This is a genomic window from Rhizobium sp. C1, from assembly GCF_021026335.1.
Lineage (GTDB): Bacteria > Pseudomonadota > Alphaproteobacteria > Rhizobiales > Rhizobiaceae > Ensifer_A.
Genome location: NZ_JAJNCY010000005.1, coordinates 113,704 through 171,062, shown reverse-complemented (window position 1 = coordinate 171,062; position 57,359 = coordinate 113,704). Strand labels below are relative to the sequence as shown.

The window sequence follows — 57,359 nt, the reverse complement described above, 5'->3', positions numbered from 1 at the left end:
ACATGCTCGACATAGCCCGTGATACGCGAGGGAATTTCAATGCAGTCCGCCGGCAGGGACCCATTCAGCACGCGTCCGCCGAGATAGGGATTGGCCAATCGCGCCGCGAGCGCATTGCTGGCGGCCGTCTCGACGCGGTCCAGCGTGTTGTCCATCCGCCCGAAGCTCATCAGGTGGCCGATCCAGCGGATCAGCGCGACGACGACAAGCAGAACGACGGCGATGGTGAAGAGATAGAGCACCACCTTGCCCGACGCACTGTAGAGCTGGGCGTTGAGCGCAATGAGCCCCAGCAGGCTGAAGAGAAAGGCGCCGATGAAGGTTGCAAGCACATTCTGCGTCGTGGTGTCTTCCTGAAGCAACGCGGTGGCGCGGGGTGTTGCCGTTGCCGCCGCCGTCCCGAAGCCCGTTACGGCGATGGAAAGCGAGAAGGTTGTGACCGCAAGCATCGATGAAGCCAGGATTTCAAGAATTTGCGACACGGCTTCGGAGCCCGCCTTGAACGCGACCAGTTCCGGGACATAGGGCGCGAGCAGCTGCGCTACGACGACGGAAAGGACAGAAAGGCAGGCAATGGCAACAACGCGCAGCCATATTTTTTGGCGCCAGGCCTTGTATAGGTTCCACACTCTGAAGTTCATCATGCCTCGCTGCCCGTCATGACTGTATTATCCTTGGGAAACCGTTTCGAAAGCAAGGCCTTCGCAAGGTGCGCGCTGAAATCCGTGAGCGGTACGCGGCCGTATAAAAGGCATGGCTCAGATGAATTCTCTGAAAGACGGTTACAACGCGCTGGTCATCGGCGCATCCGGGGGGATCGGCGGCGCGATCACGCAGGCGCTGCAGGCCGACCCGCGCTGTGGCGCTGTCCTCCGGCTGTCGCGGCGCGACACGCCCGGTTTCGATGTGACGGACGAGGCGTCTGTGGCCGAAGCGGCTCAGGACATCGCTTCGGAAGTCGATGGGCTCGATCTCGTTTTCAATGCCACCGGCGCGCTGACGATTGACGGTGTCGGGCCGGAAAAGGCTCTGAAAAGCATCGATCCGCAGGCGATGTTGCGCCAATTCGCACTCAATGCGGTCGGACCTGCCCTGATCCTGAAGCATTTCGGGGGCCTGATGCCACGTAACCGCCGGGCCGTTTTCGCCTCGCTTTCCGCGCGCGTCGGCTCGATCGGAGACAATCATCTGGGCGGCTGGATATCCTATCGCGCCGCCAAGGCGGCGCAGAACCAGATTATCCGCACAGCTGCCATCGAAATAGCACGCAGCAGGCCCCTGGCGGTTGTCGCAGTACTTCATCCGGGCACGGTCGAAACGGGCCTTTCCGTCGGCTATCGCGGCACTCATGTGAGTGTTGCGCCGCCCGAAGCCGCAGGGAATCTGCTTGCCGTTCTGGATGGTCTGCCGCCGGAAAAAACCGGCGGCTTCTTCGCCTATGACGGTTCCGTCGTAGAGTGGTAAGGTCCGGCACAGGGTAAACGTCCTTGTGCCCGCACAAACCGCTTCACTTCACGATCAGGGCTCCGGATATTCCAGCTTGCTGACGTCATAGCCGAGCGACTTCGCCTTCGCGACCATGACCGCCAATTCCTTTTTCGAGGGCGCCTTGCGGGCATAGATCCACAGGTTCTTCATCTGCGGATCAGCACTGATGAACCAGCTCCGATCGGGCGACTTGTATAGAACCCAGTATTTGAACGTCACGAAGCCGCCGAGATAGCGGACAGTGAGCTTGGCATTCGTGGTACCCGCGTCTTCGAGCTTGCCGATACCGTCAATGGTCCTGAGTTCGCCTTTCGGCGATCCCATGCGGCAGCCGTCCTCGATGCGGTAAATGTCCCGGCTCGCGGAGGGCTTGTAGGTGGTATAGCCCGCCACGCAGCCATCAGTGATGCGCATCGGTGTGCGGGCAATTTCCAGCCATGTACCGGTATAATGATCGCGGCCGACCGAAACGACCTTCGGTTCGGCATGTGCGGGGGCTGTGGCGACGCCGAGCCCGGCGGTCAGGAGCATGGCGGCAACAGGCAGGTGTGTCCATGGGGTCATGTCGAAATCCTCCGTTTGCACAATCTACGGCCGCCCTGCGAAGCCGGATCACGGCCGAGGATCTGCCTTTAAATTGCGCATATTCTCTCAATTGCCCGCGTAATGGGCAGTTAAGAGTGCAGGCCTGTGGGCTCCAAATGACCAAGCCTTTGTTTTTAAAACATTTAACAGTCTGGCACGGTGATTGCTTCTTCATGGTCGAGTTTGGACGCTAGGGTTCCGACGCCATCTGAGGCGTGTCTGGTCCGAGAGCAGCCACCGGCGTGGGGAGACATCCCGCCGGGTGCACGGCGGGACAAAAGCCCGGGAGACCTCGTTAGCCAAGGGATTGGCGGCGCTGGTCATTGCCGATCCCTTTTTGCAAACAACAAAAGGGGAATGCCAATGCAGACTTTCAAGAAATTCCTTTCCATCACAGCCATCGCCGCTTCGCTTCTTCTGCCCGCCATCGGCAGCGCGGAAGCTGCGCCGAAGAAGGAATTCAAGGTTGCCTGGTCGATCTATGTCGGCTGGATGCCCTGGGGCTATGCGGCCGATCATGGCATCGTGAAGAAATGGGCCGACAAATACGGCATCAAGATCGATGTCACGCAGTTCAACGACTATGTCGAATCCATGAACCAGTATACGGCCGGCGCCTTTGACGCGGTGACGCTCACCAACATGGACGGCCTTTCCATTCCGGCCGCCGGCGGCGTTGACACGACCGCCGTCATCGTCGGCGACTTCTCCAACGGCAATGACGCGATCATCCTGAAGAACAAGGACAAGCTCGCGGACATCAAGGGCCAGAACGTCAATCTCGTCGAATTCTCCGTTTCGGAATATCTGCTTGTCCGCGCGCTTGAAAGCGCCGGGATGACCGAGAAGGACGTGAAGGTCGTCAACACCTCCGACGCCGATATGGTTGCAGCCTACAAGACCAAGGATGTGACCGCCGTCGTGACCTGGAACCCGCTGGTCTCGACGATCATGCAAGAGCCGGATGCCAAGAAGGTCTTCGACAGCTCCAAGATCCCCGGCGAAATCATCGACCTTATGGTCGCGAACTCGGCCACGCTGAAGGACAATCCCGATTTCGGCAAGGCGCTGGCCGGCATCTGGTATGACACGATGAAGCTGATGACCGCCGACAGCGACGAGGGCAAGGCCGCGCGCACGGCGATGGGTCAGGCCTCCGGCACGGATCTTAAGGGTTTCGAAGCCCAGATGGCCGCCACCAAGCTCTTCGACAAGCCGGCCGATGCGCTGGCCTTTACCAATTCGCCGGAGCTACCGAAGACGATGGACCATGTCCGCACCTTCCTGTTCTCCAAGGGGCTTCTGGGCAATGGCGCGCCCTCGGCCGATGTCATCGGCATTGAAATGCCCGACGGCACGGTGCTCGGCGACAAGGGCAATGTGAAGCTGCGCTTTGCGACGACCTACATGGACGCCGCCGCCAAGGGCGCGCTCTGATCAACGGTCCGGTCACCGCCGGGCGCTATCGCCCGGCGGGCCTTCCCACCTTTCGCGAACGGAGACAGCCATGCGCTGGATCAATGTGAGACCGTCGAGCGGGATGCGGCTGACGCTGGCCGTCGCGCCGTTTCTGATCGTGCTGGCGGCCTATGTGGCCGGTTCGGCGGCGCGGCTGGCCGACAATGCCAATGACAAGCTGCTGCCGGGACTGTCGTCTTTCGTCGACGCCATCAACCGTATGGCCTTCGTACCGGACGGCCGTTCGGGGCAGATCCTGCTCTGGGCCGATACGGCCGCAAGCCTGACGCGGCTCTTTTCCGGCATCGGCATCGCGGTCGCCATCGCGCTCGTCATCGGCATGCTGATCGGCATGCTGCCGACGATGCGGGCGCTGCTGGCCCCCTTCGTTGCCGCCGTCTCGATGGTGCCGCCACTCGCGCTGCTGCCGATTCTCTTCATCGTCATGGGGCTTGGTGAAGCCTCCAAGATCGCGCTCATTGCCATCGGCGTGACGCCGATCATGATCCGCGACCTGGCGTTGAAGGCCATCGAACTCCCGCGCGAGCAGATCATCAAGGCGGAAACGCTGGGCGGTTCCTCCTGGCAGATCGCGCTGCGTGTCGTGCTGCCGCAGATCCTGCCGCGCCTCATCGATACGCTGCGCCTGCAGATCGGCCCGGCCTGGCTCTTCCTGATCGCAGCGGAGGCCATCTCGTCCGAAGCCGGTCTCGGTTATCGCATCTTTCTCGTCCGCCGCTATCTCGCGATGGATGTGATCTTCCCCTACGTGCTGTGGATCACGCTTCTGGCCGTGGGCACAGATTACATTCTGAACCGCCTGCGCATCGGCATCTTCCCCTGGTCCGAACTGGAGAAGAACACATGAGCGCCATCACCATCGACAAGGTCTGGAAGGAATATGGCGACCAGATCGTTCTGGAAGACATCTCCATCGAGATCGAAGACCGCGCCTTTGTGGCCCTCGTCGGCCCTTCCGGCTGCGGCAAGACCACGTTTCTGCGCATGCTGCTGGGACAGGAACAGGCGACTCGCGGCACGATCCTTCTGGACGGCACACCGCTGCCGCCGGAGCCGGGGCCGGATCGCGGCGTCGTCTTCCAGCGTTATTCGGTGTTTCCGCATCTGACCGTGCTCGGCAATGTTCTGATCGGAAAGGAGATGACGGCCGCGCGCTATTCCGGCCGGCTGTTCGGTGCCGCCCGCAAGGCGGCGATCGAGGAGGCGAAGGCGCTCATTGCCGAAGTCGGCCTGTCCCATGCGCTCGACAAATATCCCGCCCAGTTGTCCGGCGGCATGCAGCAGCGGCTGGCGCTGGCGCAGGCGCTGATCATGAAGCCGAAAGTGTTGCTGCTGGACGAGCCCTTCGGGGCGCTCGACCCCGGCATCCGCGCTGAAATCCACACGCTGATGAAACGGCTCTGGCATGAAAACCCGATGACGGTTGTGATGGTGACGCATGACATGCGCGAGGCCTTCACGCTCGCCACCCGCGTCGTCGCTTTCGAGCGGCTGCGCGACCGGCCCGAGGAAAAGCTGCGCTACGGGGCAACCATCAGCCGCGACATTCCGATCTGGCCGCCGCGCCGGGCCGGAGAGCCATCTCTCATTCGACCAGACCGGGACGGCCCGGTTCAAAAAGGTCAATAGCCGGGACGACCTGGCCTAACTTGATGAGGAGTGCGAACATGCATATCCGACGTTCTGCCGAAGAAATCGCCGCCAACCGCGCGCGTTATGAAGAGCACCAGAAGAAGGGGCTGGAATTTGCTCCCAAATCCCTGCCGGGCAAGAGCCAGCTGCCGGCCGCGGACATTGCCGCCGAAAGCGTTGTGCACCGGGAGGTCATTCCCGGCGGCTGGTACTGGTGGACCAGCGTGAAGAAAAATGAAGTGCTGCGCGTCAGCCTCGATCACGGATTCACGACTGTCGCACTCGTCGCCTGGAATGCGGCTGATCGCACCGAGCGCCTTAACCTGCCCGATACGGTGAAGCTGCAATGGACCACCGGCCTCTCCAAGGGTCGCGTGATCTTCTCCGACATGGGCCGCGTCATGTTCTCGATCGTCGAGGATACGTCCGGCGCGCATGATTGCCTCGTGGGCGGCTCGACGCTGGCCTCGGTGTCCGCGAAATACGACGTGCCTTACGCCCGAAACACGCGGGACAATCTGGTGATCGCTGCGACCAAGCTCGGCCTCGACAAGCGCGACATTCCGGCTGCCCTCTCGCTCTTCGCGCCGGTGCGCGTGGACGCGGACGGCCAGTTTTTCTGGAATGCCGATCTCCTGAACGGCGGAGACTATATCGAACTCCGGGCCGAAATGGACATGCAGGTGGCCTTTTCCAACGCTCCGCATCCGCTCGACCCGAACCCCGTCTACGCCTCGAACCCGGTCACGGTCACCCGCATTGCCGCGACTGAACCGGCTGCAGACGACCTCTGCCGCACTGCCACGGCCGAAGCCGTGCGCGGCTTCGAAAACAATGCCTTTGCAGCGCTTTGAGGGGGAGACGATCATGACCGATTTCATCCAGACATCGCCGGCCCGCACGATCGAGGCTGCCGTTCAGGACCATCACATCCCGGCCGAAGCGCCGTTTTCGACCGTCATCCGCAAGGGGCAGATCGTGCGCATCGAGGACAGCTACGGCCAGCAGGCCATCGATACGCTGTTCTACAATGCGGAAGATTTCTCCGAGCGCTATTCCAATCAGGACACGATGCGCGAACAGGGCGCGGCCTATATCTCGACCGGCACGAAGATCATGTCGAACGAGGGCCGCGTCATGCTCAAGATGACCGCCGACAGTTGCGGCCGGCATGACACCTCGGCGGGTGCCTGCTCCTGCGAGAGCAACACGGTGCGTTTCGGCCACGGTACGAAATATCTGCACGCCTGCCGCGACAATTTCGTCATCGAGGTGTCCAAGCACGGCATGAGCAAGCGCGATGTCGCGCCGAACATCAATTTCTTCATGAACGTGCCGATCGCGCCCGATGCGACCATGACCATTGTCGACGGCATTTCCGCGCCCGGCGATTATGTGGAATTGCAGGCCGAGATGGATGTCCTGATGGTCATCTCCAATTGCCCGCAGATCAACAATCCCTGCAACGGTTTCGACCCGACGCCGATCCGCGTCCTCGTCTGGAACGACGAGCGTTAAACGGGGCCGGTCATGTTCAAGAAAATCCTGATCGCCAATCGCGGCGAAATCGCCGTGCGGATCATCCGCAGCTGCAAACAACTCGGCATCGCCTCCGTCGCCGTCTATTCGGATGCCGATCGCTTTTCCAAGGCGGTCCAGATGGCGGATGAGGCCGTGCGCCTCGGTCCGGCCCCGGCGACCGAAAGCTATCTGAATGTCGAGGCCGTCGTCGCCGCCTGCAAGGCGACGGGGGCCGAGGCCGTGCATCCGGGCTATGGCTTTCTCTCCGAAAATATCGGTTTCGCCGCCCGTCTGGCGGAAGAGGGCATCGCCTTCATCGGCCCCACGCCGGAGAATATCCAGGCTTTCGGGCTGAAGCACACCGCGCGTGAAATCGCGCGCGAAAGCGGCGTTCCGCTGCTGCCCGGCAGTGGCCTGCTCGACACCGTCGAGGAAGCGCTAACGGAGGCGGAACGCATCGGCTACCCCGTCATGCTGAAATCCACCGCAGGCGGCGGCGGCATCGGCATGCAGCTTTGCGAGGATGCAGGCGCGCTGAAGGCGGCCTTCGAGACCGTGCAGCGCACGGCGCGCGCCAGCTTCGGCGATGCGCGCGTCTATCTGGAGCGTTTCGTGGCAAAAGCCCGGCATGTCGAGGTGCAGATCTTCGGCGACGGCAAGGGCAGGGTGATGTCGCTCGGCGAACGTGACTGCTCGCTCCAGCGGCGAAACCAGAAGGTGATCGAGGAAACGCCGGCGCCGGGGCTATCCGATGCTGTGCGCAAGAGCCTGCATGCCGCCGCCGTGGCGCTGGGCAGGCAGGCGAACTATGCCTCGGCCGGCACGGTGGAATTCATCTACGATCCGAAGCGCGAGGAATTCTATTTTCTCGAGGTCAATACGCGGCTTCAGGTCGAACATCCGGTAACAGAAGCCGTGTTCGGCCTCGATCTCGTCGAATGGATGATCCGGCAGGCGGCGGGCGAGGATGTGCTGACCGGCAAGGAGACGCTGACCCCGAAGGGCGCGGCGATCGAGGCGCGCGTCTATGCCGAAATGCCCCATGCCGGTTTCCGTCCGAGCGCCGGGCTTCTGACGGAAGTCGTGTTTCCCGAAGGCATTCGCGTCGATGGCTGGATCGAGACCGGAACCGAAGTCACGCCTTTCTACGACCCGATGCTTGCCAAGGTGATCGTTGCGGCGAACGATCGCGATGCGGCCATTGCCGCCTTGAAGCAGGCGCTCGACGGCACGGCGATTTCGGGCATCGAGACCAATCTCGATTATCTGAAGGCCATTGCCGCCTCCGATCTTTTCGCCAGCGGCGATGTCGCGACGACGGCGCTCAAGGACTTCGCCTTCGTGCCGGATGTGGTCGAGGTCATCGCGCCCGGCGCGCAGTCGAGCCTGCAGGAACTGCCGGGCCGGATAGCCCTCTGGCATGTCGGCGTTCCGCCATCGGGCCCGATGGACGACTATTCTTTCCGCCACGCCAATCGTCTGGTCGGTAACGCGGACGAGACGGCGGCGCTCGAACTGACGGTCTCCGGTCCGGTGCTGAAATTCTTCTCCGATATCACCGTGGCGCTGTCCGGCGCGCGGATGCCGATGACGTTGGACGGTGCGCCGGTGGCGCATGATGCACCGGTCGTGGTGAAGGCAGGTCAAACGCTGAGCATCGGCCAGATCGAAGGGGCGGGGCAGCGTGCCTATCTCGCCGTCGCCGGTGGCTTTGCGGCTCCGGTCGTGCTCGGTTCGCGCGCCACGTTCGGGCTCGGCCAGTTCGGAGGCCACGCTACGGGCACGTTGCGTGCTGGTCACGTGCTGCGGCTCGCCCGCGCATCGCAAGCCGGCGTGAAACCCGCTGGGCAGCCCGCGCCGCTGACGCGCGAATGGTCGGTCGGCGTGCTCTATGGTCCGCACGGCGCGCCCGATTTCTTCCTCGAAAAGGATATCGAGACGCTGTTCTCGACGGCTTATGAGGTGCATTACAACTCCGCCCGCACCGGCGTTCGCCTGATCGGCCCCGCACCGCAATGGGCGCGCGCCGATGGCGGCGAGGCCGGGCTGCACCCTTCCAACCTGCACGACAATGCCTATGCAATTGGCGCGATCGACTTTACCGGCGACATGCCGATCATCCTCGGGCCCGACGGCCCGAGCCTCGGCGGCTTCGTCTGCCCGGCGGTCATTGCGGGCGACGAGCAGTGGAAAATGGGTCAGTTCAAGCCCGGCGATACGATCCGGTTTCATGCGGTTCATCGGGAGGAAGACCCGGTTGAAGGGCCGACCGTCATTGGTCTCGGTGCAAAGGCCGGTTCTCCGGTCCTCGCGCAGCGTGACGATACGCCTGTGCCGGTCGTCTATCGCCGGCAGGGCGACGACAATCTGCTGGTCGAATATGGCCCGATGCAGCTCGACATCGGCCTGCGTCTGCGCGCGCATCTTCTGATGCAGGCGCTGAAGTCGGAGAAGCTGCCGGGGCTGATCGATCTCACGCCCGGCATCCGCTCGCTGCAGGTGCATTACGATGGCGCGGCGTTGAAGCGCTCGACGCTTCTCGGTCTGCTGGGCGAAATCGAGGCCTCGCTGCCGGATATTGCGAGCGTCAAGGTCCCGAGCCGCACGGTCTGGCTGCCGCTGTCGTGGAACGATCCGGAAGCGGAGCTTGCCATGCGCAAGTATCAGGAACTGGTGCGCCCCAATGCGCCCTGGTGCCCGTCGAACATCGAGTTCATCCGCCGCATCAACGGCTTGGCCGACGAGCAGGCGGTGAAGGACACGATCTTCAACGCCTCCTATCTGGTCATGGGCCTCGGCGACGTCTATCTCGGCGCGCCGGTGGCCACGCCGCTCGATCCGCGGCAGCGGCTGGTGACGACGAAGTATAATCCCGCCCGCACCTGGACGCCGGAAAACGCGGTCGGGATCGGCGGGGCCTATATGTGCATCTACGGCATGGAAGGGCCGGGCGGCTACCAGCTCTTCGGCCGCACGATCCAGATGTGGAACACATGGCGGCAGACGCAGGTGTTTTCGAAGGACAAGCCGTGGCTGCTCGATTTCTTCGACCAAGTCCGGTTCTTCCCCGTCACGCATGGCGAGCTGACCGAGGCGCGCGCCGCGTTTCCGCATGGCGGTTATCCGGTGCGCATCGAGGAGGGCGAGTTTTCCTATGCCGCCTACGAGGCCGATCTTGCGGCCAATGCCGGGGCCATAGCGGCCTTCAAGCAGGGCCAGCAATCCGCCTTCGAGGCAGAGCGGCGGCGCTGGAAGGAGGAGGGGCTCGACACGTTCTCCGCCGACGACGGAGCCGGCCAGCCCATGGCGGGCGACATCCCGGAGGGCTGCATTGGCATCGAAAGCGCCGTGCCCGGCAATGTCTGGAAGGTGCTCGTCGAGCCCGGCGCGCGGGTGAAGGCGGGCGACACACTCGCCATCATCGAATCCATGAAGATGGAAATCGCGATCTCCGCCCATGCCGATGGCCGTGTGCGCGAGGTGCGTGCCAGTCCCGGTCGGGCGGTGCGTGCCGGCGATGTTCTGGCCGTCCTGGAAACCGCCTGAACGACGGGAACGAGGCTCGCCGACGTCTTCGCCGGCGGCCTTTCATGCCCCCGAAGACCCTCTGTTGTTTGCGCCGCACAATCGGTGTTGGCGGGAAGCCTACTTCAGGAAAATTTTGAGAAAACGTTTTCTCATATTGACTATGACTATGAGAAAAGGTTTTCTCTCGTCAGGAAGCGATGGGAGGCAGCGCTGACACAGGACTCGAAAAACGCACGCACGACGATACACGATCTGGCCCGTGCCGCCGGCGTGAGCGTGTCTACCGTTTCCAAAGCGCTGAACGACACGGGCCGCATGGCGGAAGAGACGCGGGTGCGGATCAAACGGATCGCTGCAGAAATCGGCTTTCGGCCGAATGCATTGGCGCGGGGGCTTCTGTCGCGGCGGTCCCTGACCATCGGGCTTCTGACGAACGACACCTACGGCCGCTTCACGCTGCCGCTGATGGCGGGCGTGTCGGAGGCGCTGGTAGACAAGGGTGTCTCTGTCTTTCTCTGCGCCATCGAGGACGATCCGGCGCTGGCGCGGGTGCATGTCGAGGCGATGCTCGACAAGCAGGTGGATGGTATCATCGCCACCGGCAAGCGCACCGATCGCGCGCTGCCGGTCGATCTGTCCGACCTGCCAGTGCCGGTGGTCTATGCTTTCACGGCCGGACCGCCGAGCAGCATTACCTATGCCTCTGACGATGTTCAGGGGGCGGAGATTGCGGTTTCGCATCTGCTTTCTCTGGGGCGCAAGCGGCTCGCGCATATCACCGGGCCAGACGCGTTCATCGCGGCACTGGAGCGCGCGTCAGCCTTCCGCCGGCTCGCCGCCAGCGATGCGCCGGTGCTGCATGGGCAGTGGACGGAATCCTGGGGCCGGGAAGCCATTCTTGACCTGTGGAAGGCCGGCGAGCGGCCGGATGGCATTTTCTGCGGCAATGACATGATTGCTCGCGGCGTGATCGACGGCTTGCGCGAACTTGGCGTTTCGGTGCCGGGCGAGGTTTCCGTGGTCGGGTTCGACAACTGGGAAATCGTCGCTGCCCAGTCACGCCCGCCGCTGACGACGGTGGACATGAACCTGAAGGAGCTGGGCCGGCAGGCGGGACTTACGGTTTTGGCCCTGGGAGAGGGCCAAAAACTCGAACCGGGCTGGCGCAAGCTGCCCTGTATGCTGGTGGTGCGCGGCTCCTGCGGCGGCGCACCGGCCGATCGATAGACAGAGTTTCGGGCTGAGGAGAGCCCCTGTTGGGAGGAAATATCATGAGAAAATTGCTTGCCACGACAACGCTTGCCGCGATGCTGATTGCGCCGGCCGCCTGGGCGGATACGATCCAGATGTGGGTCCGTTCCGGCGTCGGGGACAGTTTCAAGGAGACGGTCAAGGCCTTCAATGCCGGCCACAAGGACAAGGTCGAGCTGACCGAGGTTCCCTTTTCCGAGCTCGTGCAGAAATATGCCACGGCAATAGCTGGCGGCCAGGCACCTGACGCGCTGTCGCTCGATCTGATCTACACGCCGTCTTTCGCCGCCTCGGGCCAGCTTGAGGATCTGACGAAATGGGCCGAGGGCCTGCCCTATTTCAAGTCGCTGTCGCCCTCGCATGTGCGCCTCGGCACCTATGAAGGGCATATCTACGGCATGCCGCTCTCCGTCGAGACCTCGATCTTTGCCTGGAACAAGGACCTCTACAAAAAGGCAGGGCTTGATGCCGACAAAGCGCCGAAGACCTGGGAAGAGATCACCGCCAATGCCGAGAAAATCCGCGCGCTCGGCAAGGATACCTATGGCTTCTACTTCTCCGGCGGCGGCTGTGGCGGCTGCATGATCTTCACCTTTACTCCGCTCGTCTGGGGTGCCGGGGCCGACATCCTCTCCGCGGACGGCAAGAAGGCAACGCTCGATACGCCGCAAATGCGCAAGGCGGTCGACATCTACCGCAACATGGTCAAGAAGGATCTCGTCCCGCCGGGTTCGGCGACGGACAACGGCACCAATTTCCTCTCGATCACCAATGGCAAGATCGGTCAGCAGTCGCTCGGCGCCTTCTCGATCGGCACGCTGATTACCCAGCATCCGGAGCTGAACTTCGGCGTCACGCTCATCCCGAGCGTGGACGGCAAGCCCTCATCCTTCGCCGGCGGCGACAATTTTGTCGTCACCAAGGGCACCAAGAAGCTCGATGCGGTGAAGGGCTTCCTCGAATATGTCTATTCGCTGGAAGGCCAGAAGATCATGGCCAAGTATGGCAGCCTGCCGACGCGCGGCGATCTCGCCAATGAAGTGCTCGCCGGTCTCGACCCGCGCATGAAGGTCGGCGTCGATGCCATTGCGGTCGCCAAGACGCCCTACACGCTGCAGTTCAACGATCTGATCAACAGCGCCAACGGTCCCTGGGCCGCCTTCACCCACGCCGCGATCTATGGCGACGAGAACAAGGCCTTCTCGGACGCCCAGGCGCAGATGCAGCAGATCATCGACGACGCGCAGTGATGTGACGATCCTCCCGGGGCGATCCCGCGTCCCATCGGGGGCCGGACCTTTCAGTGTCCGGCTCCCGACAGATCCTTGATGCCATACTCAGTGCGAGTTCAAGACATGACCGCCACAAGTACATCCGGAAAGACACGCCCGCAGGCGAGCGCCCATCGGCCGAACAGGCGCAGGAAGGAAGCCCTGAAGGGTCTTTTCTTCATCGCGCCGGCGATGATCCTGGTGCTCGTCTTCTTCGTGTTCCCGGTGCTGTTCACAGCCTGGATGAGCCTGCACAAATGGCCGTTGCTGGGTGCGCCGACATGGATCGGTCTGCGCAATTACACCCGCATGTTCTCCGACGAGCGTTTCTACAGCGCACTCGGCTTCACTGCCTATTACACGGCCATCGTAACCGTCGTCATTTTCGCCTTTGCCTTTCCGATGGCGATGCTAGTCGAGCAGAAGCGGCGCGCGGTGCCGATCTATCGCACCTTCTTCTTCCTGCCCGTCGTGGTGGGGCTTGCCTCGGCCTCGCTGCTCTGGACCTGGCTTTCCAATGTCGACAGCGGCTTTTTCTCGCCGCTTCTGGAGCAGCTTGGCCTGACCAGCGGACGCATCAATCTGCTGGCGACCTTCGATCTCGCCTTCTGGACCATCATCGCCATGGTGGTGTGGAAGATTGCGGGCTTCACCATGATCATCCTTCTGACCGGCCTGCAATCGATCCCGGCTGAACTGGTCGAGGCGACTCGCATCGACGGTGCCAAGCGCTGGCAGCGCTTTCGCTATCTGACACTGCCGCTGATGCGCAAGACGCTGGCGCTGGCGCTCGTCCTGTCCGTCACAGGCTCGATCCTCGCCTTTGACCAGTTCTACATCATGACCAGCGGCGGACCGCAGAACCGCATGATTTCCATCGTCTATTATATCGTCAACCAGTCCTTCGTGTCGTTCAATCTCGGTTATGGCGCGGCGCTGTCGATTGCGGTTCTCGTCATTCTTCTGGTGCTGAGCCTCGCCCAGTTCTGGCTGCTGCGCGACAAGGGGGAACGGGCATGACACAGGCGCGCAAGTCTTTCCAACGCCGCCGCGTCCTCGGCATCTTCGCCTTTCACGGCAGCGCGTCCGTTCTGTCGCTGCTGTTTCTGACGCCCTTCCTCGTCGCCTTTCTTGGCTCGTTCCGGGCTGGGCAGGAGGCGTCCTCGCCGCCGATCCCGCCATGGCCGACAAACGGCTTCTCGCTCGATGCCTATCGCGCACTCGATACGTTTGGCGCGGGCATCTGGCAGCACACGATAAACTCGCTGATCGTCTCGCTTTCGACCGCGCTGATCACAGTCGTCATCAGCCTGTTAGCCGGCTACGGTTTTTCGCGACACCGCTTTCCGATGAAGAACGTGCTCTTCGTGCTGCTGATGGCGACGCTGATGATCCCGTTCCAGTCGATCCTGACGCCGCTTTTCATCATGCTTGCCAAGTTGAAACTGAACAATTCGCTTTTCGGTCTCACGCTCGTCTATGTCACACTCCAGCTGCCCTTTTCGGTTTTCATGATGCGCAATGCGTTCGACGCCGTGCCGAAGGAAATCGAGGAAGCGGCGCGTGTCGACGGCGTGCGCGATCTGAAGCTCCTGACGCGCGTGCTCCTGCCGCTCGTCATGCCGGGCGTGGCGACCGTGGCGATCTTCGCCTTTCTCAATGCGTGGAACGAGTTCCTCGCAGCCCTCATTTTCCTGTCCAGCAACGACGAATATACGCTGCCCGTCCTGATGACGGCGGTGCGGGTCGGCCGGCTGGGTTCCATCAACTGGGGAGCGGTGCAGGCCGGTGTGGTCGTCATGATCATACCCTGCGTCATCGTTTTTCTGCTGCTTCAACGCTACTACATGCGCGGCCTGACAGCCGGCGCAGTGAAATGAAAAGGATATCGGGATGACCTCGACCTCGAAACAGTTCCGCCCCTTGCCGGTGCCGGCGGTGTCCGTTGGCGGCTTCTGGGGCAGGTGGCAGGACGCCGTCTGCGACTCCACCGCCGCCATCCTGCTCGACCGCTGCATAGGTGCAGGCATGCTGCAGGCCATCGACGTGACGCAGCCCAGCCCCGGCCTCGTCATTCCCTATCACGCCATGAGCCCTTCCGTGCCGGAATCGGAATACAAGGCGCGCGTGTCGACGCAGATGTTCTGGGACAGCGATTTCGCCAAATCGATCGAAACGATCGCCTATGCGCTTTATCGCAAGCCGAATGCCGAGCTGGAAAGACGGGCCGACGAGATCATCGATCTCTATGGAAAGCTGCAGCAGGAAGACGGCTATGTAAACAGCTGGTTTCAGCGCGTCGCGCCCGGCCGCCGCTGGACCAATCTGCGGGATCATCACGAGCTCTACTGCGCCGGCCACATGATCGAGGCGGCGGTGGCCTATTTCCAGGCGACCGGCAAGCGCAAGTTCCTCGACATCATGTGCCGCTATGTCGATTACATGCTGACCGTCTTCGGTCACGGTGAGGACCAGCTGCCGGGCTATTGCGGCCATCCGGAGATCGAACTAGCCCTTGTCAAGCTTGCCCGCGTGACCGGTGAAACGAAATATCTGGACCTGTCGAAATTCTTCGTCGACGAGCGTGGTACGCAGCCGCATTTCTTCGACGAGGAAGCACGCCGGGACGGTCGCGACCCGAAGAACCAGGTGTTCGGCACTTACGAATACAGCCAGTCGCACCTGCCGGTGCGTGAGCAGAAGAAGGTTGTCGGACACGCCGTGCGCGCCATGTACCTTTATTCCGGCATGGCCGATCTCGCGACGGAATATCGCGATGACAGCCTGACATCGGCGCTGGAAACCTTGTGGGACGACGTGACCACGAAGCAGATGTATATCACCGGCGGCATCGGCCCGTCGGCCAGCAACGAAGGCTTTACCGACTATTACGACCTGCCCAACGACACCGCCTATGCCGAAACCTGCGCTTCCGTCGCGCTCGTCTTCTGGGCAAGCCGCATGCTGGGGCGCGGACCGAACCGCCGCTTCGCCGATATCATGGAACAGGCGCTCTACAACGGCGCGCTGACGGGCCTTTCGCTGGACGGCAAGACCTTCTTCTACGACAACCCGCTGGAATCGACCGGCAAGCACCATCGCTGGAAATGGCACCATTGCCCCTGCTGCCCGCCGAACATCGCGCGCCTCGTCGCCTCCGTCGGCTCCTACATGTATGCGGCCTCGGACAAGGATATCGCCGTGCACCTCTATGGCGAGAGCACGGCGAGCTTTGATCTGGCCGGCGGAGCGAAGGTCAAGCTCACCCAGAAGACGGCCTATCCTTATGAGGGTAGCGTTTACCTCTCGCTTGGCCTGGCGGCATCCACGCGCTTCACGCTGTCGCTGCGCATCCCGGAATGGGCGCAAGGCGCGACGCTGGCTCTCAACGGTGAGCGGATCGATCTCAAGGCCGTCGAGGTAGATGGTTACGCCCGGATCGAGCGGGAATGGCAGGATGGCGACGCCATCGTGCTCGACCTGCCGCTGGCGCTTCGTCCGCTCTACGCGCATCCCAAGGTCCGGCAGGATGCAGGCCGTGTCTCGCTGATGCGCGGTCCGCTGGTCTACTGCGCAGAAGAGGTGGACAATGGCGCCGATCTCAGCACGTTCCGCATCGGTGAAACCCCGAATGTCGCCGGTACTGCGGTTCTGGACGAGTTGAACGGCGCCTTGGCGCTCGATCTCGAGGTTCGCCGTAACACGACCGAGGATTGGGGCAACGCGCTCTACCGCAGCGCGCCGCCTGAGGCGGAGCCGGCCAAGGTGCGACTCGTGCCCTATCACCTGTGGGACAACCGCGAGCCGGGCGCGATGCTCGTCTGGTTCCCGGCGCAATGATGGAGGCCGCGATGAAAGCCATCGAGCGCACCGGCGCGGGCGTCCGGCTCGAGAATATCCGCAAGACATTCGGCGCGCTGGATGTCATCCACGGCATCGATCTGGAGATCAGGGGCGGCGAGTTCATCGTCTTCGTCGGCCCCTCCGGCTGCGGAAAATCGACGCTTTTGCGCATGATCGCCGGACTTGAGGATGTCAGCGACGGTGAAATCTCGATCGGCGACCGGGACGTGACCTATCTCGACCCGTCCGAGCGCGGCATTGCCATGGTCTTCCAGTCCTATGCGCTCTACCCGCACATGACGGTGCGGGAAAATCTCGGCTTCGGGCTCAAGATGGCCGGCACGCCGGCAGACGAAATCGCGCGCCGCGTGGATGCGGCGGCGGATATCCTCAAGATCACCCATCTGCAGGAGCGCAGGCCCGGCCAGCTTTCGGGCGGCCAGCGCCAGCGCGTCGCCATCGGCCGCGCCATCGTCCGCGAGCCGGATGTGTTTCTCTTCGACGAACCGCTGTCGAACCTGGATGCGGAACTGCGTGTTTCCATGCGCGTCGAGATCGCCAAGCTGCACCGCACGCTCGGCAACACGATGATCTATGTGACGCATGACCAGACCGAAGCAATGACGCTCGCCAGCCGCATCGTCATCCTGCACGACGGCCGCATCGAGCAGGTGGGCACGCCGCGCGAGGTCTATGAAGACCCCGACAACATTTTCGTCGCCGGCTTCATCGGCTCGCCGCGCATCAACCTGATCGAGGGCGTGTGGCAGGCGGACGGAACCGCCCGTTTTGCCGAGACCGAGCTGCCTGTTTCCGTCGCGATGCGGCCTGCCGGTGAAAAGCTGGTTATCGGTATCCGCGCAGAGAATCTTCTGGTCGTTGAAAATCGGCCAAGCGCGCTGAAGGCGGTCATCGATTTTGCCGAATATCTCGGCGGCACGCGCTATCTTTATTGCGCGCTGTCGGACGGCCAGTCCCTCGTCGTGGAAGACCGCAGCGGCCGCGACTATGCAAGCGGTGACACGATCTTCCTGTCTCCCAGCGAGGGCAAGACCTTCTGCTTCGGGGCCGACGGTTTGCGCATAAGGTAGAGCCTTAGTAACACGCGAAAAAAAACCGCGCCGCGTCTCCGGGAGGGAGGGCGCGACGCGGGATACGGCGGGGGCCGTAAAGCTAGCCGATCAAAGATTGGCGAGCAGTTCGTTGACGCGGCTTTCCATATCCGCAAGCGCCTTGTCGACTGGCTTCTGGCCGGAGACCGCGGCGCTCATTTCTTCACCCACGATGTCCTGGATTGCGAACTGGCGCTGAACCTGAGACGGCAGCGGCTTACCGAGCGTGGCGATGGCAGCAATCGTGTCGCGATGCGGCAGGGCCTTGAACTTGGCGGAGTCGATCACGGCCTTGTAGGCCGGCAGGTGACCGGTGCGCGACCATTCGAAGTCGTTGTCGGCGAAGAACTTCAGGAATTTGCCGATGGCGGCTGTCTGTTCAGGCGTACGATCCTTCTTGGAAACTGCCCAGGTGTGGCCGTCGGCATATTGCGCATGCGCGCCGGAAAACAGCTGCGGATAGGGATAGACCGCATAGCCGCCCTTGTTGAGCGCGGTGCCGGGCTTTTCTGACTGGGCATTATAGTCGCCCACCACCCAGGTCCCGTTCAGCTGAACGCCACCTTCACCAGCGAGGAACGCATTGATGGCGCCGGCATAGTCGAGGTTCTTGGTCGTGTAGTCCTTGTCATAGATCGCCTTGTACATCTCGACGACCTTCTTGGCCTCCGGCGTGTTGAACTTCACCTTCTTCGGGTCGGCGAAGAAGTCGGAATTCTGCTGGAAGAGATAGGTGTAGAGATTGCGCGTGAAGAGGGCAGTCTCATTGGCGAGGTTCTGCACGAAATAGGGCTTGCCCGTCTTCTGCTTGAATTGCTCGGCCTGCGCCAGGAGTTCTTCCGGCGACTTCGGCAGCATCGGCGTGCCGTCGGCATTGACGAGGCCGGCCTGTTTGAAGAGGCCCATGTTGATGTGGTAGAGCATCGTCCAGTTGTCGAGCGGCAGACCGTAGATCTTGCCATCCTTCGTAGCGCCCTGCTTGGCGGCATCGGTAAACTGGTCCGGCGTGACCCCAACGGTCTTCAACAGATCGTCGAGCGGCATCAGCAGGCCCTTCGACTGATAGTCGGACAGTGCGGATTCATGGATGGTGACGATGTCCGGCGCATCGCCCGAGGCGAACTGCGCGGTCAGCTGGTCGTAGCCGGGCCATTCGACGGTGGTCACATTGACCTTGATATCCGGATTGTCGGCGGCAAACTTGTTGATCAGCGATGTGATGATGCCGCATTCGCCAACAGCCTTGCTGACATCGGTGTTCTTGCCGAAATCGGCATCGCAGGCGCCGAAGAAGCGCTGAACCTGCAATTCGGTTGCCGCGAAGCTCGGCGATGCCATCATGACCGCCGCAGCGGAGATGGTGGCGAAAAACAGTTTCCTCAAGGTCATCTCATTTCCTCCTGTTTGATTTTCGTCGTCCATCTGTGAACGACGCCGTTCCCTCAAACGCCGGGCTTTTTGCGTGCCCGCCGCATTGCCTCACCGGACCGCCGCTCCAGAAACGGCGGTGACGATATATTTCTGGAAAAACAGATAGATGATCAGAATGGGCGCGCCTGCGAAGACCGCCTGCGCCATCAGAAAGCCGATACCTTGCGACTGGGCGAAATTCTGCTGCGTCGAGGCAATCCCAACCGTCAGCGTGAACATTTCCTTCTTGGTCGCCGAGATCAGCGGCCAGAAATAGTCGTTCCACGCGCCGAGGAAGGTGAAGATGCCGAGCGTTGCCTGAGCCGGCACGGTCAGCGGCAGCAGCACCTTCCAGAAGACGCGGAAGCGGCTCGCGTTGTCGAGGATCGCGGCCTCGTCCAGTTCCTTCGGGATGGCGCGGAAATATTGCGTCATCAGGAACACGCCGAAGGCGCTGGAGAGACCCGGCAGGATCAGGCCCGGATAGGTATTGTGGAGGCCGAGCCAGCTGAAGATCTGGTGGCGGGCGATCAGCACTGCCTGTTCCGGCACGGCAAGTCCCAGAAGCACGATCACGAAGAGCGCATCGCGGCCCGGAAAGTTCAGCCGCGCGAAGCCGTAGCCGGCCAGCGACGACAGGATGAGCGTCAGCACGGTCAACCCACCGGCGACGATGAAGCTGTTGAGCACCCAGGAAAACACGTTCGACGTGCCGATCGTGTCGATATAGTTCTTGATCGTGTAGGGCATATGGAAGACCGAATGCGGATCGACCATCAGCTCCTTGTTGTCCTTGAGCGACAGCGCGATGACGTAGAGTACCGGCCCGGCCATGGCGAGCGCCAGAAGGATCACGAGGCCGAAGAGAAGCCTGTCGCCAAAGGATCTGCCGCGGATTTCAGCGCTGTGCGAAGCCATCACGCATCTGCCTTTCTGCGGGTGAGGAGAAACTGCGCCATCGCGGCAACAAGGATCAGCAGGAACAGGATTTCCGAGGCCGCCGCACCCATGCCGATATCCCAGCGCTGGAACGCCGTGTTGTAGATGTAGAGCACGATCGGCTTGGTCAGGTTGTTGGGGCCACCTTTGGTCATCAGCCAAGCCTGTCCGAAGAGCTGGAACTGGAAGACGATCTGGATGATGACCACGAGGACGAATGTTCGCTTGATCGAGGGCAGTGTGATGGAGCGCAGCGTCTGCCAGCGATTGGCATTGTCGAGCGCTGCCGCCTCATAAATGTCCTGCGGGATCTGTTGGAGCGCTGAAAGGAAGAGCATCATCGGCAGGCCGATGCACCACCAGACCGTGGCAATCGCGATGCCGATCATCGCAAGGTCAGGGTCCGACAGGAAGGCGGGTGCCTTTGCCCCGAAGAACCCATAGATCATCGACAGCAGGCCCATGTCCGGAATGTAGACGATGCGCCAGATGAGCGTGACGATGGTGACGGACAGAACCGAGGACGAGAAGAAGAGTGTGCGCAGCACCGCCGCACTACGGGTCTGCCGGTTGAGGCAGAGCGCCAGGAACAGGCCGATCAGGGCGAGTGCCGGAACCGTGAGAAACACGAAGTAGAACGTGTTCCAGATCGACTGCAGGAAGATGCCGTCCCGGAAGAGCCGGACATAGTTGTCGAAACCGATGAAGCGGCCTGACGAGAAGGTGTCTGCCTTGTGGAACGATAGCCAGACGCCCCAAAAGAGGGGAAAGACCAGGAAAGCGGCGAAGATGAAGAGGTAGGGCGCGACGAAGAGGAAGTTACGCCATTGCGGCGCATAGATGTCGACGCTCTTGGCGCGAGAGCCGTTTCCGGCGGTGGCGGTCAGCGGCTCAGCCATGGCCACCCTCCTGGCCGTGCCAGGCCCGACCCGCGGCCTCAAACAGATGGGCTTTGGCGCCCTCGAAGGCCAGGCCCACCCGGTCGCCGACGGCGACGCGGCTGTCGCCGCTGTCCGAGCCGACGATCTGGTGGCCGTCTCCGAGTCGCACATAGACCAGTGTCCGTTCGCCAAGCCGCTCGAGCACGTCGACGATACCTTCCGCGGCATCGGGGGCGGGTTGTGTGATGCGAACATGTTCGGAGCGAATGCCGAGTTCGTAATCGCCGCCCGGAAGCCCCTCTGCCGCAATGGCCGTCGCGATCCTGAGACCTGCACCGCTCTCCGCAACGACGAGCCCGCCTTCGGCCCTGATCTTCACGGGCAGGAAATTCATCGCCGGTGCACCGACAAAACCGGCGACGAAACGCGTGGCAGGTCGGTTGTAGATCTCCATCGGCGCGCCGATCTGCTCGATCTTGCGGTTGTTCATGACGACAATGCGGTCTGCGAGCGTCATCGCCTCGATCTGGTCGTGGGTGACGAAGATCATGGTCGATTTCAGACGCTGGTGCAGCTGGGCAAGCTCGATGCGGGTGCGGGTACGAAGCGCTGCGTCAAGGTTCGAAAGCGGCTCATCGAACAGGAAAGCCTTCGGCTCCTTGACCACCGCGCGGCCGATCGCGACACGCTGGCGCTGGCCGCCGGAGAGCTGTCCCGGCTTGCGGTCGAGCAGGTGACCGATTTCCAGCATGCGGGCGGCTTCGGCAATGCGCGCATCGATGACGGAGCGTTCGACCGAGATGTTCTTCAGGCCGAACGCCATGTTGTCGCGCACGGTCATGTGCGGGTAGAGCGCATAAGACTGGAACACCATGGCCACGCCGCGCTGGCCGGGCGGCTGGTTGTCGATGCGCTCGCCATTGATGAGGATCTCGCCGGCATCGACGCTCTCAAGCCCGGCGATCATGCGCAACAGCGTCGACTTCCCGCAGCCGGACGGTCCGAGGAAGACCACGAACTCGTTGGCTGGAATGGAAAGCGACAGTTCATCGAGAACGGTCAGCGAACCGAACTGCTTGGTCACTTTGTTGATGTCGATGCTTGCCGTCATTGTCTCTCCTCCCATGACCGGACCGGAAATCCGGCTCAGGTCTTGATCCGGATCATCTGGTAGGAATAGGGAGCGAACTTGGCCGAGAGGCTGCCGTTCGCGAGAGACGCCGTGTCGGCCTTCTTCGGCGCGACATTCATCATGTCGGCTTCCGTGTTGACAGCCTTCAGATCGGAATGCGTCATGACCTGATGATCGATGATGCTGGCATTCTTGCCGAAGGCGGCGATGTCGAACTCCGCTTCAACATCCTTGTCCGAACGGTTGACGATGAAGAAGCTGACAGCACCTGCCTTCTCGTCGTGAACGGCCGACACGTCGAGGCAGGAAACGTCTCCTGCGACATCACTCTTGTAGGTCGGGCCGGCGACCTTGAGATCGAGCGCCTTGCCGCGGCCATAGCGCGAGGCAAACATGTAGGGGTAGAAAATGGTCTGCCGCCAGGCAGCACCATTCGGCGAGGTCATGATGGGCGCGATCACGTTGACGAGCTGCGCCAGGCAGGCGATCCGCACGACATGGGAACGGCGAATGAAGGTGTTGAGGATCAGGCCGACCTGCAGGACGTCCTCGAAATTGTAGATGTCTTCGAGCAGCGGCGGCGCAAAGGGCCAGCCATCGGCGCCTTCCAGAATCTTCTTGTCCTGCTCCTTGGAGTGATACCAGACGTTCCATTCGTCGAAGGAGATGTAGACCTGCTTGGACGAACGCTTCTTGGCCTTGATGTAATCGATCACGCCGGCGACCGTCATGATGTAGTCGTCGAGCTTCTCGTTCATCGCCAGATAGTTCGGCGTGTGATTGGCATGATTGTCGAAATACATGTGGAGCGAGATGTAATCGATCTCGTTATACGTATGGTCGAGAACGGTCGCTTCCCATTCCGGATAGGTCGGCATCTTGGCGTTGGACGAGCCGCAGACGACGAGTTCGAGCGACTTGTCGAAGGCGCGCATGGCCTTGGCGGTCTCGTGTGCCAGGCGGCCATATTCGTCGGCCGTCTTGTGGCCAATCTGCCAGGGGCCGTCCATCTCGTTGCCGAGGCACCAGAGCTTGACGTCGAAGGGCTCCTTGCGGCCATTGGCGATGCGCTTGTCGCTCCATTCGGAACCGCCCGGATGGTTGGCATATTCGAGGAGATTGCGGGCTTCATCGAGACCGCGCGAACCGAGGTTCACGGCGAGCATCATCTCGGTATTGGCGGAAACGCACCAGTCGGCAAATTCGTGAAGGCCGACTTCGTTGCTCTCGGACGTATGCCAGGCAAGATCGAGGCGGACGGGACGTTCTTCCTTCGGGCCGACGCCGTCTTCCCAGTTATAGGCCGAGACGAAGTTGCCGCCGGGGTAGCGCACGATCGGAACGTTGATTTCCTTGATGAGATCGAGGACGTCCTGGCGCATGCCGCTTTCGTCAGCGGTGGCATGGCCGGGCTCATAGATGCCCGTGTAAACCGCGCGGCCAAGATGCTCGATGAACGAGCCATAGAGCCTCGGGTCGATATCCGCGACAACAAACTGCGGATGCGCCACGACGGACACCTTCATGAATTCCTCCCATGTGTATCGTAAAAGACGATATGGATCGTCATTACGGATACTAAATCGAAAAATCCGGTGAAGGTCAAGGCATTCGGGCGAGAACGCGCCCTGGAAATTTCCTTCAGGGTATTAGTATATTGAAATTATGACGCTTTTTTAAATATCGAAAAGTTTGATACTATTCGATCTTCAGCCGCAGAACGATGTCCTGATCGTAATTGCCGAAGCCCTTTCCGAAGATGTTGATGCCGCCCGGATGGGATGCATCGTCTTCAATGCCGATGCGGACGCGGATCGAGTGGTGACTGGCGAGATCGAGATCGGCGAGCGTGACGTTGGAGATCTGGACGCCATCGACAAAGGTGCCGTCCGGGCCGACGCGCCAGTTCTTCAGCTTACCATATTGCGAGCCTTTCAGCTTCCACCAGTCAGGCGTATAGACGCCACGCTTGTCGCCGAAATCGCCGGGCGAGGTCCACACGCCGACCTTCTTGCCATTGATGGTCAATGTAATGTCGGAAGGCCAGTCTGCACTCGTTCCGGGGACTTCGGAACTCAGTTCCACAGCCACTTCCAGTTCCTGGATAGCCGTGTTGGAGAGCTTGGCATTGTTGGGAAACTGATACTCGACATAGCCGCGCGTGAACCAGATAAGCCCGGCTTTCATGCGATCCGGGTCGAGAAGCGCGTTCGGAACGTCGAGCAGGCCGATAATGCCATCGGGCGAACAGAGGCCGCAAGGCGCCGTCACTTCAAAGCTAGTATAGAGCCCGACGGGCATCGCCACTTCGATCAGATCCTTGCGCGGCTCGCGCACATCGCTCTTGAAAACGACGATGACTTCCTCGACCGTGGCGCGACAGATTTTCTGGTTGCCCTTGCGCGCCTTCTGCGTTTCGCTTTCCACCAGCCCGGCCTCTTCCAGAATCTGGATATGGGTGGAGATCGTCGATTGCGGCTGCTGCAATTCCGCTGCAAGTTCATTGACGTTCATCGGGCCGCGCTCGTGCAGACGCTTCAAGATCGTGGCGCGGGCGGGGGAAGCAATGCCCTTGAGAACGGCATGATCCACCTCGGGATCGACTATGAGAAAGCTTTTCGTCATGGCGCTCTTTTATTGCAGATTTTCTGATTTGTATCCCGCTTCCTGATTTTTGAAAAGCTGATTCTACCCTGCTTAAGGGCGGGCCTGCAGAATCCGGCTTGAGCAGGGCGCTAGTCTTTGCTGCAGCCGACCGGACGCGTCGGCGCGGCTTCGTGTGGGTGTCTGGATCGAGGCTTTCCGTGGGCTCTGCCTTGCCAGTGCGTGTGGAGCCAGTCGGCAAGGATTACGGCTTTGGCGTCGCCAGTCGCCGCCGGCCACGTCGGAACCCCGCACGCTGGCCCGGTGGATAGGCGCGTGCAAGCTGGTTGCGGCCAATGCGGTGCTGGGTCATTTCGCGGCGGGTCTCGTGGATGTCCTGGTAGAGAACGAGATCGGCCAGCGGGCGGGCGGAGCAGAGGAGCAGGAAGCCGGCTTCGGCATCTTCCGGATAGCGGGTGAGGGCGGCGCTGTCATCGACCTTGCCGGAGACGAGTTTCGCCGCGCAGGCGAGGCACCAGCCCTGTTCGCAGATGAACGGTGTTTGGATACCCGCATCGATCATCGCGTAGAGAAGATACTCGTCTGACGATGCCTCGAAGGTCCATGAGCCGTCAGGGCGCTCGAGGCGGACCGTGAAGATTTCTGCGGGTGCGGCCGGTTTGACCTCGATGCTCGCTGTAAAATCCTCCATGCCCATCGCTACCACCGTGTATCGGGCAGGATGACGTCGCCGATGCGGCCTACGGCGTAGCCATGCGCGGCCTCGGCGATGCGGATCGCAATGGCCAGCTCGGCGCGGCTCTGCGGAGCAAAGACGACGAGGCTTTGCGGCGGCACGGCACCGGCCATGTAGCGGGCAAAGGGATGAATGGTCGCCCAGCCGTGGTTGACGACCTTCTGCGCCCATTCGGGCCTTAGGCCCAGATGCATCGAGCCGTCCGGCCGGAGATTGACCCAGCAGGGCGCGCTGACAAAGGCTTCCGGCTGACCGCGCGCCATGTCTTCTTCCAGTCCCAAACCGAGTCCGGGGCTCCCAAGCGGCGTGTCAGCGGGAATGACGCCCGGGAGTTTGCCGATTGCCTCGGCCATGGCGTCGATGATATCCGGCGCAGCCTGCATCTCTTCCTGCAGGCAGGGCCATTTCGGCGAGAGCCTCGGCCGCGTCGCGGTCCTGCGGCCAAGCCGGCGCAGGCTGGGCGCGAGCATCCACACGGGCAGGTCGGAGGGTGTGCGTCTAGCCAAAGCTGTCATAGTGAATGCGGGTGATCGCAACGCCCGCCTCCTTGAGATGGGACTTCACGGCATTGACCATAACCGGCGGACCGGCGACGTAGAATTCCGTGGCGGCCGGATCGTAGGCGAGCGAGGCAAGCACATCGAGCGCCCGCCCGGTCGCATGGTCCGGCTGGCTCGTTTCCTCCTCGACGCATGGTGTGTAGGTCGCGCCCGCGATTGCGGCCGCCGCTTCGGCCAACTCATCCGAGGCAGCAAGGTCAGCCACGCGGCGGGCGCAATAGACGATATCGACGGGCGCTGCAAAATCGACGCTGTCGCGCGCAGCCTGCCGGACCAGCGACAGGATCGGCGAAATGCCGGTGCCGCCGGCGATGAAGATCTTGCGGCCCGGTCGTGGCTTCAGCGTGCAGGTGCCGAAGGGTGATTCCAATGTCAGCCGGTCGCCCGGCTGAAGGACGGCCAGCGCATTCGAGCCCGCGCCTCCGGGATAGCGCTTTGAGATGACCTGCAGGGTCTCGCCATCCGGAAGATTGCACATGGAATAGGCCCGGCGGAGCCTGTCGCCTAAATGTAGGATCGCATATTGACCGGGCAGGAAATCCGCCCCGCCCTCCGGGCGCAAGGTGAAGCGGCGGATTTCCGGCGCAAGTTCCTCGACCGCGACCAGTTCCGCCTCTTGCGTCCGGCAGGCAATCGCAGGCGATTGCGGCTCGCCCGGTGAAAGCTTGATGACGAGATCGCTACAGGCGATTGCCTGACAGGCGACCGTGCGGTTGAGCTTCTGGTCGCGCGGCGTCAGCGCCGGAGCAGCGGGAAACATAAGGTCCGTCTGGCCCTCGACAACCGTCACCTTGCAGCTTCCGCAATGGCCCCAGCCGCATTCGTAGGGAAGCGCGATGCCGTTACGCCGCGCCGCCTCCAGCAATGTTTCGCTGACTAACGTCCGAAAACGCCGTCCATCCGGCTCTATCGTTACCTGAAATGTCATGGCTCTGTCCGAGATGAAAGGACGGGCCGGCGGCAAGCGCCGACCCTTGACTGGTCAAAGCCCGTAATCGGCCAGCAGTTTCTGCTGCGCATCAATGGTGCGGCGGGCGATGCCGGCAGCACTGTCCGCCCCGCCTGCCCTAGCCAAACCTTCGGCAATGCCTCGAGCAGCCTTTTCGCCCAGCGCCTGCCAGCGGGCGGCCGTGTCCTTGAGAAGGCTTCGGTTTGATTCTGCCTTGCCGACCGCATAAGCGACGAGGCCCTTTGTGTTGTCTGCCGCATAGGTCTGATCGTGGGTGCGGAAATCGGCATGCAGCATGGAGAGAAGCCCATCGCCGCTGCGCTCGGCGATCTGCGCAAATTCCGTGTTGAACAGATGATCGAAGATCGGGCGCAGCACGAGCTGGCGCGAGGCGACGGCCTCGGTAAAGTCATAGGCGATCAGCTGCCTTTCGACGAGTTCGCGAAGCCCCTGCCATTCGGAACCTTGAGTCCAGGTTGCCCGCGCACGGTCGGTTGCGGCGAGGTCCGGGCGGCCGGTATCCATGGCGAGAACCTGCGCCAGATAGGCCTGGCGCTGCACCCGACGCATCTCGTTCGCCATCTGGAAATAGAAGGTGTTGGTGACGAAGGCGGAGGGTGCCATCTGGCCGATATAGACCGCACTCATCTGCGCTGCGTGGCCGGGGAAGCGCACCGGCAGGTAGAAATCGCGCAGGAAATCGAGCCATGCCGGGCTCAGCTTCTCGTAATGTCCCCGCGCCTCGAATTCGTCGATCAGGTTGTCGCAATAGACTTCGCGATCCTTCTGCTCCTCGACGAAGCGGCGATAGGTATAGGCGCGCACGTCGCGATAGCCTTCCCAGTCGTCAACGGAGGCGACGAGCGGGGAGTTCTCGCGGTTGGTGCGGTAGAAGACGTTGATGCTCCAGTCTTCCGAAAGCTCGAAGGGTGCCGGCTCGTTGCGGAAGTGGTTGTGGAACTTGAAGGTGACGGCCTCGTATTCCGAGGGCACGCGCCGTTCGGTCCAGAGGCTCCAAGGCTGCTTACGCTGCCGGCCTTGCGATTTTGCGACTGCCATAATCTTATCCTCCCGTTTGCATGGGCTCGCTTCCTCCAGCGGCATCATGCAGAAAATCCTTGAAACGAAGTGGCTTTCAGCCCTTCAGCGCCCATTCCCATTTGTCGTCCAGCGTCGTCAGGCGGCCCGCGAAGGAGACAAGGCTCGGCTCCAGCTCAGACAGCCGGAACGGCCGGCCGAGCTTTTCGACCATGGTGCGCTGGGTGAGCACGAATTCCTTCTCCGCCTGCACCCGGACATAGCCCGAGCGGTCCTCGACATAGATTTCGCGATCGGGATTATCCTCTTCCGCCGCGTCGATCACGGCGTTGATGATATCGTCGTCGACGCCGCGGATGATCGGACCGACGAGCTTCAATGTGGCTTCTTCCGTCATGGTTTTCCCCTAAACTTCTTCTGCTTCGTGGCGCAGGCGGCGCAACCGCCCGTCAGTCGGTACGCCGATCAAGACATCGTCGCCGTCCAGTCTGACGTCGTAGTGAAAGAGGCGGCAGCCGCTCGGATTGATGCCCTTGCCGGTCTCCATGCTGAATTCCCACTCATGCGCCGAACAGGTGATCGTGCTGGCATCGAAATCGATCTTGCCGTCGGCCAGCAAAATCTCCTGGTGGGGGCACATGCCCTGATAGGCCCTGATGCGGCCGCCCGGCATGTGGATGATGATGACCTGTTCTCCATCGACCTCGGCGTCGATGAAATCGCCCTCCCAGAGATCATCGAGCGTCGTGGCCTTCACCCAGTTCAGATCGTCATTCGACATAGCCGGCCTCAACGTAATCCATGGGACCGATGCCGCTTTCCGAAAACTTCATCGAGGCAGGCAACTGCCTGTCATTGAACCAGACGGCCATCGGCAGATTGCGCTCGGCAACGCGCAGGTTGACGGCGTGATGGGCGATCTTGGCGGCGACCGTCGCCATGTCGTCCTCGTCATCGACGGGGATGAGCTGCACCAGAAAATCGCCGTGAAAGGCGGCCTGCAATGGGACCATTGCCATTTGAAATTCCTCCCGTGAAATATGATCAGCGAACCGCCCCGCCGCCTCCCGCGGCGGGACAATCGCAAGCGTTGGCTTACTCAGCCGCCATGCGCATCTGCCGCGCCCAGGCGTAGTTGTCGGCGTCGTTACCGGCGACCTCGGGCGTGATGCTCATGTATTTGAGTGCGCCTTCGAGGTTCGGCGGCTGGATATGACCAGCGAGGAAGCGGTCTACGACCGAGAGATGCGTGTCGTAGCGCTCCGGCTGGCTCTTCCAGACCCACTCGCAGCCTTCCGAACAGAAGGTGACGCGGCGGCCCTTGTAGTTGAGCATGAAGGGCTTCTTGCCGACCGAGCGGCCCGTGACCGGCAGCTGGCAGCAATTGCAAACCATCGGCAGCGTTTCCGGATAGGTCTTCTCGATGCGCCCGGCGCGAACGTTTTCGGTGATCACGTCCCAATATTTGCCGAAGCGGTCGTTCCAGCCCGGATATTTCATTTCCAGCCAGTCGCGCTCGTCGGCGGACACGCCCGCATCCGGGTTCCACCAGACGGTCGGACGCCAGAACCAGACGCCGAGATGCTGGGCATGGTGATACCATTCAAGCTCGGGCAGGAAATGCTCTTCCCAGTACCAGGGAAGATCCATTCCGAGATCCTTGAACTGATCAACGAACTGGCGGCAGATCCACTCGGTCATGAACTCCTTGAAGCTCATCGTGCGGTGTTCGAGCGGGGTGTAATAATCCATCGAGAAGCCGGTCAGCAGGCCGAAGATACGCCACGAGCGCCAGAACATCTGGTCGACCAGCTTCTGCGCTTCCGCCTTCTTGCCGTTTTCGATGAGGATCTTCAGCGTCGGTTCGCCCTGCTGCGAATGGCGCGCCTCGTCGGTCTGGATCGAGGAGATCAGCGCGCCGAACTCGATATCGCCGACATGCAGCGCATCGGCCGACATGCCGAGGAATTGCAGGTTGGTGAAGCCGGTCTCGAAGGTGAAGGTGAGCTGGATGGCGGTGGAGACGGCATCGTTGGCGGTGAACATGTCGTCGAACAGCGAGCGCGCGGCAATCGCCGCCCATTCATTGGTATGGACCGTCTTGTGGGCCCAGTCCATCTGCGGGTCCTTGTCGGTCAGGCAATAGGGGAAGTAGATCTGCGCCTGGCCGTGGCGGCATTCGTCCAGCGTGCCGAAGCTCGCCATGTTGCGCCATGCGGCTGCACGGCCGAAACGGGCCATGCGGGCCTCGCCGATGGAGGCGAGATATTCCGGAATGGGGATCGCGCCGTAATGCGCCTTCACCGCCGATTTCCAGCCCTCGTCCAGCTTGTCATACATGTCGGAACGGGCGATGGTGGAGCGGATCGAATAAATGCCTGCATCCTTGCCGGCCTGGTTATGGACATATTCGCGGTAGGTCAGCTTGTAAGGCTCATCCCAGCCCCACCACTTCGTGTTTTCGATGCCGAAGCTCTTCGACAGTTCTTCCGGAAAAACTTCCTTGTCCGAGACATAGGTGAAGTCCCAGTTCATGTCGCGCGCGACATCGTAATAATCGTGACGTTGCAGTTTAGGCATCGAATTCACCTCCCAGTTCGATCCGTGCCGCCCCTCGAGAAGGGCGTGCGGCTTCCGGACGAAGCCGCTTTCAGCGCATGTCGTTTGCCGGTGCCTGACACGTGCTTCGGGCACGGTTCATCGTTCCCGCGCATGCTCCTCCACAGGCGCGGCGATCAGAGCTTCAACCCGGCAATGTTGTACGACTAAGGGCCAATTTAGACGGCTATCTTTGGTTTTCCTTTGGTTTCGGGGCTTTTCTTGAAAAGAATCAAGAGAGATCCGAAATTTCCGAAATGCGCTTTGTTTTCCGTTGGATAAACGAAAAGAACGGCCGGGCGGAAACCGCCACGGCCGTTCTCCTTTGGTCAGAACGGGTCTTACCGGCCGATGAGGTTCTTCAGCCGCTCCGGACCCTCGGCAAGATCGGCCGCACTCGGCGAAATGCCGGCAGCAATCAGGCGGCGGGCGACCATGTGTTCGCCGGGGCGGTTGACGCTATCGACGGCCAGAAGCCGGTCGCCGGCATAATGATAGACCGAGAAGGCCGGATCATCGGGCGCGCCAGTGCGCACATGCCGGTCAGCCTCGAAGGAAAGACCCGCCATCTGTAGTTTCATCGGCCCCTGATCGGACCAGAACCAAGGCGTTTCGCGATAGTCTTCGATCTTGCCCATGATGGTCTTGGCAACATGCTTGGCCTGATCGGAAGCGTTCTGCACCGATTCCAGCCGCACGCGGCGACCCGCCTGGGCATGCGGGAAATTGGCGACATCACCAATGGCGAAGATGGTCGGGTCCGTGCTCGCAAGCGTCGCATCGACAACGATACCGTTGTCGCAGGTCAACCCGGCATCGCGGGCGAGCGCATCATTCGCCGTTGCGCCGATGCCGACGAGAACCAGATCGGCAGGAACGGCCGTGCCATCCGCAAGCAGTACCGCCCTGACCTTGCCCGCCTCGCCCTCAAGCCGATCGATCCCGGTGGCGGTCAGAACGCGGATGCCGAGCTTACGATATTCCGCATCGACATGCGCCGCAACGACGGGCGAAACGGCTCGGCCGAGAATGGAGGGCGCAAGTTCGATGACGGTGACACTCTTGCCGAGAAGGGCAAAGGTCGCCGCCGCTTCCAACCCGATGAACCCGCCGCCGATGACGGCGATGTCGTTCGCCGTATTCATCGCGGCGCGCAGATGCGCGGCATCGGCGCGGGTGCGGATCGAATGGAGGCCTTCAAGATCGTGGCCGGTCAGTGTCAGCTTACGATTTGTCGCCCCCGTGGCAATGACCAGCCGGTCATAGCGAAGCTTCCCGCCTTCGGCGAAACGAATGGCTTGCGCCTGCCGATCAATCGCCTCGACCTTCCGGCCGAGCGCCAGTTCGATCCGCGCATCCACATAGGCTTTTTCGGCGCGCAGGATCTGCACGTCCTGGCTTACGTCTTTCAGGTAAGCCTTGGAAAGCGGCGGCTTGTGATAGGGCAGATCGGGCTCGTCGCTGACGAGATGGATCGGCCCGTCATAGCCCTCCTGGCGCAGGCTGAACCCGATCTGCGAACCGCCATGGCCTGCCCCGATGATGACCACGCCGCGCTGCATGGTTCAGGCCTCAGCCACGGTGACGGTGAGGCCATCTGTGGCCGCAGAGAGCTTGACCTGACAGCCTAGGCGGCTGGTCGGGCGCTGGTTGCTGGCCGTGAATTCCAGCGCATCCTGCTCCATCGCGTCGGGCGGATCGAGCCGGGCGAAATCCTCCTCCGTCAGATAGACATGGCAGGTGGCGCACATGCAGGAGCCGCCGCATTCGCCGATGATGCCGTCGACACCGGCGCGGGTGCCGGCCTGCATCAGGCTTTCGCCATTGACGACCTCGACGATGCGGCGCGTTCCATCGCGCTCGATGAATGTGACCTGGCTCATGATATTTCCTTCAAAGAAACTGTCTGCCGCCATCGACGATCAGGGTCTGGCCCGTCACGAAGGCAGCCTGCGGAGATGCGAGGAAGAGCGCGGCGCCCGCCATGTCTTCCGGCGTCGAGGCGCGCTTCAGCGCACCGCGCGTCACGCCATATTCGGAGGCGTTTTCCATCAGCCCGAGGCTCGCTTCCGTCAAGGTGAAGCCGGGCGCGATAGCATTGACGGTGATGTTGTCTCCACCAAGTTCGCGAGCGAGCGCGCGTGTCATGGCGATGATCGCGCCCTTGGAGGAAACGTAATGCAGCCATTCCGGCGAACCACTCATGACGGTCGCCGACGAAATATTGACGATCGCGCCGGATTTCTGCGCCCGCATCAACGGCGCGACGGCCTTCGTCGCCATCCACGCGCCCTTGACATTGACCGCCATGACGCGGTCCCACTCGTCCTCGGCAATCTGCTCAAAGCCCTTACGCTTCAACCCGGCATAGATGGCGGCATTGTTGACAAGGACGTCGATACGGCCACGCCAGTTTTTGACGTCGCCGACCAGAGCGTCGATCGAGGCGGCTTTCGTTACATCGACGCCAAATCCCAGCGCTGAACCACCATGAGCCGTAATCAGCTCCGCCGTCTCCCGCGCACCGGCCTCATTGAGATCGGCGGCGACGACGGCAGCGCCCTCGGCGGCAAAGGCGAGCGCAAAGGTACGCCCCAGCCCGCCCCCGGCACCTGTAATCAGCGCCACCTTGTCCTTAAACGTTTCGCCGCTCATCGCTGGCCCTCCAGTGTCGTCATGTCATCTAGCCAAGCCATGGCCTGACCTTGTGCGACCAGCGCTTCCGCCATCGCGCGCCCATCCTTGGTCAGCATCTGCGGGAGGACGAAGTCCTCAAGCATCGCGACCGTTTCCTTCGGCGGCGTTCCAAACCAGCCGCAAATCGTCTTCACGCCGTGGCTGGTAAAGCGCCAGAGCTTGTCGGCCTCCTTGACGATCTCGTCTTCCGGCGAGATCGCCTGCTTGCGCGTGTCGTGCCCGTCGATGATCGACAGCACCGTTTCGACATCGACGCCCAGAATGGCGAGCGCCTGCAGATGCGGCCGCGCAATCGCCACCCCCTCGACCTCATGCACGCGCTGAAGCTCCGGATATTTCGGCTTGGGCCCGACGGAGTCCGCCAGCTTTTCGACCGGCACCATCTTCCAGCCGACATCGTGGAAAAGGATCGCGGTGAGCACCGTCGCCTCATCTACCTCGGGGCGCAGTTTCAGCAGCGCGCGGGCAAGCTGATAGGAGATCAGCGTGTGCTCGTCATTGGAGCGCACATCGAGATAGGGCCGGGCCGCAAGCCAGGTGGGAATGTCGCGTTCGAGAAGCGCGCCGCTCATCAGAGCCCCTCCTTGTAGGAGAGATAGATGCTCTTGTATTCGAGATAGGCCTCGATGCCGAAACGGCCCTTTTCGCGCCCGAAACCGCTTTCCTTCATGCCGCCAAAGGGCATGGTGTGGCTGGAGCGGTGAATGTTGTTGACCCAGACCGAACCCGCCTCGATCCCCTCGGCAAGTGTCAGCGCTGTCGCGAGATTTTCCGAAAAGACGAAGCCGGCAAGCCCATAGCGCGTCTGATTGGCGAGTTTCAGCACCTCGCGGCGATCGTCGAAAGGCATGATGCCGAGAACCGGGCCGAATGTCTCTTCGGTCATCACCAGCATGGAGTGATCGGCATCGGCAATCAGCGTCGGCGGGAAGAACCAGCCGCCATCGTAGAGCCCGCCGGTCAGCCGCTTGCCGCCGGTCAGGATGCGCGCGCCCTTCTGCCGGGCGTCATCGCTCTGGCGTTCGGAATTGCTGTAGATCTTCTGGTTGACCAGCGGCCCCATGGCACACGATGCATCGAACCCGTCGCCAACCTTCAGCTTGTCGACATGCCCCTTCAGCTTCGCGAGAAAAGTCTCGTAGACCGGACGCTCCACATAGCAGCGGTTGACGCGGTAGCAGAACTGGCCGGAATTGGCGAAGCCGTGGCGGGCTATTGCCGCGGCGGCGACATCGAGATCGGCATCCGAACAGACGATGGCCGGGCTCTGGCCGCCAAGTTCCAGTGTCAGCCGCTTCATTGTCTGCACGGCTGCGGCGGCAATCGCCTTGCCGGCAGCGGTTCCGCCGGTAAACGCGATCTTGCGCGGCACGGGATGCTCGATCATCGCCTTGCCGATCCCCGATCCCCGGCCCGTCACCACATTGAACACGCCGGCGGGGAAGCCCGCGCGGTGGAAAAGATCGGCCAGCATGAGCGTCGAAAGCGGCGTATCCTCCGCGGGCTTCGCCACCATCGTGCAGCCGGCAATCAGCGCCGCGCCAAGCTTGAAGGTGAGCAACGTGATCGGATAGTTGAAGGGCGTGATCGCCACGACAACGCCGACCGGTTCGCGCGTCACCAGCATCTTTTCCCCGGCCACCGAGGTGATCGGCATTTCGGCGGTGAGCCGCAGACCTTCCTCGGCATAGACATCGAGCAGATCAGCCGAACGCTCGATTTCGGTGATGGCAGCGGCAAGCGGGCGGCCAAGCTCCAGCGTCAGCGTCCGGCCGATGGCCTGCGCTTCGGCGCGCATCAATTGCGCGGCCGCTTTCTGGAGACGGGCGCGCTCGGCAACCGGCGTGCGCTTCCAGGTCTCGAAGGCGCGTTCGGCGGCGGCAATCGCGCGGTCTGCATCCTCGGCGGCCCCGGTGGGCACGGTGTCGATGACATCACCGGTCGCCGGATTGGTGACGTTCTGGCGCAAGCCGGCCAACGCCGGGACGAATGCGCCGTCGATGAACATGTCCATGGGTTACATCCGTTCAGATCAGGTGAAGCAGGAGCGCCCGGCGCGTGATCGCCAGTTCCTCGGTTGCCATTTTCAGGCCGGCTTCGGTTTCGAGCTGTTGCAGGCCGGTGGCTTCCAGCCGGTCGGCATATTGATGCGGGTTCATCTTGAACCAGTCGCAGGCGACCGAAACGCCGGTGACGGTGAAGCGCCAGAGCTTGTCGGCATCGCGCACCAGCCGGTCGTTCAGGTGCCGGGGCTCAGGCCGCGTATCGTGCCCGTCGATGATTTCGCCAACGGCGGCAATGACATGTTCCGGCCAGCCGGTCCGTTCCAGCACCTCGCGGGAGAGGCGCACGCCCTCGCTTTCATGCAGGAAGCGGACATCCGACTGCATCATGTTCGGGCCGAAACCCTTTTCGAAAATGTCGGTCGCGTCGATCGACCACCAGCCGATATCGTGGAGCAGGATGGCAAGCGACACGATATCCTCGTCAGCCTCCGGATAGACCTCCAGGAGCTTGCGCGCGAAGGCGTAGGAGAGCGGAATATGCACGTCGTTCTTGCGCGCCCGCATATAGGTCTCGGCAGCGCGCCAGACGGCGTCGTAGCGGCCGGTCTTCAAGGAAATGTTCACGGTTCTCGTCCTTGCAGTCGTGTCCAGAGACGGGCCAGCGCGACGCCGGCCCGCCATGCTTGGTTCAGGCTCAGCCGATGATCCGGACTTCGCCCGTCGCGCCATCGACGCGCAGCATCTGCCCGTTCTTGATCGTCGAGGAGGCATTGCCCGTGCCGGTGACGGCGGGCAGGCCGTATTCACGGCAGACGATCGCGGCGTGGCTCATCATGCCGCCGATATCGGTGACGGTGGCCTTGATCTTGCCGAAGACGGGCGCCCAGGAGGGTGCCGTGACTGGCGCGACAAGAATTTCGCCGTCCTGGATGAGGTTCAGTTCATCGGCCGAGCGGATGACGCGGGCGCGCCCTTCCGCAATGCCCGGCGAGGCGGCCATGCCGGTGAGCTTCGACTTGTCGCTGCCGCCATCGAGCCAGCGGGCGATCGATTCCGACGTGATGCCCCAGAGCATGATGGTGAAGGGCTCGGTGATCACTTCCGGCGGGTTGTTCAGCGCCGGCTGCGGCGGTTGCGTCGCGAGCGTTGAAAGGATCGCCTTGCGCTTGGCAATCACTTCCGGCCAGTAGACCGGCCCGATCGGCTCGCCGCCGACAGCCCAGGCATTCCCGTAGTCGAACAGCGCGTCGCGCACCTCCTGACGGTTCAGGAAGAACATGTCATCGGCATTTTCGAAGAAGCCCTGACCATGGAGAATGGCGCTGAGTTCCCGCATCTTGCGCCAGAACACGCTCATCGACCAATGTTCGATGTAGAAATTGTGGTTCTCGACGTAAGGGAAGACGGCGCGGGCGAGACCGAGCTTGCCTTCAAAGACTGGGCGCAGCTCGTCTGACAGAAGCTCGGCATACTCGGCCGTGATCCGGTCGCGCTCGGCGGCGATCTTCTCCGTTGGACGGTCGATCGTCTCGCCCTTTTCGAGCTTGGCAATGTAGTCGCGGATATAGCCGAGCGGGATGTCGAGATGCTCGATCCAGTATTTGTCGGTCGAGTAGAAGCCATTGCCCGAGGTGAAGTTGAACCACGGGTCCTGCGCGGCCTTCCATGCATCCAGCCATTCCTTGCCGCCCGAAACCGTGGCAACGCGGGCCAGTGCCTCGTCGGCCGTACCGGTCTTCAGCGCATCGGCGACACCGAGCTTGAGAGCGAGCTTTGAGAGCTTCTTCAGCTCGTCATCCGGACGGAAGAGATCGACATCCACGCCCTGCACCATCTTGGCGATCGCCTGGTCCGGAATGGTCGGGAACTGCTCCTTCAGGAAGCCGAAGAAGTCGAGATAGGCGGCATAGCCGAGGTTGAGGAACTCGAAGTGATATTGCCAGGTCTTGTAGAGAAGCTGGATCGCGCGATCATAGCTCTCCATCATGAAATAGGTGTTGTCGAGGCCGACGCCGTCCTTCACCCATTCGACCGGAACGACCTCGGGCAGCGGCTCGAAATGGATGGCTTCCATGTCGGCAATGTTCGCCTTGACCTTGACCATCCAGTTATCGAGCAGCGAGGCCCAGTTCTGGAAATAGTGGCCCGCGCGGTCCATGAACTGCGGCACGCGCGCCGCGATATTCTCCGGTGCGACCGCCAGCGGCGACATGTAGCAATAGCCGTTATGGATACGATAATCGACGCCATTGGCCGGCGGGATCAGATAGTGGCGCGTGTTGTACTGGCCGAGACATTTGACAGCGAATTCCACCGTGATCGTGTCGAAGGGCTTGAACGGGCTCGGCCAATGCTGGCTGTCGCAGAACCAGAACTTGCCTTCCTCCTTGGCGCGGATCTTGTCATTGAACAGAAGGTAATAGGGATAAAGTTCCTCCCAGCCCTCGGCGCCCTTGGGGGCTTTCAGGTCATACGGGCTCGGGAATTTCATGTGGCTTGTCACGGGTCTCTCCTCCTTGAACCGCGTTCAATTCTTCAATCTGGTGGGTCAGCTCTTGGCCGACAGGGGCGACATCAGCGTTCCGAGAACACCCTCGATCCCCATGGCATAGGTCTTGGCCGGCGCTTGCGCCTTCTTCTGGCTCCAGACGGTTTCCGGGCGGCTTTGCAGCGCGACAAGGTTCGCGCCATCCGGAAGATCGGCATCGATCGCCCATTCCACGTCCTGCGGGCAGCCCATCTTGCGCTCCAGCGACTTGGCAAGGCCCGCAACCGCAATGACCTCGCCATCGCTGAGCGAGGGCAGCGTCCGCCGCTCCGGTTCGATGACGCGATCAACGGTACGGCGAAGTGCGCGATCGGCGACGAGTTCGTGGTCCTTCTCGGCGATGCGCCGCTTCGTGACCTGCATCATGACCTTTTCGACGACGAAGTTGTCGGGCGTGATCTCGCCGGACACGACCGGCTCGCCGAGGCCGAAGGCGGAGTCGATGACGATCTTGGTGCGGTCGCCATTGATCGGGTCGAGCGTCATCGCGACACCGGCCGCCTTGGCATTGACCATCTTCTGCACAGCGACGCTCATCAGCACTTCAAGCTGGCCGAGATTGTTCTTGGCGCGATAGGAAATGGCGCGAGCATTGAAGAGGCTCGCCCAGCAGGCGCGGACCTGCTTCACAACATCGTCAGCGCCCGTCACCCAGAGATAGGTGTCCTGCTGACCGGCAAAGCTCGCATCCGGCAGGTCTTCGGCCGTCGCCGAGGAGCGCACCGCCACCGGCAGATCGTCCGAGGGCGACATGTCGACATAGGCGCTGCGGATCGAAGCCTCGATACGGGAGGGCAGCGGTGTCGAGCAGATTTTCTCGCGGATCGCAGCCGCCTTCATCGCCTCATCGGCGACATTGCCGATCTCGATACTGTCGATGATGCCTTGAAGCACGGGCTTCAGGCCCGAAATGTCGAGGAATTCCGCATAGGCATCCGTCAGCACCGCAAAGCCGGCCGGCACGGCGACACCGGCGGCGATCATGCGGGCAAGGCTGGCGCATTTGCCGCCCATCTTCGGAAAATCGGCTTCCGACGCCTGATCGAAGGCAAGGATGTAGTGGTTATGGTTTGCGGCTGTCATTGATCTCTCTCCCGGACAGGCTTTGGGCGCCCATCCCTCTTGTTCATGCTGTTTTCAAAGTAACCGGTCGCTCCTCAGCCGACCGGCCACTCCACATGCAAAGCCGTCGGCACCCGGAAGGAAATGTTGCGGACGAAGTCAAAGCTCTGGTCCTGCTTCAGGCGCATGTCCGGCAGACGACGCGTCAGTTCCTCCAGTGCGATGCCGAATTCCAGCTTGGCCAATTGCTGGCCGAGGCAGAAATGGATGCCATAGCCGAAGGACAGGTGGTTGCGGGCATTCGTCCGGCGGATGTCGAAGCGGTCCGGCTCGCTAAACACGCTGTCGTCGCGATTGGCGGAGCCCATGATGAGCAGGATGTTGGAATTGGCCGGGATCGGCACGCCGCCGATCTCCGCATCCTGTGTCGCCCGGCGCCGCCAGGCGACGATGGAGGGGCTGAAGCGCAGGCTTTCCTCGACCGCGCCGGGGATCAGCGACGGATCGGCCACCAGCGCTTCCCAGTTTTGCCGATAGGTCAGCAGCTCGCGAACGCCATTCGCCATCAGCGTCGTTGTCGTTTCATGACCGGCGAAGAGCACGGAATAGAGAAGCCCCGCAATCTCGGCATCGCTGATATCGGCACCTTCCTGCTTCAGGCGAACGAGATCGCCCGGCAGGTCGTCCGACGGCGTCTCGTAGCGCGCCTTCACCAGTGCCTGGCAATAGTTCCAGTAGTCGACCATGTTGCGCGCATGCGGCAACTGTTCGTCGTCGGTGAGGTTCGCCCAGGTCAGCAGCGCGCGGCTGAGCGCCCAGCTTTTGACGCGGGGAACATCACTGTCCGGGACGCCGACCAGCTTGAAGAGAACCAGCGCCGGCACGTCATAGGCAAATTCCGAGAAGAAGTCGGCCTTGCCCTTGTCGATGAAAGCGTCGATCGCCTTGGTCACGATCTCGCGGATCTGCGGCTCGATGGCCTTAAAGCGGCGGGGACCGAAGCAGGTCTGCGCGATCTTGCGGATGCGAGTGTGGTCTGGCGGAACGCGGGCCGAGAGGCCGGAATAGGCGGTGAAGCCGCCCTGGCGCATGATCTCCTTGCCTTCCGCGCACATCGGCCGAACGGGGGCCTGTGCATTATCGGAAGCAAAAACCTGCCAGTTGTCGAACACGGCCTTTATGTCGGAATAACGGGTAACGACGTGATAGCCGATGTCGTCCGAATAGAAGACGGGATGTTCGGCGCGTGCCCATTCGTAGAAGGCGAAAGGGTCCTGCATGTCGAACGGATCGAACTCGCTGGACGCGTTCGAAAACGGGCACTGACGTGCCGCAGCCGATGTCGCTGTCATTGTTTCCTCCCATGACAGAAGGGCTTCGAAGCCCCGTGATGAAGATGACATTAGCCATCCATCTTTGGTTTATCTTTAGGCCGGGAAGGGCGGCCTTTGGTCGCGTTTCAGGCCTGCCTTCCCGCCTTCAATGCGTCATAGGTGGCCTTGACCGCGGCACTCTTTGGCCGGTCGTCGAAATGGGTGAGCGAACCGAGATAAAGCTTGTACTGCCGGTCGATCGCCTCCGGACGGCCCTGGGCAGCAAAGACCCGCATCGCCTCTTCATGCGCGATCTCGCAGACCGGATCGATATTCAGCGCCTTCTGGCAATGGGCGAGCGCTGCCGAATAGTCCTGCCGCTGGCGGTAGATGCTAGCGGCGTTGCGCTGCACCTTGAAAAACATTTCGCGCAGCCAGTAGCGCTTGGACCAGCACCAGTCGCGCTCGTTGTCGTCGGCATATTCCGGCGGAATATCGGCGAAGAGGTCGCCCGTATAGAGCCGGTCGGCGGCCTGAAGACAGATCATCGCCTCGTCCAGCGCGCCGGCCTTCATATGGGTGATCGACTGGCGGCAGAGCTGTTCGAAGGTCGAAATATCGAGCCAGCTCTTGTCCGGCGGCACCAGCACATAACGCGAGGAATCGCGGATGAGATATGTCGCACCCTGCTTGTCGCCATCCTGGCTCAGCGCGGCGCGAAGATAACGCACTGTATGATAAAGCCGGTTCCGCCCGGCCTCGACCGTTTCCGCCTCCGGCCAGAGGAGGTCGGTCAGTTCATCGGCGCTCGCCCCTTCGCCACCCTTCTGGAGCAGATACGCAAAGAGAGTCTTCGTCTTGCGTGTCGCGCCGCCCGGCGTGTCCCAGATGATCTGCGACCCGTCATTGCGATAGATGCGCAGCCGCCCGAAGCAGCGGATCTTCCAGCGGTCGCGCGCCTCGAAGCCGGCAAAGGCTGGCTCCTCCGCCGTCTTGCGCAACAGCCACATGGGGTCGGCGCCTTCGGCGGCATGGATTTCACTATCGCCGGAGGCCGGCGCAAGGTCGGGTGAAAGTGCATTGAGCCAGTGATCAACCTGCTGGCGCAGCGTGCCACGCGTCAGAAGCTTAGCCGGCAGCCAGTGCGGATTGTCATGCAGGCCGGCTTCGGTCAGGATCTGCGGATGGCCGCGCAGCGCGGTCAGCAACTGCTCGTCAATCATCAGGTTACGATTGTAGAGCGAGATCAGCGGACAGCCGATCGTATCGGCCAGCCGCTCGGCAATTTCCGTCCATGTCTCGAAATTGGCCGCCGCCGAATTGGTGGCGAGCGTCCAGCTCATGTCGACGATGAGCACCGAGTGTTCACGGCGCTCCACGGACTCGACCCAGGTTGTTACACGCTGCAGGATGGTCTTGAACGAGATCGGCGTTTCGAGAAACCCGGCATCGCGAAACGACATGAGCTTCAGGCTCTCCCTCCGTTTTGTGCCGCGACTGCGCAAGGGTTTCGTCTGCGGCCAATGATCGGAAATCACCAGCACTTCCGGCGCGTCCGCCACATGGCGGAGCGCTTCAGCAAGGCTCGTCGCCTGCCGACCGATGCCCGAGACGAACATCGCCAGATTAGCCGTCTTGCTGCTGATGTCTCCCGCCATTGTCTTTTTCGCTGAAATACAGACCGATAATGGCGATAGAGATTATTGAACTTCCGCATGTCCGGCAAGGCATAGCCGCTGCGGTATATATACGATCAGCGATATAATGTCGCCGGAACAGAGCTTCAGGTTTTGGCCGTCACGTTCGCCTGCCGCCGGGCCAAAAATTTCAGAGTCAGTTTCTCCAGATTGCTGTCCAGCCATCGCGCCATGTCGATTTCCTCATCGAGGTTTTTTCGCAACGGCTCGATGGTGGCAGAATAGCCGCCACGCGCACCAATAGCGATCAATGACTGATAGGCGGCGATCTCGTAGTTTTCGAACGCAAAATTGGCGAAACTGTTCTTGAGGATTTCGTCGCCGGCAATCGCATGCCCCAGAGCCGCGAGAGTGCCGGTCAGGGAGAGCGCCGTATCCTTGAGCGTTGAATTGTTCTCGCCGAGACTGTCGAGAATTGTGCCGAGCCGTTCGAGTTGGCCTTCGGTTTCACGGATATGTGTTTCGAGCCGGGCGGCGACATCCGGGTAATTTTCGATCCGCGAAAGCTGCGGCTTCATGATTGAAAGCGCCTGGTTTTCCATGGCGTGGGCATTCTTGAGCCCCGTCACGAAAATATCGCGGATTTCCGAACTGTCCTGCATCGTCTCTTCCTTCCGTTGGGCGCAACGGCGCCTGTGTATGCGCCGCTCTAACCAGATTGAGCGGCGTCTGTTCCGGATGGGAAAAGAGGGTGCCCCACCCCCGGCAAAGGAAGAGGGTGGGGCTAGAACCGACCGGTTTTGGGGGGCTCCGGTCGGTTCATGGCTACGGCACGTCGGTGGGGTCGACCGAGGGTGCCGTATGATGGCCGGGTATGGTTTCCGGATCGGGCCTCTTCGTCCGGAAGAGCCGGAGCACGAAGACGAAGAAGGCGGGTACGAACACGACCGCCAGCAGTGTGGCCGAGATCATGCCGCCGAGAACCGTGATCCCGATGGCGTTCTGGCTGGCCGCGCTGGCGCCGCTTGCAATCGCCAGCGGCACAACGCCAAGGGTGAAGGCGAGCGACGTCATCACGATCGGGCGGAAGCGCAGGCGCGCCGCCTCGATCGCCGCATCCAGTAGCGACATGCCTTCGGCATAATGGTCCTTGGCGAACTCGATGATCAGGATGGCGTTTTTCGCGGAAAGCCCGATAATCGCGATGAGGCCGACCTTGAAGTAGATGTCGTTCGGCATATGCACCCCGGTCACCGCGAGCACGGAGCCGATGAGGCCGAGCGGCACGACAAGCATCACCGAGAGAGGGATCGACCAGCTTTCGTAAAGCCCTGCCAGCAGCAGGAAGACGAAGAGGAGGCTGAGGCCGAAGAGGAACGGCGCCTGCGAGCCGGACTTGATTTCTTCCAGCGTCTGGCCGGTCCATTCATAGCCGATCCCGGCCGGCAGGGTGCTCGCAAGCTTCTCCATTTCGGCGATCGCGGCACCGGAAGAGACACCTTCGGCCGGTTCGCCCGAGATGCGGATTGTCGGATAACCGTTATAGCCGACAAGCTGCGGCGAGCCCTTCTGCCATTGCGCAATCGCAAAGGAGGAGAGCGGAACCATGCCGCCGCTTGCATTGCGCACGTTCAGCTTCAACAGGTCTTCTGCCTGAAGACGGCTGTTGTCGCGGGCCTGCACGATGACGCGCTGCATGCGGCCCGCATTCGGGAAGTCGTTGATATAGGACGAGCCAAGGTTGGCGCTGATCGTGTTGTTGATGTCGCTGAAGCTCACACCGAACGTGTTGGCCTTCTCGCGGTCGATCACCAGGAGAACCTGCGCAGCATCAGGCAGACCCTCAATGCGCATGTTCTTCACCAGCTTTCCGGCGTTCGCCTTCTGCATGAGTTCTGCGGCGGCAGCAGAAAGCGTTGCCTGACCCACACCGTTGCGGTCCTGCAGGCGGAAGGAGAAGCCGCCCGTGGCGCCGAAACCCGGAATGGGAGGCGGCGAGAGCGCGAAACTCGTGGCATCCTTGAGCCCGAAGAGCTTCATGTTCATCCGGTTGGCGATATCCTGCGCCGAATTGTTGGCGCCGCGCTCGCTCCAGTCCTTCAACGTGACGAACATCAACGCCGCGTTGGGGCCGGTGCCGGAGAAGCTGAAGCCCTGGATGGCGATGACATCGCGCACGGCCCCTTCGGCCTTCAGAAGCTTTTCGATCTGCTCGACCGTTGCCTTGGTGCGGTTGGCGCTGGCTTCCGGCGGGCCCTCGATATTGACGAGCAGGTTGCCCTGGTCTTCGGCGGGTACGAAGCCGGAAGGAAGCTGGACATAGAGATAGCCAAGGCCGACGACGAGGGCCAGATAGATGACCATCATCCGCCCCGCGCGGCGGGTGAAGCTTCCGGTGGTCCTGACATAACCCTTGGTCAGCCCGGAGAACCCGCGATTGAACCAGCCGGCCAGGCCCTTCTTCTCGTGATGATCCTTCGTGATGGGCTTCAGGAAGGTGGCGCAGAGTGCGGGCGTCAGCGACAGCGCCAGGAAGGCCGAGAACAGGATCGAGACGACCATGGTCAGCGAGAACTGGCGATAGATGATGCCGGTCGATCCGGGGAAGAAGGCCATCGGCACGAAGACGCAGGTGAGAACCAGCGTGATGCCGAGAATGGCGCCGGTGATCTGCGACATGGCCTTGCGCGTCGCCTGCTTCGGCGACAGCCCTTCCTCCGCCATGATGCGCTCGACATTTTCGACGACGACGATCGCGTCGTCGACCAGGATGCCGATGGCCAGAACCATGGCGAACATGGTGAGCACGTTGATGGAGAACCCGGTCGCATACATGATCGACAGCGTTCCCAAGAGCGCCACCGGCACGACGATCGTCGGGATCAGCGTGTAGCGGAAATTCTGCAGGAAGATCAGCATGACCACGAAGACCAGCGCGACGGCCTCGATCAGCGTGTGGAACACCTTCTCGATGGATGCCTGCACGAAGGGGCTTGTGTCATAAGGGGTGGAATAGACGACGCCCTTCGGGAAGAATTTCGACAGTTCTTCCATTTTTGCCTTCACGGCGGACGAGGTCGCAACCGCGTTGCCTGTGGAGGAGAGCTGGATGCCCATGGCAGCGCTCGGCTGTCCGTTGACGCGGCTCGAGAAATTGTAGGTTTCGGCGCCCAGTTCGATGCGCGCGACGTCCTTCAGGCGCACCGTGCTGCCATCGGAATTGGCGCGCAGGATGATATCGCCGAAGGCTTTCGGATCGCTCAGCTGACCCTTGACGATGACGGAGGCCGTCAGGTCCTGCGTCACGGGGTTCGGGGCTGCGCCGATCTGGCCGGCGGCGACCTGGGCATTCTGGGCCCGGATGGCATTGCCGATATCGGTGGTCGTCAGATTGAGACCGACCATCTTGTCTGGATCGATCCAGATACGCAGCGCGCGTTGCGCGGCGAAGAGCTGTGCGCGACCGACGCCGGGGATGCGGCGGATTTCGCCAAGCACGTTGCGGTTCAGGTAGTCGCCGAGCGCCACGTCATCCATGCTGCCGTCCGAAGAGGTGAGCGTCACCACCATCAGGAAGCCGGAGGCGGCCTCTTCGACGTTGATGCCCTGCGACACGACGGCGGAGGGCAGGCGCGGTTCCACGCGACGGATGGCATTCTGCACATCGACCGAAGCCTGGTTGATGTTGGTTCCGGCGCGGAATGTTGTATTAATGGAGATCATACCCGCCGTGTCCGAAGTGGACTCGAAATACATGATCCCCTGGACGCCGTTCAGTTCGTCTTCAATGAGACGGGTCACACCCTGGTAGATTTCCTGCGGCGATGCGCCGGGATAGGTCGCGGAGATAGAAAGCTGCGGCGGCGCGACCTGCGGATACTGCGCGATCGGCAGGAAGGGCAGGGAGATCAGGCCGGCAATCGAAATGAAGAGCGCGAAGACCCAGGCCAGGATCGGCCTGCTGATGAATATCTGTGCCATGATCCGTCCTACTTGGCCTGAGCGGTCGGGGTCTTGCCGGCATCGGCCGGCGGCTGAGGCTGGTTCGGTTTTTCCGGCGCCCACGGCTGCGGCACGACCTTGCCATCGGGCTGCACCTTCTGAACACCATCAACGATCAGCTTTTCGCCTTCCTTGAGACCGGATTCGACAACCCAGTCCTGATCGAGCGACTGGCCGAGCTTGACGTCGCGCAGCTTGGCGGTGCCATCAGCGGCCACCACATAGACCTGCGGTCTGCCATCCTGCGTTCTGAGAACCGACCGTTGCGGAATCGTGATGGCGCCCTGCTGGATAGCCTGCTCGATGCGAATGCGGACATACATGCCGGGCAGCAGCTCCGTCCGCGGATTGGGGAATTCGGCGCGCAGCGTCACTTGGCCGGTCGTTGGATCGACACTGGCGCTGGAGAAGAGCAGCTTGCCCTTTTCGGGATAGGTCGTCCCGTTGTCGAAGACAAGCGAAACACGGGCCTCGCCAGGCTTCGGGCTTTCGAGCTTGCCTTCGCTGACGGCCCGGCGAAGGGCGATCAGGTCCTGAGCCGACTGTGTGAAGTCGACATAAACAGGGTCGATCTGCTGAATCAGCGCAAGATTTGCCGTTCCGTCAGCCGTCACCAGCGCGCCTTCCGTCACCAGCGCGCCTCCGATGATGCCGGAGATGGGCGCGCGGACTTCCGTGTAGTCGAGGTTGATCTTGGCTTCGTCCAGAGCCGCCTGTGCCAGCGCAACGTCGGCTTCGGACTGGGCCAGCGCGACGGAGGCGTTGTCGAAGTCGATGCCGCTTGCCACGTTGCGCTCGCGCAGCGTCTTCTGCCGCTCGAACTGCACCTTGGCATTGTCGCGCGTGGCTTCTGCCCGGCGAAGCGACGCTTCGGCGCTCTCGACACGGACCCGGAAAAGCCGCGAATCGATGCGGTAGAGCACGTCGCCCTGGTTCACCTTGGTTCCCTGCTGGAACACTCTCTCCTGCAGGATGCCGGACACACGGGGGCGAACTTCGGACACGCGGGTCGCGGCGACACGGCCTGGAAGTTCGCTGACGACCGGAACGGCATGAGCCTTGAGGTCGAGGACGCCAACGGCCGGCGGCGGCATTGCCGGAGCCTCTTGCGCGCGGCTCGCGGACGTGGCGAAAGCGAAGACGGAAACCGCCAGCAGGTACGCCTGCAAACGTCTCTTGGACTGGCTACGGGACATCGTGACGTTCCTTCACTGCGATGCGGATCAGCCGTGCGACTGAATGTTCAGGTTTCGGGATAGGCGGAATACAATGTCCGGATGCCTTCAAGGATCCGGGCTCGCTCCTGCTCATCCCAATGGTGGAAGCCAAAGAAAGAAGTGCATTGGAAACCAGAGAGTGCAAGATAAGCAAGCAGCGCAGCCTCGGGCTTCGGGCCGGCCTTCATGGCTTCGAGATCGGCCAGCGTCCATTCGCGCATCTGCTTGTGCAGAGCCTCTTCATGTGAGACCGACGCGCTGATCGCCATCGCAACCGCCCGATCAACATCGTCGATCTCGCGCTCGGCCGCCTTGAGGCGTCCGAACAGCTCCGGATGCAGCGTGTCCTTCGCTTCAGCAATGGCTTTGGCTTGGCTGTCCATCTCCGCGGTCAGCCGGCGGTCGATCAGGGCACAGAGAAGGGCACTCTTCGACTTGTGATCATAGACCACCGTCGATTTGCTCACACCGGCTTCCTGCGCCACGGCATCTATCGAGAGCCCAGCCGCACCGAGCTTCATAACGACCCGCTCGGCGGCGTCGAGGATGTCGTCCTTCATGATCTTGCGTATGCGGCCCAAGGCGCTCTCCTGTACGTGATCGCTATTTACGAACGTTCGTTTTTAATTTCAAGTATAAAAAAACGATCGTTCGCAAAATTTCGTTGCGATGTACGCCGAGGAGAGGAGCACATGGCCGGGGCGGCGGTCGTGTGCTTTCAGGCGGGGGCGCCAGGCGTGTGCAGGAGGGCGAATAGCTTACTCTGCGTAGCCGATGATTCCCTTGATCTCGAGAAAGTCGTCGAGGCCGAATTCGCCATATTCGCGGCCGTTGCCGGACTGTTTCATGCCGCCGAACGGGGCATAGGTGTCCCAGGCGGGATAATTGATATGGACATTGCCGGCCCGCAGCCGCCGGGCGACGCGGCGGGCGCGATCGAGATCGGACGACGAGACATAGGCGGCAAGGCCGTAGACTGTGTCATTGGCGATGCGGATGGCATCCTCCTCGTCCTTGTAGCCGATGATGGACAGGACCGGCCCGAAGATTTCCTCGCGCTCGATCCGCATGCCCGGCTTGACGTCAGCGAAGACGGTGGGGCGGACGAAGTAACCGCGGTTCAAACCTTCCGGGCGGCCAAGCCCGCCGGCTGCCAGCGTCGCGCCTTCCGATATGCCTGACGCGATGAGGTCCTGGATCTTGTCATACTGCATCTGGCTGACGACCGGACCGAGCTTGACGCCATCGCGATCCGCCGGACCGACGGTCACGGAGCCGGCGGCTTCCGCAGCAACCGATGCGGCCAGATCCATCCGCTCCTGCGGCACCAGCATGCGTGTCGCCGCATTGCAGGACTGCCCGGTATTGTCGAAACATTCCAGCGTCCCCTCACGCACGGCAGCCCTGAAATCGGCTTCCGCGTCCTGGAGGATGATGTTGGCGGACTTGCCGCCGAGTTCCTGATGCACGCGCTTGACGGTGGCCGCTGCGGCCTTGGCGACGGCGACGCCGGCGCGGTTCGAGCCGGTGATCGAGATCATGTGGACGTCCGGATGCGATGCCATGGCCTCGCCAACCGTCGGGCCGTCGCCGTTGATAAGGTTGAACACGCCGGCGGGAACGCCCGCTTCATGCATGATTTCGGCAAAGACGAGCCCGCTGATCGGCGCGACTTCCGAAGGCTTCAGGATCATGGTGCAGCCAGCGGCCAGCGCCGGGGCGACCTTGCAGGTGATCTGGTTGAGCGGCCAATTCCACGGGGTGATCATCGCGACAACGCCGATCGCTTCCTTGGCGACCAGCGTCTTGCCGATCATCCGCTCGAAGCGGTAGCCCTTCATCACGTCGATCATGGTGCGGATATGTGCACCACCACTGCCAACTTGGTTTTCCAGCGCCATTTTCTTCGGCGCACCCATTTCATGCGAGATCGCCCAGGCAAGATCTTCCGCGCGCTTCTGGTAGACGGAGAGAACGGACTTCAGCAGCTCCAGCCGCTCCGCCGGTGTCGTCAGGTAGAAACTGTCGAACGCGGCGGATGCTGCGGCCACGGCGCGGTCCACATCGCCCTTGCCGCCCAGCGCAATCTCCGCAAAGGCTTCCTCGATGGAGGGATCGATGACCTCGAGCTTGCCCTGCGGATCGACCGGATCGACCCAGGCACCGTTGATGTAGAACTGGCCGTATTGCTTCATCGGAAACTCCTGCAAGAACTGCTGACATGCCGTTATAGCGATTGACGATATTCAACATTTGATCATAATTCAATGCGATTTGATCAAATTATGGAGGGAATCTCTCCCGCCCGCATAACCGCATCTCATCCCCCGAAGGAGTTGCCATGTCCGAACACGCCCTGATCCTGATCGACTTCCAGAACGACTATTTCGAAGGCGGCGCGTTTCCGCTGGAGAAGACCGATGCGGCGGCTGCCAATGCGGCTAAGCTGGTCGACCGCTTCCGCAAGGCCGGGCGGCCGGTCATCCATGTCCGGCATCATTCGACGGAAGAGGATGCGGCATTCTTCGTGCCGGGGACGGAAGGTGCGGAGATCCGCACGTCGGTTGCGCCTGCTGCCGGAGAGCCGGTGGTGACGAAGTCCAACATCAATGCCTTTCTGGACACGGACCTGAAAGCGCTGCTCGACACGCGCGGCATCCGCCATGTCACGGTCGTGGGCGCGATGAGCCACATGTGCGTGGATGCCTTCGTGCGCGCAGCATCCGACTTCGGCTATGGCGTGACGGTGGCGCATGATGCGGTTGCCACGCGCGAATTGGCTTTCGCCGGCCGCACCGTTCCGGCGGCGGACGTGCATGCCGCATTCATGTCCGCGCTGGCCTTCGCCTATGCCGAGGTCGCCTCGACCGAAGACCTGCTGCAACGATGATGAAAAGCGCCGCCGCTGAGGATGCGGCGGCGCCTGTCTCTCTCAGAGACCGAGCGCGATTCCGTCCTTGCGGGATTCCGAGGCGCCGGTCAGCGTTCCGTTTTCCCAGTCGATGCGGATGACCTGCGCGCCGCCGATCGGGTCTTCGGTTGGCACGATCTCGAAGCCGCGCGCCTTCAGTTCCGCGATGGTGGCCGCCGGGACGGTCTGCTCCACCTCGATCTTTGGCTTGAGACCGCTCGCCGGGACCAGACGCGGCAGGTCGATCGCGTCCTGCATGTCCATGCCGTAGTCCAGCACCTTGGAGATCAGGTGGGCATGGCCCATGGCCTGATAATAGCCACCCATGACACCGAAGGACATGTCTGTGCGTCCGTCCTTCGTCACCATGCCGGGGATGATCGTGTGCAGCGGCCGCTTTTCCGGCGCGATCACGTTGAGATGCCCGCGCTTCAGCGAGAAGCTCTGCCCGCGATTGTGGAGGATGACGCCGGATTTCGGCGCCATGATGCCGGTGCCGAAGCTGTCGAAGACGGAGTTGATGAAGCTGACCGCGTTCCGCTCGGAATCGACGACGGTGATATAGACCGTGTCCGGATGCAGCGGCAGCTCGAAAGAGGGCAGGTCGACAATCGCCCGCTTCAGGTCGATCATCCCGGCAAGCTTCCTTGCCAGATCGCCCGACAGCATTTCCTCGATCGGGACATTTACCTTGGAAGGATCGGCGAGCCAGGTGTCGCGCGCCGCATAGGCCAGGCGCGTGGCTTCCAGTTCGATATGGATGCGGTCGACGTCGTCTGGTGCGCCCTTCGCCTCGAAATGCGAGAGGATGTTGAGGATCATCAGCGCGATGATTCCTTGCCCGTTCGGCGGGCATTCGTGGATTGTGTAGCCGCGGAAATTGGTCGTGACCGGCGTGACATATTCGCCCCTGGCGGCGGCAAAGTCTTCCAGCGTATGCAGCCCGCCAAGTTCGCGCAGGCGGTTCACCATGTCTTGCGCCACCGCCCCGCGATAGAAGCCGTCGCGGCCTTCGGCGGCGATCTTTCTCAGCGTCGCGCCCAGTTCCGGCTGGCGATGCATTTCACCGATACGCGGCGCGCGGCCGTCGATGAGAAGGATGCGAGCGGCGTGCTCGTCGGCGGCGAGAAGTGGTGTTTCCTTCGCCCAGTCGCGATGGACGCGCGGCGAAATCGCATAGCCGTTTTCGGCAAAGGCAATGGCAGGCGCCAGCACATCGGCGAGCGGCAGTCGGCCGTGATCGGCATGCAGGCGCGTCCAGGCATCGATGGCGCCGGGAATGGTGACGGCTGAAGGGGATGCGCGCGGAACTTCCGTCAGGCCGCGCTCTTCGAACCAGTCCACGGTGAGTGCGGCGGGCGTGCGCCCCGAGCCGTTATAGGCAATCACCTGATCGCCGCCCTTCGGCGCATAAAGCGCGAAACAGTCACCACCGATGCCGGTCGAGCCCGGCTCGACGACGCATTGGACCGCGCAGGCGGCAATGGCCGCATCCATCGCGTTGCCGCCGGCCTGCAGGATGTTGATCGCGGCCAGCGTTGCTGACGGATGCGAGGTCGCGGCCATCGCCTGGGCGGAGACGGCGACCGAACGCGTCGGCGTTTCGAAATTGCGCATTGCCTTTTGAACTCCCTGATATGCAGTCATGCGAACCCTAGCGTTTGCGGTAGGGCGTCAGCCTCACCTCGAGCAACTGCAGCGCCCTTACGATGAGGAAGTTGAGAAGAAGATAGATCGCGCCTGCGGCCACGAAGACTTCCATGGCGCGGTAGGTCTGGGCGATGAGGTCCTGCGCGATGCCGGTCACTTCCGTGAGCGTGATGATGGAGGCGAGCGACGTGCCCTTCACAATCAGGATGATCTCGTTGCTATAGGCCGGCAGCGCCTGGCGCAGCGCCAGCGGAAGTACGACCAGCCGCAGGGTCTGGACACGGGTGAGCCCGAGCGCGAGCGAGGCTTCTGAAAGTCCGCGCGGCACGTTGCGGATCGCGCCGCGCAGGATCTCGCTGCTATAGGCCGCCGTGTTCAGCGTCAGCGCAATAATGGCGCACCAGTAGGGTTCGCGGAACATCCACCAGAGGCCGATGGCCTGCAGGTTGGGCCTGAACTGGCCGAGGCCGTAATAGATCAGGAAGATCTGCACCAGAAGCGGCGTGCCGCGGAAGACGGAGACGAAGGTGCGGATCGGCCAGAGCACGAAGCGGTTGTTACCCTGCTGGGCAAGGGCCAGTGCCAGCGCCAGCACGAAGCCGAACAGCACGGACAGGGTGCAGAGCTGCAAGGTCAGCGGCAGGCCGGCGAGCAGCTTCGGAATGATTTCGAGGAAGAAGCCGGGATCGATCATCGGTGCACGACCCCGCGCGAGGCATTGGCTTCCGCCCGGCTGAAGAAGAGGTCCGTCACGCCGGCAATGGCGAAATAGAGGGCGGCGGCGGCGAAATAGAAGAGGAAGGGTTCGCGCGTCGAGCCCGCGCCGATCTGGGCCTGGCGCATGAGTTCGACGAGTCCGATGACCGAAATCAGGGCGGAATCCTTCAGTACGAGCTGCCAGACATTGCCGAGACCGGGTATGGCATGGCGCAGCAATTGCGGCACTATGACAAGCCGCAGCATCTGGATGCGTGTCAGCGCCAGCGCCTTGGCGGCATCGAACTGGCCCTTGTCGATGGCGAGATAGGCGCCGCGATAGACTTCGGACTGGTAGGCTCCGGAAATGAAGCCGATGGTGACGACACCGGTCACCATCGTCGGCAGGCCGACAAAACCTGTCGCGCCAAACAGATGCGCAATCGAAGTGAGCGCGACGCTGCCGCCGTAATAGAAGAGATATATGCTCAGGAGATCCGGCACGCCGCGAAATACGGTGCCATAGGCGAGCGCAGCGCCCCGCGGAACTCTGGAGCCGGAAAGCCGTCCGGCCGCTGCAAGGCCGCCGAAGACGGCGCCGAGCGCGAAGCCGAGCACGGAGAGCAGCAGCGTGACGCCGGCCGCTTCCAGAAGCAGCGCGCCCCAGCCGCCTGCGCCGAATCCGAGCAGATGAAGTTTGTCGAACATGGGGGTCAAGAACCTGTCGGACGGCGCAGCAGTCCGGTTTCGCAATCAATGAACAGTGACGAGCAAGAGCGGAAAACGGGGACCGGACGATATGCCCGATCCCCGCCGGCCCGCCTCGTCTTACTTCACTGGGGTCACGTCGGTGTGGAACCACTTTTCAGACAAGCGCTTGACGGTTCCGTCAGCAATGGCTTCCCCGATGGCTTTGTTGAAGGTCGCCTTCAGGGCGGTATCTTCCTTGCGGATCCCGGCACCGGTGCCCATGCCCAAGATGCCGCCGACAAAGCCAGGGCCAGCGAGCGTGTAATCGGCAAATTCCGGCTTGGCGAGCGTTGCCGTGGCTGTCGTCTGCTGAACTATGATGCCGTCGACACGGCCTGCGGCCAGATCGAGGTCATGCTGTTCCGTCGTCTTGTATTCGCGGATATCGACGACATCGCCGAAATACTTCTTGAGGAATGCCAGGATCTGCGTACCTGACTGGACGCCGATGACCTTGCCCTTGAGAAGCGGCTTGAGCTTGTCGACGGCGGCCTGGGCGGCGGCCTCGTCGTCAAGCTTGACCTTGTCCTTGGAGAGACCCTGCTTGCCGAGTTCACTGCTCTTGGCGACGGCAAAGCTGGTCGGGTCGATCGCGTAGGGCTGCGTGAAGTCGATCGTCTCCATGCGCTTCGGGGTGATGAACATGGCGGCCATGATCACGTCGAACTTGCCGACCTTCAGCGAGGGGATGAGGCCGTCCCAGTTCTGAGCGATGATGGAGCATTTCAGCTTGGCGCGGGCGCAGAGATCGTTAGCGAGGTCGATTTCGAAACCGTCGAGCTTGCCGTCGGCGTTGACGAAGTTCCACGGCGCATAGGCACCTTCGGTGGCAATCTTGATTTCCTTCGGCGCGTCTTCGGCGCGTGCCACTTGCGTGACGGCGAGGGTCATGAGAGCAGCAGCAACCGCTGCCATACGACGAAATGTCATGGCTATTCCCTTTTTGTTGTGCCGCTTATGCGGCTGTTCCCCGTCCTTGCCGGACGTTCCGCCGGCTTCGGACATTGTTGACCGTCCGGCTTTTAGCGCCGATCGGGACTTGCGAATTCGGCCGCCAGCGATGGCGTGCCGAAAATTTGATCTGGCGCCCTCCGTCCGCCTTCACGGCGACGAGTGACTTCAACCATAATCAAAAGCGTACCGGCTTTAGTTCGGACAATTCCGAAGTCAAAAGCGGTTGATTGCCCATGTATTGGCCATGTATTCCATCTCAGCGGCGGCCCGGAGTTGCGAACTCGGCCAGCAGCGAAGCCGTTCCCAGAACATGATCTTCCATCACCCGCTCGGCCTGTGCCACGTCTCCCGACCGGAGCGCGTCGATGAGCGCCTGATGTTCCTCGCGGGCGGAAAGCGGCTTCTCGGCATAGTCTAACCAGATCCGCATATAGGGCTCGATCGCCACATGCAGGGCGGCGATCTGGCGGATCAGCTTCGGCCGGGCGCTTAGTCCATAGATATACGCGTGGAACTCCTGGTGCCGCAGCACCCAATCGCTGCTGCCCGCCTCGCCCGCCCGCTCCATGCGCAGAAGCAGGCGGTCCAGTTCCTCGAAATGCTCTGCCGTCATCTTCGGCAGGGCCAGGCGCACCGCCAGCCCTTCGAGCACGGAGCGGATTTCGAAGGTTTCGTTGAGTTCATCCAGTGTCAGGCCTGCGACCACGCAGCCGCGATTGGGCCGAAGCGTGACCAGCCCGTCGGCGGCAAGCCGGCGAAAGGCCTCGCGCACGGGCATGCGGCTCATGCCGATCTCTGCAGCGATGTCTTCCGGAATAAGGCGATCCCCGGCCTTGTAGCGTCCGAGCCGCAGAGACCTCTGCAGGTAGAGATACGCTTCCTCCTCGGCCGTGGAGGCAACAGGCGATGAAGAGGAAAGACTGGTGATCATCTGGCTCACTGGATTTTTGTATCCACTTATCCAAACATGCTCGCACAGACTCGTCAAGGCGATGCGACGCCAAATTCGGATATTGATCATCGGCGCGGAGAATGACATGAAGCTTCAAGGCTAAACTTCGCCGAAGGGTAATTTCATGCTCACCGACTTGATCGACTACGGGCTGGGAATGCGCACGGTGTCGCTCTTACGCTCGCGTGTCACACTGCATACGATGCCGACCAGCGCGGGTTATGAAATCCGTGAAAATACAGTCTATTCCTGGGACGGGCGTCTGCGTGGCAACACGCCGTTCACGGTGCTGCAGCACACGATCTCCGGGCGCGGCTCGCTGCGCTATGAAAACCGCAACATGAAGATTCATGCTGGCGAGACGCTGCTTGTCATCATCCCGCACAATCATCGCTACTGGCTTGAGAAGGGCGATCGCTGGGAATATTTCTGGATTTCGATGAACGGGATCGATGCTCTGCGAATCCACGAGATGGTGCTGAATGCGCAGGGGCCTGTGTTGAAGCTCAAGCCGCAGACGATCGACCGGCTGGCCGATTGCACCCTGCGGCTTATGAAGGGCGAGGGGGAGTCCCCCGGTCTTGCATCATCCATCGCGTATGAAGCGGCGATGCATCTCTATGACGATGTCTTCGGGCCGTCCGACCGGATATTGCGCGAGCAGAACGCCATTACCCGGACGCTGCAGTTCATCGCCGAGAATCTGAGCAGCGACCTCAATGTCGATCGGCTGGCAGAAGTCGCGGGGCTGAGCCGCGCTCATTTCTCCCGCAGCTTTGCCACCATGGCGGGACTTCCGCCGGCGGAATATGTGCAAGAGCAGCGCATGCGCCGCGCCGCGCGCCTGCTGATCGCCAATCGCGACATGAGCGTCAAAGAGATCGCCGCGCGCTGCGGCATGGTGGAAAACAACTATTTCTCCAAGGTCTTCCGCAAGGCCTACGGGGTCAGCCCGACCGAATTCCGCACCTCGGGCATGTACGCCTCCGTCGGCGACTAGAGAAAGCTCGAACCGCAAGCGGTCTCGCGTCCGCAATTGCGCTGGACAAAGATGGACGCGTTCGACGATGCCGGAAGCGCTCGGGCCGTTGACGGCGTTCCGGCCCGGTGCAACAAAGATGACATGAACGCTGTCATTCCATCCCGCGCGAAAAAGACATTGCTCTGGCTTCAGGCCGGAAGCTGCGGCGGCTGCACCATGTCCGTGCTGGAAGTGGGCGCGAAAGGGTTCATGCGCGAGCTGCAGGCCTTCGGGATCGACCTTCTGTGGCATCCGTCGCTGAGCGAGGAATCGGGCAGCGAAGCGATCGAGATTTTCGAGGATGTCGCGGAAGGGCGGCGGCCGCTCGACATTCTCTGCATCGAAGGCTCGATCATGATGGGGCCGGACGGGACAGGGCTCTACAGCCGCATGGCGGGCACCGGCAAGACGACGCTGGACTGGGTGCGCAGGCTTGCGCCGCGCGCCCGGTATTGCGTCGCGGTCGGCACCTGTGCAGCCTTTGGCGGGATACCGGCAGCGCAGCCCTTTTCGGAGGATGTCAGCGGGCTGCAATATGGCGACGGGCTGGAGGGCGGGGCGCTGGGGCGGGATTTCAGGTCCTTGTCCGGCATGCCGGTGATCAACATCGCCGGCTGCGCGCCGCATCCGGGCTGGATCATGGAAACGCTCGGCGCAATTGCCTTCGACGAGTTTGCCGCCACCGATCTCGACAAGCTGGGCCGCCCGCGCTTCTACGCCAAGACGCTTGCCCATCACGGCTGCGACCGCAACGAATATTACGAGTTCAAGGCGAGCGCCGAAAAGCTCTCCGATCTCGGCTGCATGATGGAACATCTCGGCTGCAAGGCGACGCAGGCGGTCGGCGACTGCAATCAGCGCGCCTGGAACGGCGGCGGCTCATGCACCCATGGCGGCTTTTCCTGTATTGCCTGCACCTCCCCCGGTTTCGAGGCGGCCAACGGCTTCCTCAAGACGCCCAAGGTGGCCGGTATCCCGGTCGGCCTGCCGCTTGACATGCCCAAGGCCTGGTTCGTGGCGCTGGCGGCCCTTTCCAAATCCGCGACGCCCGAGCGCGTGCGCAAGAATGCGACCTCCGACCGGGTGACCACAGACCCGCAACGGGGCAAGGCGGGCCGCGAATGACACGCGTCATCGCAGGCCCGTTCAATCGCGTCGAGGGGGATCTGGAAGTCGCGCTCGACATTCAGGATGGCGTGATCGCCCGCGCCGAAGTCACGACGACACTCTATCGCGGCTTCGAGGCAATCCTGTCAGGCCGGCCGCCCTCTGATGCGCTCGTCATTGCGCCGCGTATTTGCGGCATCTGTTCGGTGTCGCAATCGATTGCGGCGGCCACAGCCCTGCGCAATCTCGCTGGCGGGCGGGCTGCGCCGAACGGATATT

The 57,359-nt window shown here is 61.9% G+C and carries 53 protein-coding genes and 1 riboswitch (2 of these 54 only partly in view); of the genes, 17 read left to right on the top strand and 36 right to left on the bottom strand.

Annotation, left to right across the window (positions count from 1 at the left end):
• On the bottom strand, nt 1-644 hold the 5' portion of the coding sequence (locus tag LQK83_RS12805) for a DUF2254 domain-containing protein (RefSeq protein ID WP_230837790.1). The gene continues 634 nt to the left of window position 1, outside the view; 644 of the gene's 1,278 nt are visible here — the first part of the coding sequence; the start codon lies at nt 642-644; its stop codon lies beyond the left edge, outside the window.
• Between the two features lie 118 nt (nt 645-762).
• Between LQK83_RS12805 and LQK83_RS12800 the strand changes: the two genes are divergently transcribed.
• Entirely contained in the window at nt 763-1,464 is a 702-nt protein-coding gene (locus LQK83_RS12800; protein WP_230837789.1) for an SDR family NAD(P)-dependent oxidoreductase, read from the top strand.
• A 54-nt stretch (nt 1,465-1,518) separates the two neighbouring features.
• Here the strand turns inward: LQK83_RS12800 and LQK83_RS12795 are convergent, their stop codons facing one another.
• Complete coding sequence (locus LQK83_RS12795; protein WP_230837788.1) at nt 1,519-2,052, bottom strand: lipocalin family protein; 534 nt, start codon at nt 2,050-2,052, stop codon at nt 1,519-1,521.
• A 200-nt stretch (nt 2,053-2,252) separates the two neighbouring features.
• A riboswitch (guanidine-I (ykkC/yxkD leader) is annotated at nt 2,253-2,364 on the top strand.
• A 72-nt stretch (nt 2,365-2,436) separates the two neighbouring features.
• Between LQK83_RS12795 and LQK83_RS12790 the strand changes: the two genes are divergently transcribed.
• From LQK83_RS12790 to LQK83_RS12735, 12 genes are all read left to right on the top strand, one after another.
• On the top strand, nt 2,437-3,510 hold the full coding sequence (locus LQK83_RS12790) for a putative urea ABC transporter substrate-binding protein (protein ID WP_230837787.1): 1,074 nt from the start codon (nt 2,437-2,439) through the stop codon (nt 3,508-3,510).
• A gap of 70 nt (nt 3,511-3,580) precedes the next feature.
• A complete protein-coding gene (locus LQK83_RS12785) occupies nt 3,581-4,399 on the top strand; it encodes an ABC transporter permease (RefSeq protein ID WP_230837786.1) in 819 nt (272 codons plus the stop codon).
• Entirely contained in the window at nt 4,396-5,181 is a 786-nt protein-coding gene (locus LQK83_RS12780; RefSeq protein WP_230837785.1) for an ABC transporter ATP-binding protein, read from the top strand. The genes LQK83_RS12785 and LQK83_RS12780 overlap by 4 nt, the downstream gene beginning before the upstream one ends.
• A gap of 38 nt (nt 5,182-5,219) precedes the next feature.
• A complete protein-coding gene (locus LQK83_RS12775) occupies nt 5,220-6,038 on the top strand; it encodes an urea amidolyase associated protein UAAP1 (protein ID WP_230837784.1) in 819 nt (272 codons plus the stop codon).
• Between the two features lie 13 nt (nt 6,039-6,051).
• Complete coding sequence (locus LQK83_RS12770) at nt 6,052-6,702, top strand: urea amidolyase associated protein UAAP2 (RefSeq protein WP_230837783.1); 651 nt, start codon at nt 6,052-6,054, stop codon at nt 6,700-6,702.
• 12 nt (nt 6,703-6,714) lie between these two features.
• On the top strand, nt 6,715-10,251 hold the full coding sequence (gene uca, locus LQK83_RS12765; RefSeq protein ID WP_230837782.1) for an urea carboxylase: 3,537 nt from the start codon (nt 6,715-6,717) through the stop codon (nt 10,249-10,251).
• 192 nt (nt 10,252-10,443) lie between these two features.
• The gene (locus LQK83_RS12760) at nt 10,444-11,460 is read left to right on the top strand and encodes a LacI family DNA-binding transcriptional regulator (protein ID WP_230837934.1); all 1,017 of its coding nucleotides are present in this window, start codon (nt 10,444-10,446) and stop codon (nt 11,458-11,460) included.
• Between the two features lie 41 nt (nt 11,461-11,501).
• The gene (locus LQK83_RS12755; protein WP_230837933.1) at nt 11,502-12,734 is read left to right on the top strand and encodes an ABC transporter substrate-binding protein; all 1,233 of its coding nucleotides are present in this window, start codon (nt 11,502-11,504) and stop codon (nt 12,732-12,734) included.
• A 105-nt stretch (nt 12,735-12,839) separates the two neighbouring features.
• The gene (locus LQK83_RS12750; protein ID WP_230837781.1) at nt 12,840-13,775 is read left to right on the top strand and encodes a carbohydrate ABC transporter permease; all 936 of its coding nucleotides are present in this window, start codon (nt 12,840-12,842) and stop codon (nt 13,773-13,775) included.
• Nucleotides 13,772-14,635: a carbohydrate ABC transporter permease gene (locus LQK83_RS12745; protein WP_230837780.1), complete on the top strand. Its 864-nt coding sequence runs from the start codon at nt 13,772-13,774 to the stop codon at nt 14,633-14,635. The genes LQK83_RS12750 and LQK83_RS12745 overlap by 4 nt, the downstream gene beginning before the upstream one ends.
• Nucleotides 14,636-14,648: 13 nt before the next feature.
• Nucleotides 14,649-16,595, top strand: a complete 1,947-nt coding sequence (locus tag LQK83_RS12740; RefSeq protein ID WP_230837779.1) for a glycoside hydrolase family 127 protein — start codon at nt 14,649-14,651, stop codon at nt 16,593-16,595.
• 11 nt (nt 16,596-16,606) lie between these two features.
• Nucleotides 16,607-17,689, top strand: a complete 1,083-nt coding sequence (locus LQK83_RS12735; RefSeq protein WP_230837778.1) for an ABC transporter ATP-binding protein — start codon at nt 16,607-16,609, stop codon at nt 17,687-17,689.
• 90 nt (nt 17,690-17,779) lie between these two features.
• Here LQK83_RS12735 and LQK83_RS12730 read toward each other — a convergent pair whose 3' ends face one another.
• The 29 genes from LQK83_RS12730 to LQK83_RS12590 form a co-directional block, all read right to left on the bottom strand.
• The gene (locus LQK83_RS12730) at nt 17,780-19,099 is read right to left on the bottom strand and encodes an extracellular solute-binding protein (RefSeq protein WP_230837777.1); all 1,320 of its coding nucleotides are present in this window, start codon (nt 19,097-19,099) and stop codon (nt 17,780-17,782) included.
• 90 nt (nt 19,100-19,189) lie between these two features.
• Complete coding sequence (locus LQK83_RS12725; RefSeq protein ID WP_230837776.1) at nt 19,190-20,038, bottom strand: carbohydrate ABC transporter permease; 849 nt, start codon at nt 20,036-20,038, stop codon at nt 19,190-19,192.
• Nucleotides 20,038-20,958 carry a carbohydrate ABC transporter permease gene (locus LQK83_RS12720; protein WP_230837775.1) on the bottom strand — a complete coding sequence of 307 codons (921 nt, stop codon included), beginning with the start codon at nt 20,956-20,958 and terminating at the stop codon, nt 20,038-20,040. The genes LQK83_RS12725 and LQK83_RS12720 overlap by 1 nt, the downstream gene beginning before the upstream one ends.
• Entirely contained in the window at nt 20,951-22,051 is a 1,101-nt protein-coding gene (locus tag LQK83_RS12715; RefSeq protein WP_230837774.1) for an ABC transporter ATP-binding protein, read from the bottom strand. The genes LQK83_RS12720 and LQK83_RS12715 overlap by 8 nt, the downstream gene beginning before the upstream one ends.
• 35 nt (nt 22,052-22,086) lie before the next feature.
• Nucleotides 22,087-23,598, bottom strand: a complete 1,512-nt coding sequence (gene arfA, locus LQK83_RS12710; RefSeq protein ID WP_230837773.1) for an arabinosylfuranosidase ArfA — start codon at nt 23,596-23,598, stop codon at nt 22,087-22,089.
• Nucleotides 23,599-23,770: 172 nt separating this feature from the next.
• Complete coding sequence (locus LQK83_RS12705; RefSeq protein ID WP_230837772.1) at nt 23,771-24,697, bottom strand: ArsR/SmtB family transcription factor; 927 nt, start codon at nt 24,695-24,697, stop codon at nt 23,771-23,773.
• A gap of 223 nt (nt 24,698-24,920) precedes the next feature.
• Entirely contained in the window at nt 24,921-25,367 is a 447-nt protein-coding gene (locus LQK83_RS12700; RefSeq protein ID WP_230837771.1) for a 2Fe-2S iron-sulfur cluster binding domain-containing protein, read from the bottom strand.
• Between the two features lie 8 nt (nt 25,368-25,375).
• A complete protein-coding gene (locus LQK83_RS12695; protein WP_230837770.1) occupies nt 25,376-25,918 on the bottom strand; it encodes a luciferase domain-containing protein in 543 nt (180 codons plus the stop codon).
• Nucleotides 25,911-26,900 carry a 2Fe-2S iron-sulfur cluster-binding protein gene (locus LQK83_RS12690; protein ID WP_230837769.1) on the bottom strand — a complete coding sequence of 330 codons (990 nt, stop codon included), beginning with the start codon at nt 26,898-26,900 and terminating at the stop codon, nt 25,911-25,913. The genes LQK83_RS12695 and LQK83_RS12690 overlap by 8 nt, the downstream gene beginning before the upstream one ends.
• A gap of 54 nt (nt 26,901-26,954) precedes the next feature.
• Nucleotides 26,955-27,980: a toluene hydroxylase gene (locus LQK83_RS12685; RefSeq protein ID WP_230837768.1), complete on the bottom strand. Its 1,026-nt coding sequence runs from the start codon at nt 27,978-27,980 to the stop codon at nt 26,955-26,957.
• Between the two features lie 76 nt (nt 27,981-28,056).
• The gene (locus tag LQK83_RS12680) at nt 28,057-28,356 is read right to left on the bottom strand and encodes an MmoB/DmpM family protein (protein WP_230837767.1); all 300 of its coding nucleotides are present in this window, start codon (nt 28,354-28,356) and stop codon (nt 28,057-28,059) included.
• Nucleotides 28,357-28,365: 9 nt separating this feature from the next.
• Complete coding sequence (locus LQK83_RS12675; protein ID WP_230837766.1) at nt 28,366-28,740, bottom strand: Rieske 2Fe-2S domain-containing protein; 375 nt, start codon at nt 28,738-28,740, stop codon at nt 28,366-28,368.
• Nucleotides 28,730-28,978 carry a toluene-4-monooxygenase system B family protein gene (locus LQK83_RS12670; protein WP_109854881.1) on the bottom strand — a complete coding sequence of 83 codons (249 nt, stop codon included), beginning with the start codon at nt 28,976-28,978 and terminating at the stop codon, nt 28,730-28,732. The genes LQK83_RS12675 and LQK83_RS12670 overlap by 11 nt, the downstream gene beginning before the upstream one ends.
• A gap of 76 nt (nt 28,979-29,054) precedes the next feature.
• Entirely contained in the window at nt 29,055-30,539 is a 1,485-nt protein-coding gene (locus tag LQK83_RS12665) for an aromatic/alkene/methane monooxygenase hydroxylase/oxygenase subunit alpha (protein WP_230837765.1), read from the bottom strand.
• Nucleotides 30,540-30,898: 359 nt separating this feature from the next.
• The gene (locus tag LQK83_RS12660) at nt 30,899-32,119 is read right to left on the bottom strand and encodes an NAD(P)/FAD-dependent oxidoreductase (RefSeq protein WP_230837764.1); all 1,221 of its coding nucleotides are present in this window, start codon (nt 32,117-32,119) and stop codon (nt 30,899-30,901) included.
• A gap of 3 nt (nt 32,120-32,122) precedes the next feature.
• Nucleotides 32,123-32,440: a 2Fe-2S iron-sulfur cluster-binding protein gene (locus LQK83_RS12655; protein ID WP_230837763.1), complete on the bottom strand. Its 318-nt coding sequence runs from the start codon at nt 32,438-32,440 to the stop codon at nt 32,123-32,125.
• A gap of 10 nt (nt 32,441-32,450) precedes the next feature.
• Nucleotides 32,451-33,212: an SDR family NAD(P)-dependent oxidoreductase gene (locus LQK83_RS12650; RefSeq protein ID WP_230837762.1), complete on the bottom strand. Its 762-nt coding sequence runs from the start codon at nt 33,210-33,212 to the stop codon at nt 32,451-32,453.
• Entirely contained in the window at nt 33,209-33,826 is a 618-nt protein-coding gene (locus tag LQK83_RS12645; RefSeq protein ID WP_230837761.1) for an HD domain-containing protein, read from the bottom strand. The genes LQK83_RS12650 and LQK83_RS12645 overlap by 4 nt, the downstream gene beginning before the upstream one ends.
• Nucleotides 33,826-35,268 carry an aldehyde dehydrogenase family protein gene (locus tag LQK83_RS12640; RefSeq protein WP_230837760.1) on the bottom strand — a complete coding sequence of 481 codons (1,443 nt, stop codon included), beginning with the start codon at nt 35,266-35,268 and terminating at the stop codon, nt 33,826-33,828. The genes LQK83_RS12645 and LQK83_RS12640 overlap by 1 nt, the downstream gene beginning before the upstream one ends.
• Nucleotides 35,269-35,281: 13 nt before the next feature.
• Nucleotides 35,282-35,884 carry an HD domain-containing protein gene (locus LQK83_RS12635; RefSeq protein WP_230837759.1) on the bottom strand — a complete coding sequence of 201 codons (603 nt, stop codon included), beginning with the start codon at nt 35,882-35,884 and terminating at the stop codon, nt 35,282-35,284.
• A 70-nt stretch (nt 35,885-35,954) separates the two neighbouring features.
• The gene (locus LQK83_RS12630; protein ID WP_230837758.1) at nt 35,955-37,763 is read right to left on the bottom strand and encodes a PEP-utilizing enzyme; all 1,809 of its coding nucleotides are present in this window, start codon (nt 37,761-37,763) and stop codon (nt 35,955-35,957) included.
• A gap of 45 nt (nt 37,764-37,808) precedes the next feature.
• A complete protein-coding gene (locus tag LQK83_RS12625) occupies nt 37,809-38,891 on the bottom strand; it encodes a PEP/pyruvate-binding domain-containing protein (RefSeq protein ID WP_230837757.1) in 1,083 nt (360 codons plus the stop codon).
• A gap of 74 nt (nt 38,892-38,965) precedes the next feature.
• The gene (locus LQK83_RS12620; RefSeq protein WP_230837756.1) at nt 38,966-40,222 is read right to left on the bottom strand and encodes a cytochrome P450; all 1,257 of its coding nucleotides are present in this window, start codon (nt 40,220-40,222) and stop codon (nt 38,966-38,968) included.
• A 107-nt stretch (nt 40,223-40,329) separates the two neighbouring features.
• Nucleotides 40,330-41,841: an AfsR/SARP family transcriptional regulator gene (locus tag LQK83_RS12615; RefSeq protein WP_230837755.1), complete on the bottom strand. Its 1,512-nt coding sequence runs from the start codon at nt 41,839-41,841 to the stop codon at nt 40,330-40,332.
• A gap of 125 nt (nt 41,842-41,966) precedes the next feature.
• On the bottom strand, nt 41,967-42,482 hold the full coding sequence (locus LQK83_RS12610; RefSeq protein WP_230837754.1) for a ferritin-like domain-containing protein: 516 nt from the start codon (nt 42,480-42,482) through the stop codon (nt 41,967-41,969).
• Nucleotides 42,483-42,645: 163 nt separating this feature from the next.
• A complete protein-coding gene (locus tag LQK83_RS12605) occupies nt 42,646-45,801 on the bottom strand; it encodes an efflux RND transporter permease subunit (RefSeq protein ID WP_230837753.1) in 3,156 nt (1,051 codons plus the stop codon).
• 8 nt (nt 45,802-45,809) lie between these two features.
• The gene (locus tag LQK83_RS12600; protein ID WP_230837752.1) at nt 45,810-47,018 is read right to left on the bottom strand and encodes an efflux RND transporter periplasmic adaptor subunit; all 1,209 of its coding nucleotides are present in this window, start codon (nt 47,016-47,018) and stop codon (nt 45,810-45,812) included.
• A gap of 47 nt (nt 47,019-47,065) precedes the next feature.
• Nucleotides 47,066-47,599, bottom strand: coding sequence for a TetR/AcrR family transcriptional regulator (locus LQK83_RS12595; protein WP_230837751.1), 534 nt, complete (start codon nt 47,597-47,599; stop codon nt 47,066-47,068).
• A 198-nt stretch (nt 47,600-47,797) separates the two neighbouring features.
• Nucleotides 47,798-49,234, bottom strand: a complete 1,437-nt coding sequence (locus tag LQK83_RS12590) for an aldehyde dehydrogenase family protein (RefSeq protein ID WP_230837750.1) — start codon at nt 49,232-49,234, stop codon at nt 47,798-47,800.
• Between the two features lie 146 nt (nt 49,235-49,380).
• Between LQK83_RS12590 and LQK83_RS12585 the strand changes: the two genes are divergently transcribed.
• Nucleotides 49,381-49,929 (top strand): cysteine hydrolase family protein, encoded by a 549-nt coding sequence (locus tag LQK83_RS12585; protein WP_230837749.1) that lies wholly within the window; start codon nt 49,381-49,383, stop codon nt 49,927-49,929.
• A 42-nt stretch (nt 49,930-49,971) separates the two neighbouring features.
• Here LQK83_RS12585 and ggt read toward each other — a convergent pair whose 3' ends face one another.
• From ggt to LQK83_RS12560, 5 genes are all read right to left on the bottom strand, one after another.
• Nucleotides 49,972-51,567, bottom strand: a complete 1,596-nt coding sequence (gene ggt / locus LQK83_RS12580) for a gamma-glutamyltransferase (protein WP_230837748.1) — start codon at nt 51,565-51,567, stop codon at nt 49,972-49,974.
• Nucleotides 51,568-51,604: 37 nt separating this feature from the next.
• Nucleotides 51,605-52,294 carry an ABC transporter permease gene (locus LQK83_RS12575; protein ID WP_230837747.1) on the bottom strand — a complete coding sequence of 230 codons (690 nt, stop codon included), beginning with the start codon at nt 52,292-52,294 and terminating at the stop codon, nt 51,605-51,607.
• Nucleotides 52,291-53,004 carry an ABC transporter permease gene (locus LQK83_RS12570; RefSeq protein WP_230837746.1) on the bottom strand — a complete coding sequence of 238 codons (714 nt, stop codon included), beginning with the start codon at nt 53,002-53,004 and terminating at the stop codon, nt 52,291-52,293. Before LQK83_RS12570 ends, LQK83_RS12575 begins: the two co-directional genes overlap by 4 nt.
• 120 nt (nt 53,005-53,124) lie before the next feature.
• Nucleotides 53,125-53,976: a transporter substrate-binding domain-containing protein gene (locus LQK83_RS12565; protein WP_230837745.1), complete on the bottom strand. Its 852-nt coding sequence runs from the start codon at nt 53,974-53,976 to the stop codon at nt 53,125-53,127.
• 280 nt (nt 53,977-54,256) lie between these two features.
• A complete protein-coding gene (locus LQK83_RS12560) occupies nt 54,257-54,931 on the bottom strand; it encodes a GntR family transcriptional regulator (protein ID WP_230837932.1) in 675 nt (224 codons plus the stop codon).
• Between the two features lie 145 nt (nt 54,932-55,076).
• Between LQK83_RS12560 and LQK83_RS12555 the strand changes: the two genes are divergently transcribed.
• The 3 genes from LQK83_RS12555 to LQK83_RS12545 all read left to right on the top strand — a co-directional run.
• On the top strand, nt 55,077-55,952 hold the full coding sequence (locus LQK83_RS12555) for an AraC family transcriptional regulator (protein WP_230837744.1): 876 nt from the start codon (nt 55,077-55,079) through the stop codon (nt 55,950-55,952).
• A 123-nt stretch (nt 55,953-56,075) separates the two neighbouring features.
• Nucleotides 56,076-57,098, top strand: a complete 1,023-nt coding sequence (locus LQK83_RS12550) for a HupU protein (RefSeq protein WP_230837743.1) — start codon at nt 56,076-56,078, stop codon at nt 57,096-57,098.
• Nucleotides 57,095-57,359, top strand: the 5' portion of a protein-coding gene (locus LQK83_RS12545) for a nickel-dependent hydrogenase large subunit (RefSeq protein ID WP_230837742.1). 1,175 nt of this gene lie beyond the right edge of the window; 265 of the gene's 1,440 nt are visible here — the first part of the coding sequence; the start codon lies at nt 57,095-57,097; its stop codon lies off the right edge, out of view. The genes LQK83_RS12550 and LQK83_RS12545 overlap by 4 nt, the downstream gene beginning before the upstream one ends.

Bases quoted from the DNA above. Each gene is read 5' to 3' on its own strand.
- LQK83_RS12800 (WP_230837789.1), top strand. From the start codon at position 763: ATGAATTCTCTGAAAGACGGTTACAACGCGCTGGTCATCGGCGCATCC.
- LQK83_RS12795 (WP_230837788.1), bottom strand. From the start codon at position 2,052: ATGACCCCATGGACACACCTGCCTGTTGCCGCCATGCTCCTGACCGCC.
- LQK83_RS12790 (WP_230837787.1), top strand. From the start codon at position 2,437: ATGCAGACTTTCAAGAAATTCCTTTCCATCACAGCCATCGCCGCTTCG.
- LQK83_RS12785 (WP_230837786.1), top strand. From the start codon at position 3,581: ATGCGCTGGATCAATGTGAGACCGTCGAGCGGGATGCGGCTGACGCTG.
- LQK83_RS12780 (WP_230837785.1), top strand. From the start codon at position 4,396: ATGAGCGCCATCACCATCGACAAGGTCTGGAAGGAATATGGCGACCAG.
- LQK83_RS12775 (WP_230837784.1), top strand. From the start codon at position 5,220: ATGCATATCCGACGTTCTGCCGAAGAAATCGCCGCCAACCGCGCGCGT.
- LQK83_RS12770 (WP_230837783.1), top strand. From the start codon at position 6,052: ATGACCGATTTCATCCAGACATCGCCGGCCCGCACGATCGAGGCTGCC.
- uca (WP_230837782.1), top strand. From the start codon at position 6,715: ATGTTCAAGAAAATCCTGATCGCCAATCGCGGCGAAATCGCCGTGCGG.
- LQK83_RS12750 (WP_230837781.1), top strand. From the start codon at position 12,840: ATGACCGCCACAAGTACATCCGGAAAGACACGCCCGCAGGCGAGCGCC.
- LQK83_RS12745 (WP_230837780.1), top strand. From the start codon at position 13,772: ATGACACAGGCGCGCAAGTCTTTCCAACGCCGCCGCGTCCTCGGCATC.
- LQK83_RS12740 (WP_230837779.1), top strand. From the start codon at position 14,649: ATGACCTCGACCTCGAAACAGTTCCGCCCCTTGCCGGTGCCGGCGGTG.
- LQK83_RS12735 (WP_230837778.1), top strand. From the start codon at position 16,607: ATGAAAGCCATCGAGCGCACCGGCGCGGGCGTCCGGCTCGAGAATATC.
- LQK83_RS12730 (WP_230837777.1), bottom strand. From the start codon at position 19,099: ATGACCTTGAGGAAACTGTTTTTCGCCACCATCTCCGCTGCGGCGGTC.
- LQK83_RS12725 (WP_230837776.1), bottom strand. From the start codon at position 20,038: ATGGCTTCGCACAGCGCTGAAATCCGCGGCAGATCCTTTGGCGACAGG.
- LQK83_RS12720 (WP_230837775.1), bottom strand. From the start codon at position 20,958: ATGGCTGAGCCGCTGACCGCCACCGCCGGAAACGGCTCTCGCGCCAAG.
- LQK83_RS12715 (WP_230837774.1), bottom strand. From the start codon at position 22,051: ATGACGGCAAGCATCGACATCAACAAAGTGACCAAGCAGTTCGGTTCG.
- arfA (WP_230837773.1), bottom strand. From the start codon at position 23,598: ATGAAGGTGTCCGTCGTGGCGCATCCGCAGTTTGTTGTCGCGGATATC.
- LQK83_RS12705 (WP_230837772.1), bottom strand. From the start codon at position 24,697: ATGACGAAAAGCTTTCTCATAGTCGATCCCGAGGTGGATCATGCCGTT.
- LQK83_RS12700 (WP_230837771.1), bottom strand. From the start codon at position 25,367: ATGGAGGATTTTACAGCGAGCATCGAGGTCAAACCGGCCGCACCCGCA.
- LQK83_RS12690 (WP_230837769.1), bottom strand. From the start codon at position 26,900: ATGACATTTCAGGTAACGATAGAGCCGGATGGACGGCGTTTTCGGACG.
- LQK83_RS12685 (WP_230837768.1), bottom strand. From the start codon at position 27,980: ATGGCAGTCGCAAAATCGCAAGGCCGGCAGCGTAAGCAGCCTTGGAGC.
- LQK83_RS12680 (WP_230837767.1), bottom strand. From the start codon at position 28,356: ATGACGGAAGAAGCCACATTGAAGCTCGTCGGTCCGATCATCCGCGGC.
- LQK83_RS12675 (WP_230837766.1), bottom strand. From the start codon at position 28,740: ATGTCGAATGACGATCTGAACTGGGTGAAGGCCACGACGCTCGATGAT.
- LQK83_RS12670 (WP_109854881.1), bottom strand. From the start codon at position 28,978: ATGGCAATGGTCCCATTGCAGGCCGCCTTTCACGGCGATTTTCTGGTG.
- LQK83_RS12665 (WP_230837765.1), bottom strand. From the start codon at position 30,539: ATGCCTAAACTGCAACGTCACGATTATTACGATGTCGCGCGCGACATG.
- LQK83_RS12660 (WP_230837764.1), bottom strand. From the start codon at position 32,119: ATGCAGCGCGGCGTGGTCATCATCGGGGCAGGCCATGGCGGTTCGCAG.
- LQK83_RS12655 (WP_230837763.1), bottom strand. From the start codon at position 32,440: ATGAGCCAGGTCACATTCATCGAGCGCGATGGAACGCGCCGCATCGTC.
- LQK83_RS12650 (WP_230837762.1), bottom strand. From the start codon at position 33,212: ATGAGCGGCGAAACGTTTAAGGACAAGGTGGCGCTGATTACAGGTGCC.
- LQK83_RS12645 (WP_230837761.1), bottom strand. From the start codon at position 33,826: ATGAGCGGCGCGCTTCTCGAACGCGACATTCCCACCTGGCTTGCGGCC.
- LQK83_RS12640 (WP_230837760.1), bottom strand. From the start codon at position 35,268: ATGGACATGTTCATCGACGGCGCATTCGTCCCGGCGTTGGCCGGCTTG.
- LQK83_RS12625 (WP_230837757.1), bottom strand. From the start codon at position 38,891: ATGACAGCCGCAAACCATAACCACTACATCCTTGCCTTCGATCAGGCG.
- LQK83_RS12620 (WP_230837756.1), bottom strand. From the start codon at position 40,222: ATGACAGCGACATCGGCTGCGGCACGTCAGTGCCCGTTTTCGAACGCG.
- LQK83_RS12615 (WP_230837755.1), bottom strand. From the start codon at position 41,841: ATGGCGGGAGACATCAGCAGCAAGACGGCTAATCTGGCGATGTTCGTC.
- LQK83_RS12610 (WP_230837754.1), bottom strand. From the start codon at position 42,482: ATGCAGGACAGTTCGGAAATCCGCGATATTTTCGTGACGGGGCTCAAG.
- LQK83_RS12605 (WP_230837753.1), bottom strand. From the start codon at position 45,801: ATGGCACAGATATTCATCAGCAGGCCGATCCTGGCCTGGGTCTTCGCG.
- LQK83_RS12600 (WP_230837752.1), bottom strand. From the start codon at position 47,018: ATGTCCCGTAGCCAGTCCAAGAGACGTTTGCAGGCGTACCTGCTGGCG.
- LQK83_RS12595 (WP_230837751.1), bottom strand. From the start codon at position 47,599: ATGAAGGACGACATCCTCGACGCCGCCGAGCGGGTCGTTATGAAGCTC.
- LQK83_RS12590 (WP_230837750.1), bottom strand. From the start codon at position 49,234: ATGAAGCAATACGGCCAGTTCTACATCAACGGTGCCTGGGTCGATCCG.
- LQK83_RS12585 (WP_230837749.1), top strand. From the start codon at position 49,381: ATGTCCGAACACGCCCTGATCCTGATCGACTTCCAGAACGACTATTTC.
- ggt (WP_230837748.1), bottom strand. From the start codon at position 51,567: ATGCGCAATTTCGAAACGCCGACGCGTTCGGTCGCCGTCTCCGCCCAG.
- LQK83_RS12575 (WP_230837747.1), bottom strand. From the start codon at position 52,294: ATGATCGATCCCGGCTTCTTCCTCGAAATCATTCCGAAGCTGCTCGCC.
- LQK83_RS12570 (WP_230837746.1), bottom strand. From the start codon at position 53,004: ATGTTCGACAAACTTCATCTGCTCGGATTCGGCGCAGGCGGCTGGGGC.
- LQK83_RS12565 (WP_230837745.1), bottom strand. From the start codon at position 53,976: ATGACATTTCGTCGTATGGCAGCGGTTGCTGCTGCTCTCATGACCCTC.
- LQK83_RS12560 (WP_230837932.1), bottom strand. From the start codon at position 54,931: ATGATCACCAGTCTTTCCTCTTCATCGCCTGTTGCCTCCACGGCCGAG.
- LQK83_RS12555 (WP_230837744.1), top strand. From the start codon at position 55,077: ATGCTCACCGACTTGATCGACTACGGGCTGGGAATGCGCACGGTGTCG.
- LQK83_RS12550 (WP_230837743.1), top strand. From the start codon at position 56,076: ATGAACGCTGTCATTCCATCCCGCGCGAAAAAGACATTGCTCTGGCTT.